Below are 54,109 nucleotides of genomic sequence, written 5' to 3'. Positions count from 1 at the left end.
GACGGGCACGGTGCCGCGGGTCCACGGCGAGCGCATGGTGGCCGTCACGTACTCCAAGCTCGACGGCAGGCACCTGCTCGAATCGTGGATCCGGTTGGTGGCGTTGACCGCCCGCCATTCCGGCCACGACTGGACGGCGGTGTGCATCGGCCGGGCCAAACGCGGCGACACGCCGCGCCAGCGGCTGCTCGGCCCGCCCGAGGACGCCACCGGGGTGCTCGCCGATCTCGTCGCGATGTACGACGAGGGCCGCCGCGCCCCGATCCCGTTGCCGCCCAAGACGTCCTACGCGTGGGCTGAGACTGAGCACCACCGCGGCGCACCCGCGCGCGAAGCAGGCTGGAAGTGGAAGTCGGGCAAGTATCCCGGTGAGGACGCCGAACCCGCCCACGTGACGGTCTGGGGTCACGGCCGTCCGCTGGTGGATCTGGTGGCCGCGGGCCTGCCGGGCTACGCGGGCCGGCTGTGGTCCCCGATGCTGCGCGCGGAGAGGACCCTCGACTGATGGAACCGTTCGATCTGCTCGGCCCGCTGCCGGCGCCGTGCACCACCACGGTGCTGGAAGCCAGCGCAGGCACCGGGAAGACGTTCACCCTCGCCGGGCTGGTCACCCGCTATCTGGCCGAGGGCGTGGCGACGCTGGACCAGATGCTGCTGATCACATTCGGCCGCGCGGCCAGCCAGGAACTGCGCGAGCGGGTGCGCGCCCAGATCCTCGATGCCCTTCTGGCGCTGGGCGATCCGTCCCGCGCGGGCGACAACGCGCTGCTCGCCCACCTGGTGTCGGGCACACCCGACGAGGTCGACGTGCGGCGGGAGCGGCTACGTGACGCGCTGGCGGGGTTCGACGCCGCCACCATCGCGACCACGCATCAGTTCTGCCAGCTGGTACTGCGGAGCCTGGGCGTGGCCGGGGACACCGATTCCGGGGTGCAGTTGGTCGAGAGCCTCGAGGACGTGGTGTCCGACATCGTCGACGATCTGTATCTCGCGCACTTCGGCCAGGAACGCGACGAGCCGCTGCTGTCCTACGACGCCGCGCTGCATCTGGCGCGCGAGGTCGTCGGCGGCGCCCACACGAAACTGCGGCCGGTCGATCCTGCGCCCGGCACGGACCCGGCGGTGCGGGTCGAGTTCGCGACCGCGGTGTGCGCGGAACTCGAGAAGCGCAAGCGCCGGCTCGGCATCCTGCACTACGACGACCTGCTGTCTCGGCTGGCCGACGCGCTGGAGGCCGACGACTCCCCCGCCCGCGCCCGGATGCGGCGGCGCTGGTCGATCGTAATGGTCGATGAGTTCCAGGACACCGATCCGGTGCAGTGGCAGGTGATCGACCGCGCGTTCAGCGGGCACTCCACGGTGATCCTGATCGGCGACCCGAAGCAGGCGATCTACGCGTTCCGCGGCGGCGACATCGTCACCTACCTGCATGCCGCGGCCACCGCGGGCCACCAGCGCACGCTCGGCACCAACTACCGCAGCGACGGACCGCTGGTCGACAGCCTGCAGGCGGTGATGCGCGATGCCCACCTCGGCGACTCGCGCATCGTGGTGCGCCCGGTCGCCGCCGCGCATGCCGCGCACCGCCTCGCCGGCGCGCCGCACAACGCGCCGTTCCGGCTGCGGGTGGTCACCCGCGACCAGTTCGGGGTCCGCCCGGACAAGGTCATCCCGATCGATCGGCTCCGCCGTCACATCCCCCGGGACATGGCCGCCGACATCGCCGCGCTGCTCGCCGGCGGTGCGACGTTCTGCGGTGAACCGGTGGTCCCCGGTGACATCGCGGTGATCGTGGAGAGCCACCGTGACGGCCGCGCCTGCTTCGAGGCGTTGACCGCCGCGAACATCCCGGCCGTCTACACCGGCGACTCGGACGTGTTCGCCTCCCCCGCCGCCGACGACTGGCTGTGCCTGCTCGAGGCCTTCGACCAGCCGCACCGCTCCGGCCTGGTGCGCGCCGCGGCCACCACGATGTTCTTCGGGGAGACGGCGCAATCCCTTGTCGCGCAGGGTGACCGGTTGACCGACCGGATCACCGAGACGCTGCGCAGCTGGGCTGACCACGCCCGGGAACGCGGCGTGGCGGCGGTGTTCGAGGCGGCGCAGCGTGCCGGCATGGGCCAGCGGGTGCTGTCCTGGGTCGACGGCGAACGGCACATGACCGACCTGGCGCACCTGACCCAGCTGCTGCAGGAGACCGCGCACCGCGAACATTTCAGCCTGCCGGCGCTGCGGGACTGGCTGCGCACCCAGCGCGAGGAACGCGGCGGTGCGATCGAACGCAGCAGACGGCTCGACAGCGACGCGGCCGCCGTCCAGATCATGACGGTGTGGGTGAGCAAGGGGCTGCAGTTCCCGGTGGTGTATCTGCCGTTCGCGTTCAACCGCAACATCCAGACCCGCGACGTGGTGCTCTACCACGAAGGGGACACCCGCTGCCTGCACATCGGCGGCGAGCAGAGTCCCGACCACGACGACGTGCAGCGCCGGGGCCGCCGGGAGGCGGCAGGTGACGACGTCCGGCTCACCTATGTCGCGATGACACGGGCGCAGTCGCAGGTGGTCGCGTGGTGGGCGCCGTCCAACGATGAACCGAACGGCGGCCTGTCGCGGCTGCTGCGCGGGCGCCGGCCGGGCGAGGCGGTGGTGCCCGATCGGTGCGATCCGCCCCGGATCGACGATCCGGATGCGATGGCGCTCCTGCGGGCATGGGCCGACGCCGGCGGACCGGTGCTCGAGGAATCCGTCATCGCCTCTCCGACGCAGGTCGTGAAGGCGCCTGTCCGAGACGATCTGGACGCGCGCCACTTCCACCGCCGGATCGACACCTCGTGGCGCCGGACGTCGTACTCGGGCCTCATCCGCGCGGCCGAGGAGGCTCCGGGGGTGTCCAGCGAGCCGGAGGTGACCGAGCTGGACGACGAGGTCGCCGACGTCCCGGTGTCCGAGTCGGACGCCGTCGGCGCGGACCTGGCGTCGCCGATGGCCGACCTGCCGACCGGCGCAACATTCGGCACGCTGGTGCACGCGGTGCTCGAGACCGCGGACCCGTTCGCGACGGACCTGGCCGCCGAGCTCGAGACCCAGATCCGCCGGCACGCGCTGTGGTGGCCCGTCGACGTCGCACCGGCCGACCTGGCCGCGGCGCTGATCCCGATGCACGACACCCCACTGGGACCGCTGGCGCCCGGCGCCACACTGCGGGCGATCGGATTGCGGGACCGGTTGCGGGAGTTGGACTTCGAGTTCCCGCTCGCTGGCGGTGACCTGCGCGGGGGCGCGCCGACGATCTCCCTGGCCGACGTCGGCGCGCTGCTGCGCGCGCATCTGCCGCCTGGCGACCCGCTGTCCGGGTACGCCGCTCGGCTGTCCAGCGGCGCGCTGGCCGCCCAGTCGCTCAAGGGGTATCTCACGGGGTCGTTGGACGTGGTGCTCCGGGTCGACGGCCGCTACCTGGTCGCCGACTACAAGACGAACTGGCTGGGCGAGCCGGGCGGCGCCCTGACCGCCGCCGACTACGGGCAGACGCGGATGGCCGAGGCCATGCTGCACTCTGACTATCCGCTCCAGGCGCTGCTGTACTGCGTTGTGCTGCATCGCTTTCTGCGGTGGCGGCTGCCCGGGTACACGCCGGAGCGTCATCTCGGCGGGGTGCTGTATCTGTTCGTGCGCGGCATGTGCGGGCCGGACACACCGATGGTCGAGGGCCATCCGGCGGGGGTGTTCAGCTGGCGGCCGCCCGCGGAACTGATCGAGGCCGTGTCGAATCTGCTCGACGGCGCCGCCCAGTCGGAGACACTGGTGCGATGACGGATTCTTCGACCTCCCGCGTCGCGGTCTACTTCGACTTCGACAACATCGTGATCAGCCGCTACGACCAGGTCAACGGCCGTAACTCCTTCCAGCGCGACCGGTCGCGGGACGACGGCAACGGCGAGTTCACGGACAAGTTGAAGCGTGCCACCGTCGACGTCGGCGCCATCGTCGACTTCGCGTCGTCGTTCGGCACGCTCGTGCTCACCCGCGCCTACGCCGACTGGTCGTCGGAGATCAACGCGAACTACCGCGGCCAGCTGGTCGGCCGCGCCGTCGATCTGGTGCAGCTGTTCCCGGCCGCCGCCTACGGCAAGAACGGGGCCGACATCCGCCTCGCCGTCGACGCGGTCGAGGACATGTTCCGTCTCCCGGACCTGACCCACGTCGTGATCGTCGGCGGCGACTCCGACTACATCGCACTGGCGCAGCGCTGCAAGCGTCTGGGCCGCTACGTCGTCGGCATCGGGGTCGCGGGCTCGTCCAGCCGCTCGCTGGCCGCCGCGTGCGACGAGTTCGTCACCTACGACGCGCTGCCCGGCGTCCCGGTGTTCGAACCCGACGAATCCGCAACCGAGGCGGCGCCGAAGAAGCGGGGCCGCCGGACCAAAGCGCAGGACGACACCCCGGAGGAACCCGACGAGCCCGATCCGCTGGATGCGGCGACGGCACTGCTCACCCGCGCGCTGCACATCGGGCTGGAGAAGGACGACGTGGACTGGCTGCACAATTCGGCGGTCAAGGCCCAGATGAAGCGGATGGACCCGTCGTTCTCCGAGAAGTCGCTCGGCTACAAGTCGTTCAGCGAATTCCTGCGCTCGCACGACGACCTCGTCGAGCTCGACGAGAGTTCGACGGCGCGGCGGGTCCGACTGCGGGGGGAATCACCGTGACCGCGACGACGCTCGACGCGTTCGACGAGCTGCTCGAACCCGCCGATGTCCATGTGGCGCAGCGGCTCTCGACGCTGACCGGTGAGTCGGACCCGACCGTGGCCCTGGCTGTGGCCCTCGCGGTGCGGGCGGTACGCGCCGGCTCGGTGTGCGTGGATCTGCGATCGGTCGCCCAGCAGGTCGGTCAGCCCGAATTGCCCTGGCCCGCAACGCAGACCTGGCTGCGGGCCCTGCAGGCCAGCCCGCTGGTGGACAAACAGGTGCTGCACCTGATGTCCGATCGCAGCGCCGACCTGCTGTACCTCGACCGGTACTGGCGCGAGGAGCAGCAGGTCCGCGACGACGTGCTCGCGCTGCTGGCCTCGCCGCTGCCCGCCGAGGTGCCCGGCCTCGAACGACTGTTCCCCGCCGGGTGGGATGAGCAGCGTCGCGCCGCGGAAGTGGCTCTGGCGCAATCGCTCACGGTCCTGACAGGCGGGCCGGGCACCGGGAAGACGACCACGGTCGCGCGGCTGCTCGCCCTGCTCGCCGAGCAGGCCGCACTCGCGGGCCGGCCGCCGCTGCGCATCGCGCTGGCCGCCCCGACGGGCAAGGCGGCGGCACGTCTGCTCGAGGCGGTGCGCTCGGAACTCGACAAGCTCGACGCCCAGGACCGCGACCGGCTGCCGGAGCTGACGGCCTCGACACTGCACCGCCTGCTGCGGCCGCGTCCGGACAATGCGTCGCGCTTCCGGCACCACCGGGAGAACCGGCTGCCGCACGACGTGATCGTGGTCGACGAGACGTCGATGGTGTCGCTGACGCTGATGGCCCGGCTCCTCGAGGCGGTGCGCACCGACAGCCGGCTCATCCTGGTCGGCGACCCCGACCAGCTGGCGTCGGTGGAGGCGGGCGCGGTGCTGGCCGACCTCGTCGACGGTCTGGGCGCCCGCACCGGCGTGCGCATCGCGGCACTGCAGACCTCGCACCGGTTCGGGGCGAGCATCGGCACGCTCGCCTCGGCCATCCGTGACGGCGACGCCGACCGGGCGGTCGAGGTGCTGCGCGACGGCGGGGAGCACATCGAGTGGCTGGCCGTCGACGATCCCGGCGAACGGCTGCGGCCGGTGCTGCTGCCGCACGCGCTGCGGCTGCGGGAGGCGGCGATCCTCGGTGACGCGCGGGCGGCGGCCGGCACGCTCGACGAGCACCGGCTGCTGTGCGCCCACCGTCGCGGCCCGTCGGGCGTGGCGTACTGGAACCGTCAGGTCGAGAGGTGGCTCACCGACGCGACCGGCGAGCCGATCTGGGCGGACTGGTATGCCGGGCGACCGGTGCTGGTGACGGCCAACGACTACGGTCGCAAGCTCTACAACGGCGACACCGGGGTGGCCGTCGTGCGCGGCGAGTCGCTGACCGTCGCGATCGGCGAGCAGGAGTTCGCCGCCGGCCGGCTCTCCGACGTCGAGACCATGCACGCGATGACGATCCACAAGAGCCAGGGCAGCCAGGCCGACGAGGTGACGGTGCTGCTGCCCGCCGAGGAGTCGCGGCTGCTGACGCGCGAGCTGTTCTACACCGCGGTCACCCGCGCGAAATCGCGCGTGCGGGTGGTCGGCACGGAGGCCTCGGTCCGGGCGGCCGTCGCCCGGCGCGCGGTGCGCGCCTCCGGACTGGCCCGCCGCCTCGCCTGACGGAGGTCGACGGCGCACTTTCTGCCAACGGTCGGTCAATTTCTGCCAGCCGAAATGAACCCGGGCGCCCGACGGTTTCGTAGGTCAGATCACCACGATCAACCCACGAAGAAGGCCCGATCATGAAGAAGTTCACCGTCACCACCGCCGCTGCAGCCGCGCTGACCGCCGGCCTCGTCGGACTGGCCGCCCCCGCGCTGGCCGCCCCGACCGGTGGCAACGCCGCCGACACCATCAGCGCGCTGGAGGCTCAGGGCAACCGCGTCGTCGTCACCCGCCAGTCGAGCACGCCGCTGGACAAGGCGTCCGTCGTCTCGGTCACCCGGGGCCCCGCCATCCCGCAGGGCGTGCCCTTCGCGACCTCGCAGGGCGACAACAACCGCACGGTGCGCAACCAGACCGTGTACGTCACGGTCCGATAACCCGCTCGACGAAAAATGGGGCGCCCTCGAACCGGGGGCGCCCCTTTTTCGTGGAACCAGCTGTAACGGTCGGCCGAGAGGCCCACACCACGCAGCAAGACAACGTCGTCGACACGAAGGAGCACCACCATGACCAAGACCACCGTCCTCGCGGGCATCGCCACCGGACTGGCCTCCGCGGCACTGAGCCTGGCCGGACCGGCCCTGGCCGCACCGACCGGCAGCGGTCAAGCCGACGCCACCATCATGGCGCTCGAGGACCAGGGCAACCGCGTGATCGTCACGCGGCTCTCCAGCACCCCGCTGCGGGACGCGTCGGTCGTGTCCATCACCCACGGCGTGGACGTCCGTCAGGGCGTGCCGTTCGCCACCTCCCAGGGCGACAACTTCCGGTCGATCAGCAACCAGACGGTCTACGTCACCGTGAAGTGAGCGGGCAGCCGCTATGATCGTTGAGCCATGCGCGTTGACGGGCGGGACATCGTCGTCTCGGGGAGCCTGCTCCAACCACTGACCCGGCGCACCAACGACATTCTGCGGCTCGCGCTCTCGGGGATCTTCCTCGTCGTCGTCATCACCAGCTCGCTCATCACCCGCAACGAATGGGAAGCGCTGGAACAGTCGATCTCCGAGATCGTCGGCGTGCTGAGCCCCACGCAGTCCAACACCGTCTACCTGATCTACGGCATCGCGATTCTCGCGCTGCCCTTCGTGATCCTGATCGGTCTGATCGTCGCGCGGCAGTGGAAACTCCTGGGCGCGTACGCCGCGGCGGGAATCGCCGCGATCCTGTTGCTGTCGATCACCGGCAACGGCATCGCGGCGCCGCAGTGGCATTTCGACCTCACCGAGCGGCTCGATACCGTGCTCTCGCAGTTCCTCGACGATCCGCGCTGGATCGGGATGCTCGCAGCCGTGCTGACGGTGTCGGGTCCGTGGCTGCCGGCGCGGTGGCGACGCTGGTGGTGGGCGCTGCTGCTGGCGTTCGTGCCGATCCACCTGGTCGTCAGCGCCGTCGTGCCGGCGCGCTCGCTACTCGGCCTGTCGGTCGGCTGGTTCGTCGGCGCCCTGGTGGTTCTCGTGGTCGGCACCCCCGCGCTCGAAGTGCCTCTCGACGGCGCCGCTCGCGCGATGGCGCGACGTGGCTTCCGGGTGGCGGCGCTGCGCGTGGTCCGGCCGGCGGGGCGAGGACCCATGGTGCTCACCGCAACTCAGGACCGTACCGTCGACCACGGCGACCCCGACGAGGGCGACGCGGTCGTCGAACTGTATGGGCCGCATCAGCGCGGTGGCGGCTTCCTGCGGCAGTTCTGGCGCAAACTCCGGCTGCGCGACAGCGAGACCGCACCGCTGCAGACGTCCATGCGCCGGGCGGTGGAACACCGTGCGTTGATGGCCATCGCGGTCGGCGACCTGGCGCTGGCGAACACCTCGCCGATCGCGGTGTCGGCGCTCGAACGCGGCTGGACGCTCTACGCGCACCGGCCGGCGCGGGGGACGCCCCTCGACGCTTGCGCCGAACACACGCCCGTCAGCCGGGTCTGGGACGCGCTCGGAATCCTGCACAGTCAGCAGATCTCGCACGGTGATCTGCGCAGCAAGGAGATCACCGTCGTCGACGGCACCCCGCAGTTCGGCGGCTTCGCACTCGCCGAATACGGTGCCTCCGAGGCACATCTGCACTCCGACATCGCGCAGCTCCTCGTCACCACCACCGACCTGTACGGCGCCGAGAAGGCGGTGGCGGCCGCGATCACGGTGTTCGGCAACGACGCCGTCCTCGCCGCCTCCCGCCGGCTCACCAAAGCAGCGATGCACCAGGGTCTCCGGAACTCGGTGCGCGACGCGGGCTCGGTGATGTCGGCGGCGCGTGAGGAGGTCAAGCGCCAGACCGGGGCCGACCAGATCACCACCGCGACGATCACGCGCTTCACCCGCAGCCAGCTGATCCAGACGGTGCTGCTGGTGGCGCTCGTCTACGTCGCCTATCCGTTCATCAGCTCGGTGCCGGTGTTCTTCTCCGAACTGGGGTCCGCGAATTGGTGGTGGGCGGTGGCCGGGCTGCTGGTCTCGGCGCTGAAGTACCTGGGTGCCGGCGCGGCGCTGTGGGCGTGCGCGGACGGCCTGGTCAGCTTCCGCAATCTCGCGATCATGCAGGTGGCCAACACGTTTGCCGCGACCACCACACCCGCGGGTGTCGGCGGGCTCGCGCTGAGCACCCGGTTCCTGCAGAAGGGCGGGTTGGGCGCGCTGCGGGCGACGACGGCGGTGGCGCTGCAGCAGTCGGTCCAGGTGCTGACCCACATCACACTGCTGATCATCTTCAGTGCCGCCGCGGGCGCGTCGGCGAACCTGTCCCGGTTCGTGCCCGGCGCCACGGTGCTGTACCTGATCGCCGGCGCGGCGCTGGGCGCGGTCGGGGTGTTCCTCTTCGTCCCCAAGCTGCGGCGCTGGCTGGCCACCGCGGTTCGGCCGCGGCTCAAGGAGGTCCTCGACGATCTGGTCGAGCTGGCCCGCGAGCCGAAGCGGCTCGCGTTGATCATACTGGGTTGTGCGGCAACGACTCTCGGTGCGGCGCTGGCGCTGTGGGCGAGCATCGAGGCGTTCGGCGGCAACGCCAGCTTCGTCACCGTCACGATCGTGACGATGGTCGGCGGCACGCTGGCCTCGGCGGCGCCGACGCCCGGCGGTGTCGGCGCCGTGGAGGCCGCGCTGATCGGCGGTCTCGCCGCGTTCGGCGTGCCCGCCGCGGTCGCGGTGCCCTCGGTGCTGCTGTACCGGATCCTGACGTGCTGGCTGCCGGTGTTCATCGGCTGGCCGATCATGCGCTGGCTCACCCGCCGCGACATGATCTAAGCCGCTCCCCTCTGTGCGCCGGAATAGCATTCCGGGTTGCGATTTCTCGCTCACAGCGACCAGGAATGCGCTTCCGCGGGCGCAGCCACCGGGGTAATAAGAGAATCGCGGTGAGACAAACCGGTGTCGGCAGGCCGGCGATCGGACACCATTTCGCGGTGACCCGTGTGATCCGTTTCAACGCCTTCGACATGAACTGCGTCGCCCACCAGTCTCCCGGCCTGTGGAAGCACCCCGACGACCAGTCCTGGCGCTACAAGGACCTGCGGTACTGGACCGAATTGGCCCAACTCCTCGAGCGCGGCCGCTTCGACGGCCTGTTCATCGCCGACGTGCTGGGCACCTACGACGTCTTCGGCGGCAGTGACGAGGCCGCGATCCGGCAGGCCGCCCAGGTCCCGGTCAACGACCCGCTGCTGTTGGTGTCGGCGATGGCGTACGTCACCGAGCACTTGGGCTTCGGCATCACCACCGGCACCGGCTTCGAGCACCCCTACCCGTTCGCGCGCCGCATCTCCACACTCGACCACCTCACCGGCGGCCGCATCGGCTGGAACGTCGTCACCGGCTATCTGCCCGCGGCCGCCCGCAACATGGGCCCGATCGACCAGCCCGCCCATGACGCCCGCTACGACCACGCCGACGAGTACCTCGAGGTGCTCTACAAGCTGTGGGAGGGTTCGTGGGAGGACGACGCCGTCGTGCGTGACGCGGCGCGCGGCGTCTTCACCGACCCTGACAGGGTGCACCACATCGGCCACGAGGGAACGCATTTCAGCGTGCCCGGCATCCACCTGTCCGAACCGTCCCCGCAGCGCACCCCGGTGATCTACCAGGCCGGCGCCTCGCCACGAGGGGTGCGGTTCGCCGCCGAGAACGCCGAGGCCATCTTCACCGCGGCGCCGACGAAGGCGATCCTGCGGGACACCGTCTCCACCGTTCGGCGCGAGCTCGAACTGGCCGGCCGCGACCCGTACTCGGTGAAGATCTTCAACCTGTCGACGATCATCACCGCCGGCACCGAGGACGAAGCGCACGCAAGGCACGCCGAGTACCTGTCCTACGGCGATCCGGAGGGTGCGCTGGTGTTCATGTCGGGGTGGATGGGCGTGAACCTCGCCCGCTACGGCCTCGACGAACCGGTGGGCAACGTCGATTCGAACGCGATCCTCTCGGCGGTCGAGGCGTTCCAGTCCGCGGATCCCGACGGCCGCGAGTGGGCGGTCCGGGACATCGCCGAGTGGGGCAAGATCGGCGGCATCGGTCCCCGCTTCGTGGGATCCGGTGCGCAGGTTGCCGACTCGCTGCAGGAATGGGTCGACGAGACCGATGTCGACGGTTTCAATCTGGCCTACGCGATCACGCCGGGTTCGTTCGAAGAGTTCGTCGACCACGTGGTGCCCGAACTCACCGCCCGCGGCGCCTATCAGTCGGCCTACACGCCGGGCACGCTGCGGCACAAACTGCACGGGCGCGGCGACCGGTTGCCCGACGAGCACCGCGGCGCGGGGTACCGCGTCGGGGGGCCGTCCTCGACGATCATCGACCGCCCGGCCACGGTGCCGTCGTCGCCGGCGTCGGTCGCCGCGCAGCCGACGCGCGGCCGCTGACACGACGGAGGAGAAGACATGACCATCCAATTGCATTGGTTCCTACCGACATACGGCGACAGCCGGCTCGTCGTCGGCGGCGGGCACGGCACCCCCGCCGGGGCCGCGCACAGTGACCGCGACGCGTCCATCGACTATCTGGCGTCGATCGTGCGGGCGGCGGAGAGCTTCGGTTTCACGGGGGCAATGATCCCGACGGGCGCGTGGTGTGAGGACGCGTTCATCACGGCCGCTCTGCTGGCCCGCGAGACGACCTCGCTGGCGTTCCTGGTGGCCCTCCGGCCCGGCCTGGTGAGCCCCACCCTGTCGGCGCAGATGGCGGCGACGTTCGCCCGCCACGCCCCCGGCCGCATCCTGTTGAACGTGGTGGTCGGCGGCGAGGCCCACGAGCAGCGCGCCTTCGGCGATCACCTCGATAAGGACGGGCGCTACCGACGCTGCGACGAGTTCCTCGACGTGGTGCGGCGGCTGTGGGCGGGCGAGACGGTATCCCTGCAGGGCGAGCACATCCACGTCGAGGAGGCCTCGCTGGCCGGTCCCCCGAACCCGGTGCCGCCGTTGTACTTCGGCGGCAGTTCCGCGGCCGCGGGACCGGTGGCCGCCCGGCACGCCGACGTGTACCTCACCTGGGGGGAGCCCCCCGAGGCGGTCCGGAAGAAGATCGAGTGGATCCGCGGGCTGGCCGACGCGCAGGGGCGACCCGTGCGGTTCGGCATCCGGCTGCACACCATCTCCCGCGACAGTGCCGACGCCGCATGGGCCGAGGCGGACCGGTTGGTCGGGGCACTGGACGAGGAGACCGTCCGCAGCGCGCAGCAAGGCCTGCACCGCAGCGAATCCGAGGGGCAGAAGCGAATGCTCGCGCTGCACGAACAGCATCGCAGCAACGGCTCGTGGCACGACGCCCGCACCCTGGAGGTGGCGCCCAATCTGTGGGCAGGCGTGGGGCTGGTGCGCGGCGGTGCCGGTACGGCGCTGGTGGGCAGTCACCGGGAGGTGGCCGACCGCATCGCCGAATACGCCGAGGTGGGCATCGACGAGTTCATCTTCTCGGGCTATCCGCACCTCGAAGAGCTGTACTGGTTCGGCGAGGGCGTCATTCCGATCCTGCGCGACCGCGGTCTGTTCGCGGCGCAGACGCACACGGCCGCGCCGGCGGCCATTCCGTTCGTCGGCGCCGCGCGGTGACGGTGTCGCTGTCGGCCGATGCGGTCCTCGATGTCGCGGCGAAGCTCGCCGGCCAGTTCGAGGTCGACGCGGCCACCCGCGACGAGCGGCGGCAGCTTCCGTACGACCAGGTGGCAGCGCTGAAAGAGTCCGGGCTGCTGGCCATTTCCGTACCGGAGCGGTATGGCGGCACGGGGGTGCCGGCGACGGTGCTGGCCGAGGTGTTCCGCCTCCTGTCCCACGCCGACCCCTCGATCGCCCAGATCCCGCAGTCACACGTCACCTTTCTCGAGGCGCTGCGCCTGCAGGGCACCGAGGCCCAGAAGGAGTTCTTCTTCGGCAGCGTCGGTGACGGCGCGCTGTTGGCCAACGCCCAGTCCGAGCGGGGCCCGCACACCATCGACGTGGACACCACGACCTTGCAGCGGCAGCCCTCCGGTGACCATGTGTTGTCGGGTCGGAAGTACTACTCCACCGGCGCGCTGTTCGCGGACTGGATTCTGGTGCGTGCCTCCGTCACTGACGGTTCCGGCGAAGCACCGACTGCGGCGACACCCAAGGCGATCGCGTTCGTCGCCCGCGATACGCCCGGTGTGGAGGTGGTCGACGACTGGGACGGCATGGGGCAGCGCACCACGGCGTCGGGGACGGTGATCCTCGACGACGTCGTGGTCCCCTCCGAGCACGTGGTGCCGTTCAGCCCGATCTTCGCGGGGCCGTCCACCTACGGCGCGCGGGCGCAGTTGTGGCACACCGCGATCGACGTCGGTCTCGCGACCGGCGCGCTGGCCGCCGGGGTGGTTGAGTCTGGCCGCGCCAGGGCGCATTTCGAGGCGCGGGTGCAGACCGCGGCCGAGGATCCGACGCTGATCGCCGCCGCCGGCGAGCTGACGGTCACGGTGCGCGGTGCGCAGGCGCTGCTCGCCGAGGCCGCCCGGCGGGTGGACGCGGCAGAGCACGCCCTGACGCCGCAGTCGGCTGCGGAGGCATCGATCGCGGTGGCGGTGGCGAAGGTGGCCGCCACCCGCGCCGCGCTGGCGGCCGCCGAGGGTCTGTTCGAATTGGGCGGCACGCGAAGCGCTTCGGCGGCGGGCAATCTGTCCCGGTTCTGGCGCGACGCGCGCACTCACACGCTGCACGATCCGACGCGCTGGAAACTGCAGCACATCGGCCGGTACACGCTGTCGGGAACCGTGCCGCCGCGGCACGGTCAGATCTGAGGCGTCAGCAGAGCTGCCCGGCGAACACCGCACCGGTGACGAGTGCGATGACGATCGCGACGTTCGGCAGTCCGCTGGACAGCGCGAGGACGACGCCGGCGATTCCGGCGATCAGCACCGTGATCATCAGAAAAGCGACGACCCAGTTGATGTCGTGGGACGTGCGAACCGCGTGCGATGGCTCGACCTGCTGCGGAACCATCGCACCCTCGCCGAATCCGACCATGTCCGCCCTTTCTGTGACTGCGGACACACTATAACGCCACCATGAGCTACATCACAGCAAAGACGGCGATCTTGTGACCTGGGGAAAAATCGAAAGCTGTACTAACAGAAGTGTTTAGCGTGTCTAACCGCATGCCCGGGCCCGGGTACGGTGGTCCGCGGTGAGATTCACGAGGCTGGCCGCGCTGGCGGCCGTGACGATGACGCTGGTGCAGTGCGCGTCGCCACCGGAGCCGCCGCCGGCGTCGCCCGACCCACCGTCCGCGCCGGCGCCGCAACTCTCGACGTCAGCGCAAGCGCCGCCGCGGTCCCCGACCGTCAGCCCGGTCACCGCCGCCGAACTCGGCGCGACCTGGCGGCCCGGCTGTCCGGTGGGCCCCGACGCGCTGCGCCGCGTCGAGCTGGACCACTGGGGCGTCGACGGACGGCTCCACCGCGGCGAACTGGTGGTCAACGCCGACGTGGTGAACGCCGTCGTCGACGTGTTCGCCCAGCTCACCGCCCTTCGCTTCCCGATCGAGAAGATGCAGAGCCCCGACCGCTACCCCGGCGCCGAGGACGAACTGTCGATGCGCGACAACAACACCTCGGCCTACAACTGCCGCGGCATCCCGGGCTCGGACAGCTGGTCGCTGCACGCCTACGGACGCGCGGTGGACATCAACCCACGGATCAATCCCTACCTCGATGCCCGGGGCCACTTCGAACCCGCCAACGGGGGCCCGTGGCTGGACCGCACCCGCACCGACCCCGGCATGTTCCACGACGGCGACCCCGCCGTCGAGGCCTTCACCGCGCGGGGCTGGCGGTGGGGCGGTCATTGGCGCACGCCGCTGGACTACCAGCATTTCGAGCTGCGCTGAGGCCGTCACATCACGATTTCGTCAGATCGTGAACCCCCACAGGGTTTCTTCCGTGTCGTAAATTTAGGCGCTTCTCGAGAACACGGGAGACAGAGCTGCTTCACCGAATCGCTTCGCTCGCTCTCGCCGCGCCACGCCGAATCGTGGGCGCGGCGGCGGCGCTCACCGTCGCGCTCGCCGTCCTCGGCGTGCCGGTGGCGGCCAGCCTGTCCCCCAGCGGCTTCGCCGACCCCGGCAGCGAATCGGCGCGCGCGTCGCGGACACTGACCGAGACCTTCGGCCAAGGTGACGTCGTGATGCTGATCGTGGTGTCCGCGCCTGACGGTGTCGACAGCCCCGCCGCGCGCGACACCGGGCAGCGCATCGCTCAGCGCGTCGCCGACCATCCGCACGTCGCCACCGTCTCGTCGGCCTGGACCACCCCACCTGCCGCCGCGGCGGACCTGATCAGCCGGGACCGGACGTCGGGGCTGGTCGTCGTCGGCATCACCGGCACCGAGGCCGAGCAGCAGACGTACGCCAGGGAGATCGATCGGGACGTCACGCGGGATGTGCCCGCGGGCGTCACGGTGCGCACCGGCGGAACCGCGATGGTCAACGTGCAGATCACCGAGCACTCGCAGCGCGACCTGCTGCTGATGGAGGGCCTGGCGATCCCGCTGAGCTTCCTGGTGCTGGTCTGGGTGTTCGGCGGGCTGCTCGCTGCGGCGCTGCCGGTGGCGATCGGTGTGATGGCGATCGTCGGGGCGCTGGCGGTGCTGCGGGTGGTCACCTTCGCCACGGATGTGTCGATCTTCGCGCTGAACCTGGCCACCGCGATGGGTCTGGCCCTGGCGATCGACTACACGCTGCTGATCCTGAGCCGGTACCGCGACGAGCTCGCCGGCGGCGCCGGCCGCACCGAGGCCGTGCGGCGCACCATGGCGACCGCCGGACGCACGGTGATCTTCTCGGCGACGACGGTCGCGCTGTCGATGTCGGTGATGGTGCTGTTCCCGATGCACTTCCTCAAGTCCTTCGCCTATGCGGGCGTGGCGACGGTCGCGTTCGCCGCGGCCGCCGCCGTGGTGGTCACCCCGGCCGCGCTGGTGCTGCTCGGTGACCGGCACGACTCCCTCGACGTGCGCCGGCTGGCCCGCCGGCTGCTGCGCCGGCCCGACCCGCAACCGATCCCGGTCGAACAGCGCTTCTGGTACCGCTGCGCGCAGACGGTGATGCGGCGCGCACTGCCGCTGGGCCTGGCTGTCGTCGTGCTGCTGATCGTCGCGGGCCTGCCGTTCCTCGGCGTGCGGTGGGGCTTTCCCGACGACCGGGTGCTGCCGCAGTCGGCGTCGGCGCATCAGGTGGGTGACCAGCTGCGGCGCGACTTCGCCGACAACACCGACACCGCGGTCACCGTCGTCGTCCCCGACACCCAGGGCCTCGGCCCAGCCGAACTGTCCGCCTATGCCGGCGCACTGTCACGGGTGCCCGACGTGGTCGCCGTCTCCGCACCGACCGGCACGTACGTCGACGGGGTCGCCTCGGGCCCGCCGTCGGCACCGACCGGCGAGAAGGACGGCAGCGCGTTCCTCACCGTCGCCAGCAGCGCACCGTTGTTCTCCGACGCGTCGGAGCGGCAACTCGACGGGCTGCACGCCGTGCCGGGGCCCGGCGGTCGCGCCGTCGAGATGACGGGCACCGCGCAGACCAACCGCGACAGCGTCGACGCGATCACCTCCACCCTGCCGCTGGTGCTCGGCCTGATCGCCGTCATCATGTTCGCGCTGCTGTTCCTGCTCACCGGCAGCATCGTCGTCCCGCTCAAAGCGCTTGTTCTGAACGTCCTTTCGCTGACCGCGGCGTTCGGCGCGCTGGTCTGGGTGTTCCAGGACGGCCACCTGGGCGGGCTGGGCACCACCCCGACCGGCACCTTGGTCGCCAACATGCCGGTGCTGCTGTTCTGCATCGCCTTCGGCCTGTCGATGGACTACGAGGTGTTCCTCGTCGCCCGTATCCGTGAATTTTGGCTCGCCACCGGGCAATCCGACGAGTCGGTGGCCCTGGGCATCGCCTATACGGGCCGCATCATCACCGCCGCGGCACTGATCATGTCGATCTCGTTCGCGGCGCTGATCGCGGCGAGCACGTCGGTGATGCGGATGTTCGGCCTCGGCCTGACGCTGGCGGTCCTCGTCGACGCGACACTCGTGCGCATGGTCGCGGTGCCCGCGTTCATGCGCCTGATGGGGGGCTGGAACTGGTGGGCGCCGCACTGGCTCAAGCGGATCCACCGCCGCCTCGGCCTCGAGGAGGCACCGGCGGCCCCGCCGCCCCGAGAACCCACAGAACGGATATCGCCATGACCCCCATCAGCGTCATTGCCGGCGTCCAAGGCGCCTTACCGCCGCACCGCTACAGCCAGCAGGAGGTCACCGACGCGTTCCTCGCCGTGCCGGCGTTCGCCGGGCTCGACGAGGTGGTGCGCGGTCTGCACGAACACGCCAAGGTCAGGGCACGGCACTTCGTGCTGCCCCTCGACCGGTACCCGGCCCTGCAGGACTTCGGCGAGGCCAACGACATCTACCTCGAGCACGCCGTCGATCTCGGCTGCGAGGCGCTGACCGCCGCGCTCGACGAAGCAGGCCTGCTCGCAAGCGATCTCGACCTGATCATCACCACGACGGTCACCGGCGTCGCGGTGCCCTCCCTGGACGCGCGCATCGCGGGCAGGCTGGGACTGCGACCGGACGTGCGCCGGGTGCCGCTGTTCGGGCTGGGGTGCGTCGCCGGGGCCGCCGGCATCGCGCGTATGCACGACTATCTGCGCGGAGCTCCCGGGCAGACCGCCGCACTGGTGTCGGTGGAACTGTGCTCGCTGACCTACCCGGCGGCCGAGCCGACAATGGCGAGCCTGGTGGGCAGCGCGCTGTTCGGTGACGGCGCGGCCGCGGTGGTCGCCGTCGGCGAGGACCGCGCCGAGCAGGTGGACCCCCGCGGTCCCGCGGTGGTGGACACCTGCAGCCGGATGTACCCCGACTCCCTGGACACCATGGGGTGGAAGGTCGGCAGGAACGGCTTCGCGCTGATCCTGTCGGCCGATCTGCCCGACCTGATCGACCGCTATCTGGCCGACGACATGTCCGCGTTCCTCGGCGGGCACGGCCTGGCTGTCGACGACATCGCCGCCTGGGTGTCGCATCCCGGCGGCCCCAAGGTGATCGAGGCGATCACCGCCGCGCTCGGCCTCGGCGACGACGCCCTGGAACTGACCTGGCGCTCACTCGGCGAGGTCGGCAACCTGTCGTCGTCGTCGGTGCTGCACGTGCTGCGCGACACCATCGCCAAAAAGCCACCGGCCGATCAGCCCGGGCTGCTGATGGCGATGGGCCCGGGCTTCTGCTCGGAGCTCGTCCTGCTGCGCTGGCGGTGACCCGTGCTGGCCTACACACTGCTGATCGCCGCGGTCGCCGCCGAACGGATCGCCGAACTCATTGTCTCGCAACGTAACCTGCGTTGGAGCCGGGAGCGGGGCGGCGTGGAGTTCGGCGCCGGCCACTACCCGGTTATGGTAGTGCTGCACACCGGCCTGCTGGTCGCCTGTCTGGTGGAAGCCGCGCACCGCGAGTTCCTGCCCGCGCTGGGGTGGCCGATGCTGGCGGTGGTGCTGGCCGCGCAGGCGCTGCGGTGGTGGTGCATCGCCACGCTCGGGCGGCAGTGGAACACCCGGGTGGTGGTCGTGCCCGGTGGGGGCCGCGTCACCGGTGGGCCCTACCGGTACCTGCGTCACCCGAACTACGTGGCGGTCGTCGTGGAGGGCATCGCGCTGCCCCTGGTGCACACCGCGTGGATCACCGCGCTGGTGTTCACGGCCCTCAACGCCGCGCTGCTGCGCACCCGGATCACCGTCGAGAACCGGGCACTGGAGCGGCTGCCGTGATCGACCTGTTGGTCGCGGGCGGTGGACCCGCGGGCCTGGCGACGGCGATCCACGCCGCGCGCCGCGGTCTGCAGACCGTGGTGATCGAGAAGCGCCAGGGCGCGATCGACAAGGCGTGCGGTGAGGGACTGATGCCGCACGCGGTGCGCGAACTCGGCCTGCTCGGCGCTCACCCCGCGGGTGTGCCGTTCCGCGGTATCACCTACCTCGACGGAAAGCGTTCCGTCAGCGCCGCGTTCGCGTCGGGACCCGGTCTGGGTGTGCGCCGCACGGCACTGCATCGCGCGCTCCTTGACGCCGCCGGCGCGGCCGGGTCGCGCATCGAGACCGGCACCGTCGGGGCCGTCACCCAGGACGACGACGGCGTGTGCGTCAACGGAATCCGGGCGCGCTACCTGGCCGCGGCCGACGGCCTGCACTCCGCCGTGCGCGCCGGCCTGGGCCTGCACCGCCCCGGCCCGGCGACCCGCCGGTGGGGGTTCACCCGGCATGTCGGTATCGCACCGTGGTCGGACTGCGTGGAGGTGTACTGGGCCGTGGACCCGGCTGCCGGGGAGGCGTACGTGACGCCCGTCGCCGGGGACTGCGTCGGGGTGGCGATCCTGAGTTCCCGGCAGGGCGGTTTCGACGAGCACCTGGCCGCGTTCCCGGCGCTGCGCGACCGGCTCGCCGGCCATCCGTACGAACCCGATCGGGCGGCGGGACCGTTGCGGCAGCGGGTCGCGCGCCGGGTGGTGGGCCGCGTCCTGCTGGTGGGCGACGCGGCAGGCTACGTCGACGCGCTGACCGGTGAGGGACTCGGGCTGTCGTTCGCGGCGGCCCGCACGCTGGTCGACAGCGTGGTCGCCGACCGGCCGGCCGACTACGAACGGCGCTGGCGGCAGACCACCCGGCGCTACCGGCTGATGACCGCCGGGGTGCTGCGGGCCAGCGGATCCCCGCTGCGGCCGCTCATCGTGCCGGCCGCCCGCCTGGCGCCGCCGGTGTTCACCCGTATCGTGAACCTACTCGCCGAGTAGCACCGCGCCGTCGCGGTAGATCGAGATCGCGTTGCGCCCTTCGGATTTGGCGGCATAGAGCGCCTTGTCGGCGTGGTCGAGCAGCTCGCGCACCGCGGTGTCGGGATCCGACCCGGTGAGCCGCCACGGCCGCAGCGTCGCCACACCGACACTGATCGTCACGGTGCCCGTGTCGGTGCCGCCGTGCGGTATCGCCAGCGAGCGGATCGCCCGCACCAGGCCCTTGGCGAACCCGGAGGCGTCGTCGCAGCCCGACAGCACGACCGCGAACTCCTCTCCGCCGTAACGTGCAGCCACACACACGCCGGGATCGGCCAGATGCGCCAGCACCTCGGCGATGTGGCGGAGGCATTCGTCGCCGGCCTGATGCCCGTAGAGATCGTTGAACGACTTGAAATGGTCGATGTCGACGAACAGCGCCGTCACCTGCTCGCCGTCTTCGGCAGCACGGCGCCAGATCTCGGCCGCCCGCTGGTCGAGGCCGCGCCGGTTGGCCAGCCCGGTGAGCGGGTCGGTGTTCGCCATGTCGGTCAGCGAATCCTGCACCTCGCGCTCCAGCGTCACGTCGCGCATGATCGCGGCGGTCAGACCGTCGGCGGTCCGCCGGCTGTGCAGCACGTACCAGCCCCATGATCCGTCGGTGCGCCGGACGCGGAATGGTGCCGAGGCCCCGGGATCCGAGGCGGGGAAGTCTGCGCGGGCGTCGCGGTCGTCGGGATGGATGTGGTCGAGCCAGCGCGCCTTGGTGATGGGGCCGTCGGGGATGTCGAGGATCTCGTGGCCCTCGCTGGCGCGGTGCAGCACGTTGCCGTCGGCGTCGACGAGGATCACCACGTCGCCGGTCAGTTCGGCGATCAGCTCGTACGCCTTGTGGCTGGCGTCGTCGAGGGCGACCAGGCGCTCACGGTCCTCGAGCGCGGCGGCGACCAGCACGACCATCGTGAACGCGCCCAGCACGAACACCTGCGCGGAGATCATCGCCTGGCCGGGGTCGTCCAGCGACGCGGCGAACGGGCCGTACCCGGCGAAGGTGCTGCCGAGCACCAACGCCGAGCCGATCGCCATCTCGGCGAACGCCGACGCGATGCCGGAGCGGATGAGCACCAGCAGCGCGGGCAGCCCGGTGAGAAACACCAGCACGAAGCTCGACCTCGTCGCCGACGCCGCGCAGAGGCCGACGGTCACCGCGGTCATCATCGTGAACCACGCCACCTCGTGGACGGTGTGCCGACGCGCGTAGTGCCGCCACCGCAGCATCAGCGGGACCAGGAAGGCGATACCGACGGCCTCGGTGAGGTACCAGGCCATCGCGGCGAAGGCCAGTGCCCGCGCGTCGGTGCCGACCTCCCCGTTGAATGCCAGGCCGGCGACACCGATCGGGCTCGCCAGCACCGGGGCGACGAACACGCCGTAGAACAGGAACCGCTGCCAGCTGCGCAGGGAGTCGCTGCGGCCGCTCACCCAGTCCTGATCGCGGTGCAGCATCACCGCGGCGAACACCACGGCGGTCAGCGTCGAGAGCACCCCGATCTCCGGGGAGAGCCCGAGCACGAACCGGCCCGGGATGATCTGGATGGCCGCGAATGCGAGGAGGTAGACGGGCCACTGCCGGCGCGGCGCCGTCAGCAGCGCGACCAGTTGCGGCGCGACGGCCGGCCACACCATCGCGTAGGACCAGCTGTCCAGGTACACCAGCCCGCGCACCAGGAAGCACAGCGCGCCGACCGTCAGCGTCCAGCCCACCAGCTGCGGTAGCGGGGGTATCGCGCGCCTGACCGGCGCCCAGCGGAGCGAGCCGGTCGTCATCAGAACAGTCAACCGCGTCAATAATCCGGTCGGCAATCCCTGGTGACGATCTGTGCCGAAATTTTCCGCGTTCACGGCCGCGACCCATTCCCGAAACATGCGGTCGCCACAATGACGCCCGTGACCGACCTCGTGAACGCATCGTCCGGACAGTCCGCCCAGGTCAACGGCGCTCCGGCCGGTCCGACCGGGCAGACCCGGACCGGCATGACCGCCGACGCGCTGCGCGCGGCGGTGTCCGACCATCTGGTGTACTCGATCGCGCGCCCGCCGGCCGTGCTGGGGCCCGAGCACTACTACCGCGCGCTGGCGCTGGCCGTCCGCGACCGCATGCAGAAGCGCTGGATGGCGACCACGCAGGACTGGCTCGACCTGTCGGCGAAGGTCACCTGCTATCTGTCCGCGGAGTTCCTGATGGGCCCGCAGCTGGGCAACAACCTGCTCAACCTCGGCATCGAGGACGCCGCCCGGCAGGCGCTGGCCGACCTGGGCCAGGATCTCGACGAGATCCTGGACCGTGAAGGGGAGCCCGGCCTGGGCAACGGCGGCCTGGGCCGGCTGGCGGCCTGCTACCTGGATTCGCTGGCCACGCTGGAGCGGCCGTCGATCGGATACGGCATCCGGTACGAGTTCGGCATCTTCTCCCAGGAGATCGCCGAGGGCTGGCAGGTCGAGAAGACCGACAACTGGCTGGTGCACGGCAACCCGTGGGAGATCGACAAGCCGGATGCCAGCTACCTGGTGAACTGGGGCGGGCACACCGAGCAGTACACCGACGTCACGGGCAAGCTGCGGGTGCGCTGGGTGCCGCAGCGGGTCCTCAAGGGCGTCTCCTACGACACCCCGGTACAGGGCTACGGGGTGAACACCTGCAACACGCTGACGCTGTGGAGCGCGCGGGCGGTCGAGTCGTTCGCGCTCGATGCGTTCAACACCGGCGACTTCTACAAGGCCGTCGACGAGGAAGTCGTCTCCGAGACGGTGTCGAAGGTGCTCTACCCGAACGACGAACCCGAGGCCGGGAAGCGGCTGCGGCTGCTGCAGCAGTACTTCTTCGTGACGTGCTCGCTGCAGGACATCCTCAGCATCCATCTGCAGCGGGCGCAGCTGCCGCTGTCGGCGCTGCCGGACAAGTGGGCCATCCAGCTCAACGACACCCACCCCTCGATCGCGGTGGCCGAGCTGATGCGGCTGTTGATCGACGAGCATCAGCTGGGCTGGGACGAGGCGTGGGACCTCACCGTGCGCACGTTCGGCTACACGAACCACACGCTGCTGCCCGAAGCGCTGGAGACATGGCCGTTGCGCATCTTCGGCGAGGCGCTGCCGCGTCACCTCGAGCTGATCTACGAGATCAACGAACGCTTCCTGGCCGAGGTGCGGGCCCGCTTCCCCGACGACGCGGAGCGCATCGGGCGGATGTCGCTGATCGGCGAGGAGGGCGGCAAGAGCGTGCGGATGGCGCACCTGGCGACCGTGGGCAGCCACGCCGTCAACGGCGTCGCCGCGCTGCACTCGGAGTTGCTGAAATCCAGTGTGCTGAAGGACTTCTACGAGTTATGGCCGGAGCGCTTCGGCAACGTCACCAACGGGGTGACGCCGCGGCGGTTCCTCGCGCTGTCCAACCCGGGGCTGCGGGAGCTGCTCGACGAGTCGATCGGCCCCGGCTGGCTGACCGACCTGGTGCGGCTGCGGGGCCTCGAGTCGTTCGTCGACGATCCGGCGTTCCGAGCGAGGTGGCGGGAGGTCAAGCGCGCCAACAAGTCCCGGCTCGCCGAGTACGTCCATTCGACGACCGGCATCGAGCTCGACCCCACGTGGATGTTCGACGTGCAGGTTAAGCGGATCCACGAGTACAAGCGCCAGCATCTGATGGTGCTGCACATCGTGGCGCTCTACCACCGGCTCAAGACCAACCCGGGGCTGGCGATCCCGCCGCGGGCGTTCCTGTTCGGTGGCAAGGCCGCACCGGGCTACACCATGGCCAAGCGGATCATCAAGCTGATCACCGCCGTCGGCGCGACGGTCAACAACGACCCCGACGTCAACCGGTACATGAAAGTCGTGTTCCTGCCGAACTTCAACGTCAAGAACGCCCACCTGGTCTACCCGGCGGCCAACCTCTCCGAGCAGATCTCGACGGCCGGCAAGGAGGCTTCGGGCACCGGGAACATGAAGTTCATGATCAACGGCGCGCTGACGATCGGCACGCTCGACGGCGCGAACGTCGAGATCCGCCAGGAGGCCGGCGCGGAGAACTTCTTCCTGTTCGGGTTGACCGAGGACCAGGTCGAGGCTGTGAAGGCCGAGGGGTACCGGCCGCAGAGCTTCGTCGAACGCGATCCGGAACTGGCCGCGGTGCTCGAACTCATCGCCGCGGGCACCTTCACCCATGGCGACACCGAGGTGCTGCGCCCGGTCGTCGACAATCTGATCCACCACGACCCGTTCCTGGTGCTCGCCGACTACCGCTCGTACGTCGACCGTCAGGCCGAGGTGTCGCGGGTGTGGCTCGACGACGACGTCTGGTCGCGGATGTCAATCCGCAACACCGCCCGCAGCGGCAAGTTCAGCTCGGACCGCGCGATCCGCGAGTACTGCGACGAGATCTGGGGCGTCGGCCCGATGTCGGTCGATCTATAGCGATTTCGGTGTAGTTGGTCACGCCCAGGTTGACCTACTACGCCGAAATCGCGCCAATCCGGACGGCCGCGCGCACCGAATCCCTCGGTGACCACAGCTCCAACGACGAACTCCCCCTCGGTGCGGCCGTGGCGCCGCGTGCTGGTCGTGCTGGCCGTGAGCCAGTTGATCGCGCCGCTGGTGGTCAGTGCGCTGGCCGGCGACTTCCTGCGCTCGGGCGCCACCAATGAGGCTCTGATCACGCCGGCCGGCTACGCATTCGCGCTGTGGAGCGTGATCACGCTGCTGTGCGCGGCGACGGCGCTGGCGGTGTGGCGGTTCGGGTTGGGGTCGTCGTGGGAGACCAGCCTGCTGATCGACGCTTCGGTGGTGTTCGTCGGGTTCAGCGTCTGGCTCGCGGTGGCCGCGCAGAACTGGCTGTGGGTCACCGTGGTGGTGTTCGCCGTGATGGTCGGTGCGCTGGCCCACATCATGCTGCTGCTGGTGCGCCGCCGCGGCGATCTGTCCTGCCCGCCGTGGCTGGCCACGCTCGCGACCGTCACGTTCGGCCTCTATCTGGGGTGGTCGTCGATCGCGGTGTTCGCCAATATCGCTGCCGCACTGATCGATTCCGGCGTGTCGCCGGACGCCGCGATGTGGCAGGGGGTGGTGCTGGTCGCGGCGGCGGCCTTCGCGGTGCTGCTGACGGTGACGCTGCGCGGGACGGTGGGGTATGCGGCCGGGGTGCTGTGGGCGCTGGTGGCGATCACGGTCGGCGCGGCCGGGCGCAACAGCGTGGCGCTCGCGGTCACGGCGGCAGTGGCCGCGCTGGTGGTCGTCGCCGCAACGGCGTGGGCCCGGCGCGTGTCCTAACGCGCGAACCATCGCCGACGGCCGGGATGGTCGTCGGCCGGCTTGACGGCGGCCGGCTTGACGGCGGCCGGTACAGCCTCGAGTCGGCACAGCACCCCGAAGTGATCCGATGGGAAGATCCTCGGCAGCGACGGTGCGATCGGGGCGCGGCCGAGCAGTCCGATGTCGACGGGGTTCCATGCCGGCCCCTTGAGCAGCACCCGATCGAATCTGACGTGGCGGTGCTTGTTCTTCATGTCGTAGCGCATGTGGTTGATCGAGGTGTCCTCGGTGAATCCCGGGTCGTCCGGCCGCAGGTGCGGCCACACATCTCGATAGCGCGGGTCCAGGGCGGGGCTCTCGTCGTCGCGAATATTGAAGTCGCCCAGTATCACGACATCGCCGTCGTCGCCGAATGCGCGCCACAGACGCGACATCTGGCGAGCTCGCAGCTCTCGCGCCGTCTTTCCGCTCTCGAGGTGGACGGACACGATCATCAGATCGCGTCCGTTCACGGTGAACTCACCCGTCAGGTACCCGCGCGACAGGCGGCTGGGCAACCGTGTGTAGGTGCAGCGGCGCACGGGGAGCCGGGAGAGCATGAGCATGCCGTAGTTGTGGTCGCCGATCACCGCGGCGCGACGATAGCCCGCCCGTATCCACGGCTGCGCCAGGAACACCTCGAGCGCCGGGCGGGTCACCTCTTGGAAGACCATGACGTCCGGGGCCTCCCGGGAGAGCAGCTCGCCGATCGCGCGATGGCGCTGCTCGCGGTGGAGCTCGTTGAACCAGATGTTGAACGTCGCCACCGTCAGCTGGTGGCATGCGGCCGATCCGTGGTCGTCCAGATCGCGCCACCGATCGGTGTCCGCGTCGTAGCGCCCGACCGGGACGGTGATGCGCCTGCGGCGGAACGGGTTCATCGCGCGCCCGCGTCGAGTCCGCTTTCCAGCGCACGCAACAGAGACAGCGCTGCGGCGATGTCGTACTCCTGCCCCGACGCATCGAGCGCATCACCGACTAGCCGCGCCCAGATGGCGCGCAGGCGCGCCAGGTTCTCCTCGGCGAGCCTTGTCGAGCGCAACACGACCTGTCGGCTGTCGCCGGGGTCGGCCGACCGGCGCACCAGTCCTTTGGCCTCGAGGTCGCGCAGTGCGCGGCTGAGGTTGCTGCGTTGTAGCCCCGTTCCGTCAGCGACGGTGCCCGCGCTGACGTCGGGGTGGTGGTCGATGAAGCGCAGCACCGTCACCTCGGTGGCCGACAGTTCGACGACCTCCGGGTCGGCGGCGGCCTGCGACCTGACCGCGCGCGCCACGGCCATGACGACGTCGGCGAGGTCCGCGAGTTGCTCGGCGCGGGGCGGGCGGGCTTGCACGATCCCACCCTACCTGATAGTTATGTATTGATAACTATTTGTTGATAACCATCTTGGGAGACTCCATGACCGCCAGCGTCGACACGACGGCGCGCCGGGACTCAGCGCCGCAGATCACCCTGCGGCTGCTCGTCACCCTGGCGCTGTTGTCGGCCGTCGCGCCGTTCGCCACCGACCTCTATCTGCCCGCGTTTCCGCAGATGGTCGACGACCTGCACACCTCTGCGACCAGCGTGCAGCTAACGCTGACCGCGTTCCTGCTCGGTCTGGCGGCCGGTCAGCTGGTGTTCGGTCCGCTCTCGGATCGCTACGGGCGGGTCAGGCCGTTGGTCATCGGCGCCGTGGTGTGCGTGCTCGCCAGCGTGGTCGCCGTCCTCGCCCCCACCATCGAGGTGCTGGTCGCCGCCCGGCTCGCGCAGGGCCTCACCGGTGCGGCGGGCATGGTGATCGGCCGCGCCATCATCTCCGACCTCGCGACCGGCCGGGCCGCGGCGCGCGCGTTCAGCCTGATGATGATCGTCGGCGGCATCGCCCCGATCGCGGCGCCGCTGGCGGGCGGCTTCCTGGTGCAGCCGCTGGGGTGGCGCGGTGCGCTCGCGGTGATCCTGGCGCTCGTCGTCGCCATGCTCGTCGCCGCGCTCGTGGTGATCCGCGAGACCCATACCGAGGAACGTCGCGCCGCGCTGCGCGCCGACAAGGCCACCAAGGGCTCGCCGCTGCGGGACCTGACCCGGCGCGCCTACCTCGGCCATCTGGTGGCGTTCGGATTCGCGTTCGCGGTGATGATGGCCTACATCTCGGCGTCGCCGTTCGTCTACCAGACCATGATGGGCCTCAGCTCCGCGCAGTACGGAGCAATGTTCGGCGTCAACGCTTTCGGGCTGCTGCTGATGAGCGCGACGAGCGCTCGCCTCACCGCGCGTGTCGAGCCGCGCCGACTGGCCGGCGCCGGCCTCGTCCTCATCCTGGCGGCCGGCATCGCAGTGCTGACGCTCGCGGCCGCCGGCGTTCCTGCGGGCTGGCTCGCGCTCCCGCTGTTCTTCGCGGTCGCGGGCATGGGCCTGATCTTCGGCAACACCACCGCGCTGGCGCTGTCGGCCGCGCCCCGGGCCGCGGGCACCGCGTCGGCTCTGCTCGGTGCCACGCAGTTCGGGCTCGCGGCCGTGGTGTCGCCGCTGGTCGGTCTCGCTGGAGAGCACACCGCGACACCGCTGGGCATCGTGATGGTGTGCGCCGCGGCGATGGCCGGCCTCGGCTTCCTCACCGCCCGCCCCTGACCCGCCGAAACTGTATTCCACGCGCCGAAATCCGCGAAAACGCCGCGTGGAATACAGTTTCGGCAGAAAAGCATTCGCACGTCGCCCCATCGCTGTGCGACGCTCGCGGCGTGGTCGATCTCGACTTCTTCGACACCCACGGCTACCTCAGGCTCGAGCAGGCCGCACCCCGCGCTGTCGCCGACGCGGCCCGCGAGCGTCTGTGGCCGCACCTCGGCGTCTCGCGGGATCCCGCGACGTGGACCCGACCGGTGATGTGGACCGCCGACCTGACCGGTGAGGGCCCGTTCGGCGAGCTCGCCCGCAGCCCGGTACTGGCCGACGCACTCGACGCCATCTGCGGCGAGGACGGCTGGCTGCCCCGCGGCGCGCTCGGCAACATCCCGGTCCGGTTTCCGGTGCAGCCTCCCGCTGACGACCGCGGCTGGCACATCGACCTCAACACCCCGGGTGAGGACGGCGTCTGGTTCGTGACGAACCGCCCGCAGACACTGCTGGTGCTGACATTGCTGTCGGAGGTGACGATCGATGACGCGCCGACGCGGATCCGGGCCGGGTCGCACCGCGACACCGCCCGAGTGCTCGGCGACGAGCCCCTGGGCGCCGTGGAGGCGGGAGCACTCGTCGACGCGGCCAGCGCGTCGCGGCCGGTGCATCACGCCACCGGCGCACCCGGCGACATGTTCGTCCTGCATCCGTTCACCGTGCATGCCGCCGACGAACACCGCGGCAGCACACCACGATTCATGGCGCAGGCGCCGGTGATACTGACCCGTCCGCTCATTCTCCGCCCCTGACCCGCCGAAACTGTATTCCACGCGCCGAAATCCGCGACAACGCCGCACGGAATACAGTTTCGGCGGAGGTCGTCCGCTCACTGCCTGACAACAGGTCGATAACAACCCGGTCACCGCCCGCGCGGCCCGCGGGCGGCGGTGCGGGCCGGGGATAGGTTCGCGCGCGTGGCCTCACTGGGACAGCGCGTCCGTCGCTTCGTCGTCGCGGCGCTGCTCGCCGTCACCGCACTGACCATCGCCCCGCACCCGCAGGCGCACGCGTTCTCCCGCGAGGGGTTGCCGATCGAGCAGCTCGACGTGCCGTCGCCGTCGATGGGTCGCACCATCCGCGTCGAATTCCAGGGCGGTGGGCCGCATTCGGTGCTGCTGCTCGACGGGTTACGCGCGCAGGACGACTTCAACGGCTGGGACATCAACACCTCCGCGTTCGAGTGGTTCTACCAGTCCGGCGTGTCGGTGATCATGCCCGTCGGCGGCCAGTCCAGCTTCTACGCCGACTGGTACCGGCCTGCCAAGAACAACAACGGGACGCTGACCTACAAGTGGGAGACGTTCCTGACCAACGAGCTGCCGACCTGGCTGGCCGCCAACCGCGGGCAGGATCCGTTCGGCAATGCCGTTGTCGGGCTGTCGATGTCGGGCAGCGCAGCGTTGACGATGGCGGCCTACTATCCGCGCCAGTACAAGTTCGCCGCGTCGCTGTCGGGGTATCTGGCTCCGTCGCAGAAGTTCTGGCCACCGCTGATCGACATCGCCATGCAGGACGCCGGCGGCTTCGATTCGTACGACATGTGGGGTCCGTCCGGCTCGCCGGCCTGGCTGCGCGCCGATCCGATGCTCAACATCAACCGGCTCGTCGCCAACCGGACCGCGTTGTGGATCTACTGCGGCAACGGCATCGCCTCGGACCTCGACACCGGCACCGATCTGGGCATCAACCTCAGCGCCGGTTCCCTGGAGACGATCACCATCGCGACCAACAAGGAGTTTCGCGACAAGTACCTGGCGGCGGGCGGGCGCAATGCGATCTTCAACTTCCCGCCCAACGGCACGCACAGCTGGGGGTACTGGGGTGCGCAGCTGCAGGCGATGAAGCCCGACATCGTGCGGCTCCTTGCTCCCCCGCCGCCACCGCCTCCGCCCGTGATGCCGCCGCCCGGGACGCCGCCGCCCCCGCCCGCAGCGCCGCCCGCGCCGGCGCCGCCGCGCTAGCTCCGGAAGTAGGGGTCGAGCAGCGTCGACCACGCCTTGTCGAGCTGCGCCCACTCGTCGGCGCATCCGTCCGCGCGGTCCTCGGGCAGCTGACCGTCACCGACCATGTCGCCGTTGGCCTCCGGGTCGGACCCGTAGATCCAGCACTCCAGGTTGTAGACGCGCTGCTTGTCCAGCGAGTGCACGTCGGCCATGTCGTCGTCGGTGACGTCGGCGTTGCCCGAGGCGTTGAACACCCGCGCGAAGTCCTTCACCGACTGCACCGACTCGGGGTCGGCTTTGCCGTCGTCGCCGGGTGTCAGCAGGATGTAGGCGGCCAGCTGGTCGGCCACGTCCTCCTCCCGCCCGGTGACCGGCAGGTCGTACAGGGTCACCGCCATGTGCCCGACCTCGTGGAAGAACGTCGCCCATTCGGCGTTGATCGCACTCGCCGCCGGGTCGGGATCGCCTGCCTCGGTGAAGATCCGCTCACTGTTGGCGGCGTCCTCGTAGCAGATCGTGACGGTCTTTGCGGTCGGGTCCCAGAACGCGTTGGCTTCGTCGCACTGCACTCCGAGCAGCGAGACGTCGTAGGGCAGTGCGAGCGTCTGGTTGACGTCGTCGGCCATGTCCTCGAGCACCTGGTTGTTCTGCAGCAGGTCACGGCCCGCCATCGCGTCGGGCGTCGTCGCGTCCTCGTAGCTGACGGTCATCGACCCTTCCGGCCCGCCGTCACCGGCGTTGTCCACCGTGGGAGCCGGGGCGGCCGACGGCGCCGGCGACGACGACTCACCAGGCGACGGCGCGTTCCCGCAACCTGCCGTCAGCAGTCCGATCACCGATAACGCCGCCACCAGCACACGCATGGTGGACACCGTCGCAGATTCGCCGGTGCCGCGGGGTCACTTCGAGTAATCGGCGCTCAGCCAGCGTTGCGGACGCATACGGATGACGAGCGACGTCGGCGTCAGGTTCTCATCGGTGAACTGGTGACCGGCCTCCTCGCCGAGATAGCGCACCGCGAGGGCACGTACCTCGGTGTCCTCGGCTTGCCCGATGCCGGTGACGTCGCCTTCGGCGGTGACGTAACGGTAGGGCGGCTGCTCGTCCTGCACGGTCAGCGAGAAGCGGCCCGCATCGCGAATCAGCTTGTGTTTCACCGAATCTGTCTCGGTCCACAGCAGTACGTCGCCGCCGGGCCGATAGCCGTACCAGATCGGCACCGCCAGCGGCGCCCGGCCGGGCCGTTCGACCGCCACGACGCCGACGTGCACGTCGGCCAGATACTGTTCACGCTCGGTGCTGGTCATCGTCGCCATGGTCGTGCCAACGGCTGCGACGGCCGTCACATTCCCGTCAGTCGGCGGGCACCAGTTCGAAGATCGGGATGACGCGGTCGGTGCGCTGCTCGTAGTCGCCGAAGCCCGGCGCCTGCTCGACGACCCGCCGGTAGATGCGGTCCCGTTCCTCGCGCGGCAGCTCGCGGGCGGTCACGGGCCGCGGCGGATCCGAGCCGATCTCCACCACAGCCTCGGGATGGGCCCGAATGTTGAACGCCCACGCGGGGTCTCGATCCCGGCCCGCCGCGGAGCCGACGACGTAGATCGCCCCGTCGAAATCGAAGTAGGCGATCGGGTTGATCCGTTGCTCGCCGCTCTTGGCGCCGGTCGAGGTCAACAGCAGCAGCGGGAAGCCCTCGAACTGGCCACCCACCTTCCCGCCGTTGGCCCGGAACTCGTCGATGTTGCGCTGGTTGAAGTCGCGCTCTTCACCCATCTGGTCGGCCACATCCTCATGCTATGGCGGCATGCGCTCCGCCGGACGAGGATGGCGGTCATGGATCACGTCACGTTCATCCCGACGACCGACCAGATGGCCTACACGTTCGGCGGCGCGGCCCCCGTCCTGCGGATCACGCCGCCGACGGTGCTGACGCTGTGGACCGAGGACGCGTACGGCGGCCGCATCACCAGCTCCGCCGATGTCGCGACCACGGCGCTCGACACCGAGGATCTCAACCCGCAGACCGGCCCGTTCTGGATCGAGGGCGCCGAGCCCGGCGACACCCTGGTCGTCCACCTGGTCGACCTGACGCCCGCGCGCACCTGGGGGGCGTCCACGCTGATCCCGTTCTTCGGCGGGCTCACCAGCGTGCCGGTCAGCCCGACGCTGCAGGATCCACTGCCCGAACGCACCTACATCTACGAATACGACTCCGCCACCGACACCGTCGCGTTCTCCGCGCACGGCAGCGACTTCGAGCTCGCACTGCCCGCCAACCCGATGCTGGGCACCGTCGGCGTCGCACCCGCGCACCGTGAGGTGCGGACCTCGCTGGTGCCCGACGTGTTCGGCGGCAACATGGACACCCCGGAGATGACCGCGGGGGCGACCTGTTATCTACGGGTCAACGTGCCCGGCGCACTGTTCTCCCTCGGTGACGGGCACTACCGGCAGGGTGAGGGCGAGTCATGCGGCACCGCGGTCGAGGGCGCGATGAACGTGACCGCGATCGTCGGGCTGGTCAAGGGCGGCGGCCCGGCGTGGCCGCGGCTGGAGACCGACACGCATCTGATGTGTGTGGGGTCGGGCCGCCCACTGGAGGAGGCATGGCGCGCTGCGCAGGTGGAGATGATCACCTGGCTCGGCGAGCTCTACGGGCTCGACCGTCTGGACGCCTACCAGCTACTGAGCCAGATCTCGCTCGCACCGATCGCCAACGTGGTCGACACGAACTACAGTTCGGTCACCAAGATCGACAAGCGACTGCTGCCAGTGGCTCCCGCGTTCGGTGGCATTCACGACGAGATGCGTTGGTCTGCACAGTCTTTCGGTACCATCACCTACTAGAGAGGGACTCGTATGGATCTCGGCCTGACGGGGAAGCGCTTCGCGGTCACCGGCGGAACCCGTGGCATCGGCCGTGCCGTCGTGGAGGGTCTGCTCGCCGAGGGCGCCACTGTCGCCTACTGTGCGCGCACGCCCGAGGCGGTCGCCGACTCGCAGAAGGAGCTGGAAGCCGACGGCGCGAGTGCGCAGGGTTCGGTGGTGGACGTCGGGGATGCGGCGGCGCTGACCGCGTGGGTGCAGGCCACGGCCGAGGCCTTCGGCGGCCTCGACGGCGTGGTCGCGAACGTCAGCGCGCTGGCGATCCCGGAGTCGACGGAGAACTGGCGGGCCTCGTTCGAGGTCGACCTGATGGGCACGATCGGGCTCGTCGACGCGGCGCTGCCGCATCTGATGGCGTCGAAAGCCGGTTCGATCGTGACGATTTCGAGTGTGTCAGGCCGCGAGGTCGATTTCGCGGCAGGCCCGTACGGGACGATGAAGGCCGCGATCATCCACTACACGCAGGGGATGGCGCACAAGCTGGCCGCCCAAGGCGTGCGCGCCAACACCGTCAGCCCCGGCAACACCTACTTCCCCGGCGGGGTGTGGCCGACGATCGAGGCCGAGAACCCCGCGTTGTTCGCCGAGGCACTGGCGCTGAACCCGACCGGCCGGATGGCCACCCCGCAGGAGATCGCCAACGCCGTGGTGTTCCTGAGCAGTGCCGCAGCGAGTTTCATCACCGGAGCCAACCTCGTGGTCGATGGCGCGCTGACCCGCGGCGTGCAGTTCTAGCGACGCGTCACGCCAGCCCCCGCAGCAGCACCGCCAGGCCCCACTCGAAGGCGTCGTCGGCGCGCTGCGGTTTGGGCGACCCGGTCTCGAGTGCGGCAGCGAGTTCCGGGCCGACTTCGGGCCGGGCGCGCCACGGCTGGTCGGGGGCGGCGACGTCGAGCGCGGCCCCCAGCACGAAGGAGTCCATCAGCGTGATCGCCCTCAGCGTGTCGGCCGGATCGAAACCTGCCCGCGTGAGCGTGGTCGCCAGTGCGTTGTACATCGTCATCGCCTGCGGGCTGTTGACGGCGTACTCGGTCAGCAGCGGGATCAGTTGCGGGTACCGGGCGAAGCTGCGCCGGTAGGACCGCAGGATGTCGGCGACCACGTCGCGCCACGGCCGGGCCGGGTCGTCGGCCGGGAGTTCGACCTCCGACATCGCTCTCTCGCGCAGCAATTCGACGACGTCGTCGCGGCCGGCGACATGGTTGTAGAGCGAGGACGGCTGCACCTTCAGCTTGCGCGCGACCCCGGCGATGGTGAACCCGCCGGTGGCGACCACCAGGTCCAGCGCGGCCTCGGCGATCCGGTCGGTCGACAGCAGCGGCGTGCGGGGTCGGCCCACGGAAACCTCTCCTCTTGCGCGGTTCGGTGACTCAGTTCACAATAAACGAACTTCATTCGTTTTAGGAGCGTGATGATCACTCTGACCGCCCCGGCCGCGCCGCCGCTGACCCGTTCGACCCCGTCGGACCGGCCGCCGCTGCGCGTCGGGCTCGTGCAGCACCGCTGGCGTGACGACGCCGCGGACCTCGCCAAGACCCTGCGCTCGGGCATCGACCAGGCCGCCGCCGAAGGCGCCGCCGTGGTGTTCTTGCCCGAGATCACGTTGCTGCGCTACCCCGCCGACCGTCCCGGCGGCGACGACGCGGCCGCGCTGACCGAGGACCTCGAGACCGGCCCGACGTTCACGCTGGCGGCCGAGGCCGCCACGGCCAACGGCATCTTCGTGCACGCCTCCCTCTACGAGCGCGCGCCCGACGCCGACGGGCTGGGCTTCAACACCGCGATCCTGGTCTCGCCGGACGGCGCCCTGGTCGGCCGCACCCGCAAGCTGCACATCCCGATCTCGGCGGGTTACTACGAGGACACCTACTTCCGGCCCGGCCCCGGTCCGGACGCCGACCCGTATCCGGTCTACGCACCCGAGGGTCTGGGCGCCCGCCTCGGCATGCCCACCTGCTGGGACGAGTGGTTCCCCGAAGTGGCGCGCAACTATTCGCTCGCCGGCGCCGAGATCGTGGTGTATCCGACCGCCATCGGCTCCGAGCCGGTCTTCCCCGACTTCGACACCCGGCCACTGTGGCAGCACGTCATCGTCGGCAACGGCATCAACAGCGGGCTGTTCATGGTGGTACCCAACCGCACCGGCGACGAGGGTGCCCTGAACTTCTACGGGTCGTCGTTCATCTCCGATCCGTACGGCCGCGTGCTGGTGCAGGCCCCCCGCGACGAGGAGGCGGTGCTGGTGGCCGATCTCGACCTGGATCAGCGGCGCGACTGGCTGGAACTGTTCCCGTTCCTGCTCACCCGCCGGCCCGACACCTATGCCGCACTCACCGAACCCGTGGACACGCAACGGCCTTACGGCGCCGGGCACGAGGCGACGGCGGTGGTCAAGTGAGCGCGACGCTGTTCACCGGCGGCGTGGTGTGGACCGGCGACACGGACACCGACGCTGTGCTGGTCGTCGACGGCGTGGTCACCGCACTCGGTGACGACGCGAGAACGCAAGGGGCGCAGGCGGAGACAGTCGATCTGGCCGGCGGGTTCCTGATGCCGTCGTTCGGCGACGGGCATGCCCACCCGCTCTACGGCGGTCTGGAGGCGGTCGGCCCGGCGGTGCGGCCGTGCACCTCGGTCGACGAGATCGTCCTCGCCGTCAAGCAGTACGCCGAGGAACACCCGGACGAGGAATGGATCGTCGGCGCCTCCTACGACGGCAGCCTGGCTCCCGGCGGATTGTTCGACGCGCGCTGGCTCGACGCCGCGGTGCCGGACCGCCCGGTGGTGCTGCGGGCGTGGGACTACCACACGGTGTGGTGCAACACGGCGGCGCTGGAGCGGGCCGGCATCACCGCCGACACCCCCGACCCAGTGCTCGGCGAGATTCCGCGACGCGACGACGGATCCGTGCTCGGCACGCTGCGGGAGTGGGGCGCCACCGATCTCGTGATGGCGGTGATGCCGCCGCGCGACGAGCAGGTGCGGATCGCGGCACTCGACACGGCCGCCGACTACTACCTCGCCCGCGGCGTGACGTGGGTGCAGGACGCGTGGGTGGAGCCCGCCGACGTGGCGACCTACGTCGAGGCGGCCCGCCGGGGTGCGCTGCGGATGCGGTTCAACCTCGCGCTCTACGCCGATCCGCGCCACTTCGACAGCCAGGTCACCCATTTCGACGAGCAGCGGCGCGCCGTCGCCGACGCCGCCAACCCGCTGCTCACCGCGAACACCGTCAAGTTCTTCGCCGACGGGGTCGTCGAGAACGAGACCGGTGCGTTGCTGCAGCCGTACTGCTCGGGCCTGCACAGGCACGGCATGCGCAACTGGGAGGGTGACTCGCTCGCCGAGGCGGCGCGCCAGGTCGACGATCTCGGTCTGCAGATCCACATCCACGCGATCGGCGACGCCGCGGTGCGCCAGGCCCTCGACGCGATCGAACACGTCGTCCGGGTGAACGGCCCGCGGGACCGCCGGCCGGTGATCGCGCACTGCCAGCTGATCGACGACGCCGATCTGGCCCGGTTCGCCGCGCTGGGCGTCATCCCGAACATGCAGCCGCTGTGGGCACAGCTCGACGCGTTGATGACCGTGCTGACGGTCCCACGGCTGGGCGTCGAGCGTGCGGACAAGCAGTACCCGATCCGCACCCTGGACACCTCCGGCGCACCGCTGGGTTTCGGCTCCGACTGGCCGGTGTCCTCGGGCGCCCCGCTGGACGGCATCGCGGTCGCGACGTCGCGGCGCACCTCCGACGGTGAGCCCGACGGCGGCTGGACGCCCCACGAGATCCTGCCCATCGAGCGGGCGTTGTCCGCATATACCGCCGGGGTCGCGAATCAGGCGTTCGCCGATAACGATTGGGGTGTTCTCACCCCCGGGGCGAGCGCCGACCTGATATGGCTGGATCGCGACCCGCGGGCCACGGCGCCACTGGACCTCCCGGCAGTGGCGATCCGCGCCACCTACCTACGCGGCGCACCGGCCTACCGGGCCGAGAACGGAGCTGACTCATGACCGCCGAATACATCACCGGTCCGCACGAGGGCCACCTGAAACGCGCGCTGGGACTTCCGTCGCTGGTGCTGTTCGGTCTGGTGTACATGGTGCCGCTGACGGTGTTCACCACCTACGGCATCGTCACCGAGACCTCCGGCGGTCGACTCCCGCTGGCGTACATCGTCACGCTGATCACGATGGTGTTCACCGCGCTGTCGTACGCCCGGATGTCGGCGGCGATCCCGGTCGCCGGCTCGGCCTACACCTACACGCAGCGGACGTTCGGCGCGCCCGTCGGCTTCCTGGCCGGCTGGTCGCTGCTGCTCGACTACCTGTTCCTGCCGATGCTCAACTATCTGGTGATCGGGTTGTACCTGAATGCGGCGCTGCCCGCGCTGCCCGCGTGGGCCATCGTGATCGCGTCGATCGCCATCGTCACCGTGCTCAACATCGTCGGCATCGTGTCGGTGGCGCGGGCCAACTTCCTCATCATCGCGATCCAGGCCATCTTCATCGTGGTGTTCGTCGTCCTGGCGGTGTCCAAGACCACCGGCTACGGCACCGTCGACCTGATGTCACCGTTCACCGGGGACGGCACCGCGGGCGGGATGAGCCCCATCCTGGCCGGCGCGGCGATCCTGTGTCTGTCGTTCCTCGGCTTCGACGCGGTGTCCACCCTCTCCGAAGAGGCCCGCGACGCCAAGCGCACGGTGCCGCAGGCGATCATGATCGCGACCATCGTCTCCGGCATCATCTTCATCCTGCTGTCGTACATCTCGCAGCTGGTGTTCCCGTCGAACCAGTTCGCCGACGTCGACACCGGGTCGACCGACGTGATGCTCGCCGCGGGCGGGTCGTTCGTCAACACGTTCTTCACCGCGGCGTACGTCGCCGGTGCGCTCGGGTCGGCACTGACGTCGCAGGCGTCGGTGGCCCGCATCCTGTTCGCGATGGGCCGCGACGGCATCCTGCCGCGCAAGGTGTTCGGGCACGTGTCGGCGAAGTTCAGCACCCCGGTGTACGCCATCCTCACGGTCAGCGTGATCTCGCTGGCGGCCATCTGGATCGACCTGGCGATCCTGGCCTCGGTCGTCAGTTTCGGTGCGCTGGTGGCATTCTCGGTGGTGAACCTGTCGGTGATCAAGCACTACTTCGTCGACATGCGGGAGCGCAACATCCTGCTCAACGTGATCGCGCCGGCGATCGGCTTCCTGCTCACCGCGTGGCTGTGGACCAGCCTGTCCGGAACGGCGCTCACGATCGGATTGATCTGGCTGGCCATCGGCTTCGTCTGGTTGCTGGTGGTCACCCGCGGCTTCCGGCGCCCCACCCCGGTGCTCGACCTGGAGGAGACCGGCTCACTCGCCGAGAGCGACCGGGCGCGCTGACTCCCCGCTCCACTGCGACCACGACCCGGGGAACAGCGCCGCGTCCACCCCGACCGACGCCAGCGCCGCGATGACGACCGACGCGGTGACGCCCGACCCGCAGTAGACCGCGGGCGCCGGCCCGGCGCCGTCGAACAACCGGGTCAGGTCGTCGTGATCCAGGAGGGTGCCGTCGCCGCGCAGCAGGCTGGTGCTCGGTACGTTGCGCGCACCGGGGATGTGGCCGGCCACCGGGTCGACGGGTTCGGTGTCGCCGCGAAACCGCTCGGGCGCCCGGGCGTCGATCAGCACCGGAGCATCGGCCGCCTCGTCCGCGGTGACGGCCTTGCGCGCGCCGGCGTACAGGTCGTCGAACGCCACCGTCACGTCCCCGGGCTCGGGAACCACAGCGCCGGAGTGCAATTCACCGGTCCACCCCGCCAGCCCGCCGTCGAGGATCCGCACGTCGGGGATGCCGGCTGCGGTCAGCACCCACCAGGCACGCGCCGAACCGGCCCGGTTCCAGTCGTCGTAGACCACCACCGGCACCCCGGTCCGCACCCCCCAGCGGCGGGCGGCGGCCTGCACCGCGGATCCGGACGGCAACGGGTGTCGGCCGCGGCCGGTCACGCTGTGGTCGGAGAGTTCGTCGTCGAGGGACACGTACACCGCGCCGGGCAGATGACCGCGCTCGAAGGCGGCGCTGCCATCGGGCTCGGCCAGCGACCACCGCACGTCGAGCACCGTGACGGGCTCCCCGCGCTCGAGCATTCCGGACAGTTCGCCGGCCGTGACGAACACGCGGTTCACTGCTGCACCGCCAGCGCCAGCACCTCGTCGGCCGACGGCGGGCTCGACGGATGGAACGACAGGCACCACGGCTCGACGACGCGGTGGAACGCCTCGCCCTCGGTCGCGACGTAGAAGTTGCCGACCCGCAGGCGGCTGATGTCGTCGACCAGACCGCCTTTCGCGCGAGCCATCTCGCGGGCCGTCTCGATCTGGGCGGGCGCGTTGAGCAGGCCGTAGAACTGGGTCGCGGCGTTGCCGGGGATGTTCAGGTTGAGCCCCTTGGGCGCCTGGGTGGCGAACACCAGTCCGAGCCCGTACTTGCGGGCCTGCGACGACAGCGCCAACGTGCTGCGTGTACACGCGGTGAAACCCCTTGAGGGAGCGAAGTTCTGCGCCTCGTCCATCACCAGTAGCCCACCCAGTGGCCGATCGCCGGCGGGGTTTCGTTTGATCCAGGCGAACAGCGCCATCTGCAGCTGGTTGACGAAGCTCTGCCGCTGCTCGTCCGATGGCAGGCCGATCATGCTGATCACCGACACCCGCGCCCGATAGCCCTCGGACGGGGTGAGCAGCACGCCGGGGTCGACGGGCGTGCCGGCGCCGCCGAACAGCGGATCGTTGACCATCGCCGCCCGCAGGTTCTGCGACAGGTCCTCGGCGATCTGACGCGCCCCGGCCATGTTGCTGATGTCCTCAGGCAGGTCGGCGAGCAGCCGGACGAACCCGGCCAGCGTCGGCTCATCCGTTCTGCCGTAGTGCTGCAACGCTTCTCGCAGCACGGCACGAGCACGGGTGGCCTTCTGCGTCTTGCCGGTGATCAGCGCCTGCGGTTCGAGCGCCGAGCAGGCGGCCTCGACCGCCTCGAAGAACTCGTCGTGATCGTCGACGACGCTGCCGAAGTCGGGCAGCGGCTGGAACGCCAGCGGGCGGCCGCTGGTGCGCCGCGGGGTCCACACCGTCACCTCGGTGTTGCGCAGGTACTCCTCGGCGCGGGTGTCGTCGGCGCGCTGCCAGCCCTCGGGTTTCTGCGGCCACGCCGTGCCCAGCCGGGACAGGTCGTTGTTCGGGTCGAGCACGATCGCGGACACCCCGCGCAGTGCGCACTCCTCGACGAGCCGGCGGATCAGCACGGTCTTGCCCGAGCCGGATCCGGCGAAGATCGCGACGTGTTTGCGCAGCGCCGCAAGCGGAATCGAGACCGGATCCCCGCTGTGCAGGTCGCGGCCCAGGGGCACCTCGGTGTCGGGGACGTCGACGACGGGAGCGTCGTCCACGGGCTCGGGCTCGGGTTCAGACTCCGGCTCGGTCGCCTCCTCGACCGTGCCGTCGCCCAGGGTGTCGGCCAGCAGCGCCATCCGGTGGGCCGGACGGCGCGCCCGCAGCCAGCTCGCCAACTGCGGATCGTCCTCGGCAAACAGGTCACGCAGCGCCGCCATCGTGCGGATGTCGTCTTCGGTGAGCGGCACGGTCCGCCCGCCCCAGGCGTGGAACGCCGCGAGCTCCTCGGCGGTCTTCTTTCCGGTCGGCCACGGCGCATTGCGCAGCAGGAACAGCTGCCTGCGGCCCGAACCGGATCCGAATCCCGCTGCGGTGACTGCTTTTCGGACGCGGCTGAGCGCGGCGCTGGGATGGGTCGCCGCGACCGCGCGGAAGGCCCAGTGCCGTTCGTCCTCGGTCGCGCTGTCCAGCGTCTCGCGCAGCCGGGCGTGCAGCGTGACGTGCGTGCCGGGCGGCGGGTCGCAGACGAACGTCTGCTCGCCGTCGCGTTCGGCGATCCAGGCGGTGAGCGCCGCGCTGAGCAGTTCGGGCACCGTCACGTCCTCGCCGTCCGGTGCGACCGCCGCCATGGGCACCGCGCGCCGCCGGTACTCGGCGAAGCGCCGGTCCAGCGCCGACGACACGGGCGCCGTCTCGTCGTCGGTGTCCCTGTCCCACAGGGTTTCATCGGCGCGCAGGTGACCCAGCTCGACGACGTCGCCGTGTCTGAGGCATTCCCGCACGTGGGTGTCGGCGCGGATCAGCAGTTGCCGCGGCGTGTACGACGGCGCCTCCTCGAAGGCTTCCGGTGCGATCGGCCAGCTCGGGTAGGGCGGGGTGAAACCGACCGAGCCATAGCTCCCGGCGAATCGGCGCTCCAGGATGGCCCGGCCGATGTCGGCGGTCGGCAGCGGCGTGAGCACGCCGGTGACCCGGAAGCGGTCCCGCACACTGGCGGTCGCGTTGTCCTCGACGTGCTTCCACACCGTCGGCAGGCACGCGACCACCGGCACCGTGCGGCGCATCGTCTGGCGCACCGCCATCAGGCCGTGCGCGACCTGCTCGAGCACGATGTCCCCGTCGCCGTTGCCGGCCACCGATTGAGCGATCAGCGTGTCGATCTGGTCGACGGCCAGCACTGACGGCCCGGCCAGCGCGACCAGCCGGGCCAGGTCGCGCACGCACTCCTGCGCCGACGCCGGCGCCGCCCGCAACCCCCAGGGCCCGCGCTCCTCGGCGGTGAACTCCTCACTGCCCTGCAGGAAGCCCTCGCCGATGTCGTGGGCCAGGAAGTCGTTGGAGGCCACCAGCACCAGGGCGCGCAGAACCTGATGACATTGCCGCACAGTCTCTTTCGCGGTCTTCGACAGGGCCATGATGAAGCGGTACAGCGTCTCGGCGTCCAGGTCGTCGTCGCCGATGATCGCCCGGCGGTCGGCGCGCGACACGTGCGCGAGCGAGGACAGGTCCCACAGGACGTCTTTGAGCTGCGTCTCGTGCCGGCGGCCCGGCCGGCCGAGGCTCTCCAGGATGCCGCTGCGCACCGACTCCCAGAAGCTGGCCGCGTCGAGCAGCTCGACGACGAAGAAGTAACCGCCCCCGTCCTGCACGCGTTCGCGGATCTGCCCCAGCAGGTGCGTCTTGCCCGATCCCGCCGGCCCGCGGATCACCACACCGAGCGGCGTGGACGCCTCATCGCGCAGGGCGTCGCCGAAGGCCGCCATCACGTCGTCGACGGCGGCCTCGTTGAGCCCGCTGACGTGGGTGGCCGCCTGCGGGCGCCACAGGTCGTCGCTCGTCGGCGCCCACGTCAGCCGCAGCGAGGCCAGGGCGTCGCGCTGCGCGGTGTCCATCACGCGTCGATCGCGATCAGGTGCTTGGGCCGGTCACCGATCACGACCGCCGCAGCGCGGTCCTCGTCGGTCAGGGTCTTCTGGTTCTCCTCCGGGATCACGCTCACCCCCGGCGTGCGGTGCAACGCCACCAGAGCGGCGTCGACGGCGTCGCGCGGCGCGTCGAGTTCGGCGCGCAGCCGGCGCAGCGGCACCCAGCCGCCGGGGCGCGGCGCCAGCTCGGTGTACACCGCGCGGATGCGGTCCTCGACGCTGACCGGGGTGGCTTCACCGAAGAGGTCGGCCAGACTCAGGTCGGCGGCCCGCAGATAGCGGCCCAGCCCGGCGAGCACGGTCTGCAGCGCCTTCGCCGGGCCGGTGGCCCGCGGCGGCGGCGCTGCATCGATGAGCTCACGGCACATTCGCCAGCCGCGGTCGGTGAGCTCGTGGACGAAGCGGCTGCCCACCCGCTCGGAGGAGATCAGGCCCAGCCGATTGAGCTTGTCGCGGCCGGGTTTGTCCAGCGCCGGGCCGAGTGCGGCCAGCTCCGGGTTGGGCACGGGCCCTGCCTGGGCCATCAGCACCAGCAGCACCGCGCGTTCCGTTCCTGTCAGCTCCCCCGCCGTCGCAGTCACTCTGCCAACTTAACGGGCTGCGGCAGGATGGCGTTCGGCATGGTTGACACCGAGGGCACTCCCGAGACGTCGCGGCGCCGCCACATCCTGCGGCTGGCGCTGTTCGCGGCGCTGCTCGCCGTGCTGTTCTACCTGACCGCCGTGCAGCGCGTGATCGACGTCGAGGCGGTGCGCGACGTCATCGAATCGGCGGGCCCGCTGGCCCCGCTGGCGTACGTGGCGGTGTCCTCGGTGCTCGGCGCGCTGCTGGTGCCCGGACCGCTGCTCGCCGGGGGCAGCGGGTTCCTGTTCGGCCCGGTGCTTGGCACGTTCGTGACCCTCGGCGCGACCGTCGGGTCGGCGGTGCTGACGAGTGTCGCGGGTCGGCGGGCCGGCCGCGACAGTGCGCGCGCGCTGCTCGGACCCGACCGCGCCGCGAAGATCGACGCGCTGATCCGCCGCGGCGGGCTGTGGGCGGTGGTCGGGCAGCGGTTCGTGCCGGGCATCAACGATGCGTTGGCCTCCTACGCGTTCGGCGCGTTCGGTGTGCCGGTGTGGCAGATGGCCGTCGGGGCGGTCATCGGTTCGGCGCCCAAGGCGTTCGCGTACACGGCGCTGGGCTCCACGCTGGGCTCGTTCTCGGCGCCGCTGCTGATCGCCGCGATCGCGGTGTGGTGCGTGACGGCGGTCGCGGGCGCGTTCGCCGCGCACCGCGGCTGGCGAGCGTGGCGCTCCAAGCCGCCGACCTCCCCCGCGGAATAGCATTCCGGGCTGCGAATCGACGCTCAGCACGACCATGGCTTCTCGTTGGGCGGGGTGCCGGCGCTACATTGGTGAGCCATGCCGGACATCGTCCTGACCGACGAGTTCCGCCACGCGCTCGACCTGCTCGGCGGCGGCGGTCACGTCTTCCTCACCGGTAAGGCGGGCACCGGCAAGTCGACGCTGATCCGCCGCTTCATGGCCGACACCGACCGCAGCGTCGTCGTGGTCGCGCCGACCGGCATCGCCGCGCTCAACGTCGACGGCTACACGATTCATCGCCTGTTCGGCTTCCGCACCACGACGACGCTCGAGGACATTCGCGGCGGCGACTACCGGCCCGGCCGCTTCACCAAGACGCTGGCCTCGCTGCAGACCCTGATCATCGACGAGGCGTCGATGGTGCGCGCCGACGTCTTCGACATGGTCGCCGCGGCGCTGGCCCGGTTCGGTCGAGCAGGTGGCCGCCACCGTGATGCCCAGCGTGGTCAAACTCCAGANATCGTGACCGAACGGCTTCTCGATGACCACGCGGCTCCAGCCGCCCTCTGACTTCTTCTCCGCCCGTTCCTTCCGCCGCGAGGACTTTCCGACCGTCTCGCTTACCACGGTGTTCCGCCAACTCGGCGACGACCGGATGACGGCCATTCTCAACGAGATTCGCGAGGGCGTGCTGCTGGGTCACGCGCAGGAGCAGCTCAACGCCCGCGCCGACAAAGACTTCGTCCCGCCTGAGGACGAGTTCTGGCTCACGCTCGCACCGACCAACCGCCTGGTGACCGCGCGCAACCGTCAGCAGCTCGAAAGGCTTTCCGGGGACGAATTCGTCCACCACGCCAAGGCTTCCGGTGATCTCAGCCTGTTCGACCCCCCGGTCGAGGAGACGCTGCGGTTCAAGGTCGGCGCGCAGGTGATGATGCTGAACAACGACCAGGGCGACCGCTGGGTCAACGGCAGCATCGGCCGTGTGGTCGGCGTCGGGTACGACCGCTACGGCGCCGTCGTCGACGTCGAGTTCCCGGACGGTTCGTGCGCCGACGTCGCACCGTTCAGCTGGGAGGCCACCCGGCCGGTGCTGACGGGCGGGTCGCTGAGCCGCGAGGTGATCGGCTCCTACACGCAGTTGCCGTTCAAGCTGGCGTGGGCGATCACCATTCACAAGAGCCAGGGCCAGACGCTGGAGCGCGTGGTGGTCGACCTGACCGGCGGCATGTTCTCCACCGGCCAGCTGTACGTCGCGCTGAGCCGCTGCACGTCGCTGGCCGGCCTGGTGCTGAAAAGACCTGTGCTGCCGAAGGATCTGAAGACCGACCGGCGCATCGCCCGGTTCCTGCGCGGGGCGGGCGACGGCTCCGGGGCGCGGCGGTTCTGCGCGTTCGGGATGCTGACGGTCGGCGACGAGGGCCGGATGTCGCGGCCGCGGCCGGTGGAGCTCGCGGTCGCGTTCGACGACGGCACCGCGGTGACCACGCTCATCAACCCGCAGCGCGATCTGGCCGACGCGCGCACCGCCTACGGCATCACCGTTTCCGATGTGCTGCTCGCGCCGACACTGCGCGAGGCGTGGGCGGTGATCGCGCCGATGCTCGCCGGGTTCACCCCGGTGGGCGCCGGGGTGGACGAGCAACTCGGCCTGCTCGACTTCGAGCTCAAGCGGCTGGGGTACGTCACCGCGATGCCGCTGGGCGTCGAGCTGCGCACGCGGGTCACGGGGCGCACCGCGCTCGAGCGGGCCCGCGCGGCGTTGCAGGCGCTGCGCGACACCGACGCCGCGGACGGGTCGACGGCGTTCGAGGAGCCCGACGCCGTGGAGGGGTCCGGACTGCTGGTCAGCCGGGACCCCACGGCGCCGACGCCCACGGCCGACCACCTGCCCGGGCTCTCGGCTCTGCTGCGGATCAGCCGCGACGTCGGCGCCGTGCTGCTCGGGGGCGCGCCGGTGCGTGACCTCGACGAGTCGGGGTGGGAGGCGGCCGCGCGTCAGTCGGTGGCCGACCAGTTGCGCGCCGCGGCGGCGCGGGTGCGGTTGACCGACGAGGTGGTGGCCCGGCTGCGGAAGGCGGAGTCCTTGCTCGGAGCCGATATCACCGGCGATATCGGATCTGCCGATCACGCTGCCGAAGACGCCCTCGCGCCGGGCGTGCGCGTCTGCTTCACCGGCATCGCGCAGGATACGGCCGGACGCATCGTGGACCGCGACGAAATGGAACGACTCGCGCTGGCGGCGGGGCTGGCGCCGGTGAAGACGGTGAGCAAGACCCGCTGCGATGTGCTGGTGACCGCCGAGGCGGGTACGCAGTCGGGCAAGGCACGCAAGGCCCACGAGTACGGCAAGCCGGTGTTGACCGCCGACGAGTTCTTCGCCTGGCTGGCCACCCGCCACGCCTTTCCCGCGGAATAGCATTCCTGGCTGCGAAAATCGCGCGATCGCAGCCCGGAATGCGCTTCCGCGGAAAGGGAGGGGCATCATGGCCAACGTGCCCGTCTCTGCCGCCTTCGCCTCCGACAACGCCGCACCCGCGCACCCGGCGGCGCTCGACGCCCTGGCCCGCGCCAACGACGGTCCGGCGCCCTCCTACGGCGACGACGCCGTCACCGCACAGGCCGCCGACGCGCTGCGCGAGGCGTTCGACTCTCCCGGCGCCGACGTGCTCTACGCGTTCACCGGCACCGCGGCCAACATCATCGCGCTCGCCTCGGCGGTGCAGCCGTGGCACGAGATCCTGTGCAGCGACGTCGCGCACGTGCTCCTCGACGAGGCCGGCGGCCCGGTCCGGCTCTCCGGCGCACAGCTGACCCGCCTGCCCAGCGTCGACGGCCTCATCGCAGTCGACGAACTCGACAGGCGGGTGGCCCGGCGCGGCCCGGTGCACCATTCCCAGCCGCGCATCGTCACCATCACCCAGTCCACCGAGAACGGCCGGGTGTGGCAGGCGCCGGACATCAAGGGCTTCGTCGACCACGCCCACGACCTCGGCCTGCTCGTCCATGTCGACGGTTCACGCGTGGCCAACGCCATTGCCGCCCAGCAGGTCTCGCCGATCGACGCGGTCGGCGACGCGGACGTCGTCACCGTGGGCGGCACCAAGAACGGCATGCTGTTCGGCGACGCGATCCTGGTCCGCCGGCCCGAACACTTCGACGGAATCGCGTTCGTGCAGAAGCAGATCGGCCACCTGGCCAGCAAGCACCGCTACGTCGCCGCGCAGTTCCTCGCGTTTCTCACCGACGATCTGTGGCTGCAGAACGCCGCGCACGCCAACGCGATGGCCCGCACGCTCGGTGACGGCCTCGAGCACCTCGGTTTCGCGCTGGCCTCTCCGGTCGAGGCCAACGAGGTGTTCGTTCGGCTGGATCCCGACGCGATCGACCGGCTGTCGCGGTCCTACACCGTGCACCAGCCCGACCTCGACGAGCCGGTGTGGCGCCTGGTGTGCTCGTGGGCGACGACGAGCGAGGACGTCGACGGCGCGCTCGCCGCGCTGCGATAGCTCAGGCCGGAAAACCCGACGCGTAGTTCTCCTTGACCACGTCGAGGTGCACCCAGCTGTCCACCGCGCCCACACCGTCGAATTCCCGCACCACGTCGAGGATCTCGACCAGCTGTGCGGAGGAGAACGCGCGGACGGTGACCAGGAGGTCGTAGCGGCCGAGGACGCGGGCGAGGAAGATCACCGCCGGCATCGACCGCAGCGCCGAGACGACGTCGTCGTGCGGGCCGGTCAGCCGGATGCCCAGACCCAGCGCACTCTGCTGGTCCTGGCCCGAGTGCCGCACCACCGCACCGACGCGCACCACGTTGTTCTCCACCAGCCGCACCACCCGCCGGCGCGCTCCCGCGGGTGAGAGTCCCACGGCCGCGGCCAGATCGACGTACGACGCGCGCCCGTCGTCCTGGAGCGCGCGCAGCAGCCGGCGGTCGACGTCGTCGACCGCGACACCGACCTCCCCGACGGGACCGATCACGTCGCGCACCACCTCGACGTAGCCGAGCGTGTCGACCCCCGCCACCCCGTCGAGGGCGCGCACCTCGCCGATCGCGCGGTCGATCTCAGTCATCGAGCCCCCGCGGATCTCGGCGACCACCCCGTACGGCCCGCTGGTCAACGACAGGAACGCGACGTCGCCCCGGCCGGCCAGTTCGCGGGCGATCGGCGCCGCGGGCCCGGCGACGGCGACGCTGACGTGGGCGAGCGCGCCGCGCCCGAGGACCGCGGGGTGGACGACGCCGCGCACCACCACCTGTCCGCTGCTGATCAGCCGGTGCACCCGGGTGGCCGCGGCCGAGCGGGACAGGCCGACGGCGGCGGCGATGTCCAGGTGGGTCAGCCGGCCGTCGTGTTCGAGCAGACCGATGATCGCACCGTCGACGTCGTCCAAGATTTTTCCGCCCTTCCTTCTCGACACATGGTGCACTCGCATGGCGACTGAGCGCCACCATAGACGGGAAGGTCGCGCTCTACCGGCAGATCGACATGAAGCCGCGCCTCTGGGCGATCGAAGCGATTGCGCTGCCTCCGCGCCGCCCCTACCGTTAGCTCCATCACATCCCCAGCGCGAGGATCCGACGCCATGACCTCTCCCGCCGCCACCACCGGCACCGGCATCGCCACCCCACCGAAGGCCACCGAGGTGGAGGTCCACGGCGTCGAACCCATCCCCGACGCCGAGCGGTCCGCGGGGCCCCTCGACCTGTTCCGGCTGATTTTCGGCGGCGCGAACACGATCGCCACCGTCGTGCTCGGCACGTTCCCGATCATCTTCGGCCTGTCGTTCCGCGACGCGCTGCTGGCGACGCTGGCCGGGCTGCTGCTGGGGGCGGCGATCCTCGCGCCGATGTCGCTGTTCGGCCCGCGCAACGGCACCAACAACGCGGTGTCGTCGTCGGCGCATCTGGGCGTCCACGGCCGCGTCGTCGGCTCGTTCCTCTCGCTGCTGACCGCGGTCGCGTTCTTCTCCATCTCGGTGTGGACGTCGGGCGACGTGCTCGTCGGCGGCGCGAACCGGGCCATGGGCCTGCCGGACAGCGACATCGCGGTCGGCGTGGCGTACGGCGTCTTCGCGCTGCTGGTGTTGGTGGTGTGCATCTACGGATTTCGGTTCATGTTGCTGGTCAACAAGATCGCGGTCATCGCGGCCACGCTGCTGTTCCTGGCGGGCATCGTCGCGTTCGGCGGCACCTTCGACGCCGGCTATCCGGGCACGTTGGTCGCCGGTGATCCGCTGTACTGGCCGTCGTTCGTCGGCGCCGCGCTGATCGTGATGTCGAACCCGGTGAGTTTCGGCGCCTTCCTGGGTGATTGGGCCCGCTACATCCCCCGCGAGACCCCGTCGTGGAAGCCGATGCTGGCTGCTTTCCTCGCGCAGATCGCGACGCTGGTGCCGTTCCTGTTCGGCTTGGTGACCGCCACGGTCGTCGCCACCACCGCACCGGGGTTCATCGACGACGGTGACTACGTCGGTGGGCTGCTCGAGGTCTCCCCCGGCTGGTACTTCGTGCCGGTCTGTCTCATCGCGCTGATCGGCGGGATGTCGACGGGCACCACCGCGCTGTACGGCACCGGGTTGGACTTCTCCAGCGTCTTCCCGCGGTTCAGTCGCGTCCAGGCCACCGTGTTCATCGGCACGCTTGCGATCGTGTTCATCTTCGTCGGACGCTTCGCCTTCAATGTGGTGCAGAGCATCTCGACGTTCGCGGTGCTGATCGTCACCTGTACCGCACCGTGGATGGTGGTGATGATGCTCGGCTGGTTCACCCGCCGCGGGTGGTACGACTCCGATGCGCTGCAGGTGTTCAACCGCCGTCAGCGCGGTGGCCGCTACTGGTTCGCCCACGGCTGGAACTGGCGCGGGCTCGGCGCCTGGCTGATCGCGGCCGCGCTGTCGATCTGCTTCGTCAACCTGCCCGGCCAGTTCGTCGGCCCGCTCGGCAACTTGGCGGCTGGCGTCGACCTCAGCATCCCGGTGGGCCTGGGCGTGGCCGCGATCCTGTATCCCGTTCTGCTGTGGGCTTTTCCGGAACCGGCCGACGTCTTCGGCCCGGCCGGTCCCCGCGCGGTGCCGGCCGGCCCCGCCGCCAACACTCCTATCGTCTCGGAGGAAGTAGAGCATGTCCTCTAAAAAAATCGGACCCGTCGACGCGTCGATCACACCCCGCTACGCAGGGCCCGCGACGTTCGCACGGCTGCCGCGCCTGGATCAGGTGACGCGCGCCGACGTCGTCGTCGCCGGCATCCCGTTCGATTCCGGGGTGTCCTACCGGCCCGGCGCGCGGTTCGGCCCCACCCATGTCCGGGAGTCGTCGCGGCTGCTGCGGCCCTACAACCCGGCCATGGACGTGTCGCCGTTCGAGCTCGTGCAGGTCGCCGACGCCGGCGACATCGCGGTGAACCCCTTCAACATCGACGAGGCGATCGAGACCATCGAGGGCGCCGCCGCCGATCTGACCGCCGACAACGCCAAGCTGGTGACGATCGGTGGCGACCACACCATCGCGCTGCCGCTGCTGCGGGCCGCCGCCGCCAAGCACGGCCCCGTCGCGCTCGTGCACTTCGACGCGCACCTGGACACGTGGGACACCTACTTCGGCGCCGCATACACACACGGCACCCCGTTCCGCCGGGCGGTCGAGGAGGGCATCGTCGACACCGAGGCCCTGTCCCATGTCGGCACCCGCGGCCCGCTGTACGGCAAGAAGGACCTCGAGGACGACCGGCGCTTCGGTTTCGGCATCGTCACGTCCTCCGACGTCTACTACCAGGGCGTGCGGGAGGTCGTCGACAAGCTGCGCACCCGGGTGGGGTCTCGGCCGGTGTACGTGTCGATCGACATCGACGTGCTCGACCCCGCGCACGCGCCGGGGACGGGGACGCCGGAGGCCGGCGGCATGACGAGCCGGGAGCTGCTCGAGATCCTGCGCGGATTCCGGGGACTGAACCTGGTGGGTGCCGATGTCGTCGAGGTGGCGCCGGCCTACGACCACGCCGAGATCACCGGCGTCGCCGCCGCGCACGTGGCCTACGACCTGGTGTCACTCCTCGCGCTGGGCGTCGACGGCTGATCCGTCGGATTGGGCCTTGCGTTCCCTTTTGACGCGGTAGAGGTCGCGGTCGGCACGGGCGATGAGCGCCTCGAGGGACCGCGCGTCGACAGGGTGGCCGACGGCGGTCCCCGCACTCACCTTCACCGGGCCGGCCGAAGCGAGGTCGCGAGCCAGGTCCACGGCCCGTGACGCGTCGTGGCCCATGAGGACGACGACGAATTCGTCGCCGCCCAGCCGCCCCACGACCGCCTGGTCGGGCAGCCGCGGTCCCCAATCCCGCACCAGGTGGGCCAGCGCCCGGTCGCCGGCGGCGTGGCCGGCGCGGTCGTTGAGACCCTTGAAGTCGTCGATGTCGAGGGCGATCACGGCCACCGGCTCCGATCGCCGGGCCGCGCGGGCCATCAACTCAGCCGCGTGCCGCTCCACGCCGGTGCGGTTCCACGCACCGGTCAGCGGGTCACGCAGCGCCGCCTCGTAGAGCGTGGCGTGCAGCACGCCGACGATCTCCGCCGAGGCCATGATGCACACCGTGAACATGCCGTACCACCCCCACGGCGCAGGTGCGGGCGCCACCGCCAGCCCCAGGCACGTCGCCGCGGCGATACCCGCCGCGGCCGCGCGGGCCGGCACCGGCCGGTGCCACGCCCGGATGTAGATCGCGCTGAACATCGCAGGGATCACCGCCCACACCTGCGCGGAGTCGTACACGTGGAAGGGCATCGCGGCAACGGGCGCGGCACACAGACACAGCAGCGCCAGCACATAGCGCGCGCCCCCCATCGGCGCCCGGACGGCGAGAGCCAGGCCGAGAAGGCACAGCACGGCAGAGATCCGTTCGCCGAATGCCGAAGCCAGGTCCCACGAGGACACCGCCACCGAGGCGTAGAGCGCCAGCAACACAGCCAGGTAGCCGAGCAGCATCCGTCGCTGCAAGCCCGCCGCGAAGCCCATGGGCAACCCCTTTCTGCGCACGGTCATCTTCGCAGCCGCCGGCCGATCCCGTGAGGTCTCTCTCAGTGACCGTCAATAGCGTTGTTCCACAGAGGTTTCCGTGGGAGTCGACCGTCAGCCACGGCGACCACTCGCCGCGCGTGCCTATGGTGGTGGGACGACCCCGACACAAAGGAGTGCGCGGTGACGCGATATCAACTGCCCGACACCACCGACCTGATCCGGCTCGGCGAGCCACACGAGCACGCGATCACGGTGTACGTCGAGACCTCACCGGGCCCCGATCTGCGGGAACACAGCCTGCTGCAGGCCAAGAGCGCGGTCGACCGTGCCCTGCGCACGGTCCGGGACCGCGGCGCCCGCCATAGCGCGGTCGGGCAGTTGCGTGACCGGTGGGCCGAGATCGCCGAATCCGACCTGTGGTTGCGATTGTCGCGGTCACTGGCCGTCTTCATCGCCGACGACTTTCACGAGGTCTACGTGCTGCCCAACGCCCTGCAGTCCCAATCGCAGGTGGGCGCGTATTTCGACATCGGCCAGCTGGTGCGGGCGGCGAGCTCGCGCCAGGAGGCGTTCGCGCTCACGCTGTCGGCGAACGGCTGGAATCTGCTCCGCGCGACGGCCACCACCCGCGCAGAGTCCCTGCCGCTGACCGGTGATCATCCCGTCGACGCGGCGGACGCGACGAACCGTGCGACGCTGCGCGACCGCGATCACGTAGGCAGACTCGTCGGCGACGAGGGGCGCAAGCTGCTGCTGGAGACCTACGCGAAACGGGTCGCCGACGCGGTGGAAAGTGAACTGGCCCTGCTGGATCCGTCGTCGACGGTGCCCCTGTTCCTGTTCGCGACGGATCCGCTGCTGGACATGTACCGCAGCCTGGACCACAAGCGCGAGATCGTCGCGGTGCCCGGCGCAGCGGATGCTCTGCGCCCGGATCAGATCGATACCGGTATCAGGCAAGGACTTTCGGCGCTCAACGCCCACCGCTCGAACGCACGCGTGGAGGAGATCGGCAACGGGGTGGCCCGCGGGCTGGTGGCCACCGACCTCGTCGACATCGGGCGTGCCGCGGTCGCCGGTGCGGTGTCGACGCTCGTGTACGACTTCACCGTCGACATGATGGGCCGGCTCAACGACGCCAATGGCCGCGTGACCTACGACGACGGCGGCTACGACCTGCTCTCCCGCATCGCGGTCATCGTGCTCGACAAAGGCGGGGAAGTGATCGCCGTGCGTCCGGAGGAGATCACCGCCGACATCTGGTCGGGGACGGCTCTGGCGGCGCTGCGATTCCCGCTGTCCTGAGCCGGTGCGGTAGGGTGGTGTCACGTCGGCCGTTTCTTTGCAGGCCGACGCGTCGTGAAACGCAAGTCATCGACCGTGGCGCCGGCTTCATCACCGCCTGGCCGCCCCGCCTGATGGCCCGTGGACCAACACAGCTCGTGTCACGGCGATCGAAGGTGCCCACCGGCACTCTCGCCACCCTGTGTTGAGGTACCGCGCGTGACACATCGCCGGCTCAGCACACTGATGCCTGGAAGGCACTCGACAGTTGAACAGCACCAAGACCTTCGCCGATCTCGGCGTGTCCCAACCCCTGATCGACGCGCTCACCGCGCGCGGGATCAGCTCACCCTTTCCCATCCAGCAGGAGACCCTGCCCGACACCCTGGCCGGCCGTGACGTGCTCGGCCGCGGCAAGACGGGCAGCGGAAAGACGCTGGCCTTCTCGATTCCGTTGGTCAGCCGGCTTGCCGGCCGCAAGCGCCGCCCGTCGCATCCGTCCGGTCTGATCCTGGCGCCGACCCGCGAGCTGGCGACCCAGATCTCGGCGGCACTCGCGCCGCTGGCCACTGTGAACAACCTCACGGTGACCACGATTTTCGGCGGTGTCTCACAGCACCGGCAGGTGCAGGCACTGCGCGCGGGCGCTGACATCGTCGTCGCCTGCCCGGGCCGGCTCGAGGACCTGATGAAGCAGAAGCTGGTCAGCCTCGACAACGTGGCCGTCACCGTCATCGACGAGGCCGACCACATGGCCGATCTGGGCTTCCTGCCCGGCGTCACCCGGATCCTGGCCGCCACCCCGGCCGATGGCCAGCGGCTGCTGTTCTCCGCGACGCTGGACAACGGTGTCGACAAGCTGGTCAAGCGTTTCCTGCGCAACGAGGTGCTGCACTCGGTGGACAGCCCGGAGTCGCACGTCCCCGCGATGACCCACCACGTCTTCCACGTGGCAGGCCCGCAGGACAAGAAGGATCTGGTGCACCGGCTCGCGTCGGGCACCGGTCGGCGAATCCTGTTCATGCGCACCAAGCATCACGCCCGCAAGATGGCCAAGCAGCTCACCGAGGCCGGTATCCCGTCGGTGGACCTGCACGGCAACCTCTCTCAGCCCGCCCGCGACCGCAACCTGGCCGCGTTCAGCTCCGGCCAGGTCCGGGTGCTGGTCGCCACGGACATCGCCGCGCGCGGGGTGCACGTCGACGACATCGAACTCGTCGTGCACATCGACCCGCCCGCCGAGCACAAGGCGTACCTGCATCGGTCCGGCCGCACGGCACGGGCCGGGAGCGCCGGCGACGTGGTGACCGTGGTCCTGCCCGAACAGCGCAGGGAGACACAGGCTCTGCTGCGCCGGGCCGGCATCCAGGTGGCCCCGCAGCAGGTGACCGCGAACTCTGACGCGGTGAGCAAGGTCGCCGGTGAGGTGGCGCCGTACCGGGCCCCCGAGGCTCGCGTCGCCACCGCCCCGGCAGCACGGCCTTCGACACCGCGCCGGTCGGCCGGTGCGGCCGGTTCGTCCGGTTCCTCGCGGCGACGGTCGCGGCGCCCCGCGAGTGCCGGCGGACGGTCGCAACAGCGCTGAGCGCTGGCCTCGCGGTGCGGGTGTGCGGTTTCATCCGCGACACGCCGGGCGGTTTCAAGGGGTCGATGCAACACCCCGTGTGATTGAGGAGTGTTGCGATGGGTCGCGTGCCGTTGCGGTCGCGGATGCCGGCGT

The 54,109-nt window shown here is 70.4% G+C and carries 44 protein-coding genes and 2 pseudogenes; 33 read left to right on the top strand and 13 right to left on the bottom strand.

From position 1 onward, the window contains the following. The 10 genes and pseudogenes from MCHUDSM44219_RS08150 to MCHUDSM44219_RS08105 form a co-directional block, all read left to right on the top strand. Nucleotides 1-505 (top strand): annotated as a pseudogene (locus MCHUDSM44219_RS08150) (exodeoxyribonuclease V subunit gamma); the annotation flags it as partial. After that, nucleotides 505-3,810: an exodeoxyribonuclease V subunit beta gene (recB, locus tag MCHUDSM44219_RS08145; RefSeq protein WP_048417732.1), complete on the top strand. Its 3,306-nt coding sequence runs from the start codon at nt 505-507 to the stop codon at nt 3,808-3,810. The pseudogene MCHUDSM44219_RS08150 and the gene recB, both read left to right, overlap by 1 nt. Continuing rightward, complete coding sequence (locus MCHUDSM44219_RS08140) at nt 3,807-4,706, top strand: NYN domain-containing protein (RefSeq protein ID WP_048417731.1); 900 nt, start codon at nt 3,807-3,809, stop codon at nt 4,704-4,706. Before recB ends, MCHUDSM44219_RS08140 begins: the two co-directional genes overlap by 4 nt. Next, nucleotides 4,703-6,379, top strand: coding sequence for an exodeoxyribonuclease V subunit alpha (gene recD, locus MCHUDSM44219_RS08135; RefSeq protein WP_048417730.1), 1,677 nt, complete (start codon nt 4,703-4,705; stop codon nt 6,377-6,379). Before MCHUDSM44219_RS08140 ends, recD begins: the two co-directional genes overlap by 4 nt. 122 nt (nt 6,380-6,501) lie before the next feature. Continuing rightward, complete coding sequence (locus MCHUDSM44219_RS08130) at nt 6,502-6,801, top strand: hypothetical protein (RefSeq protein ID WP_048417729.1); 300 nt, start codon at nt 6,502-6,504, stop codon at nt 6,799-6,801. A gap of 129 nt (nt 6,802-6,930) precedes the next feature. Continuing rightward, entirely contained in the window at nt 6,931-7,233 is a 303-nt protein-coding gene (locus MCHUDSM44219_RS08125) for a hypothetical protein (RefSeq protein ID WP_048417728.1), read from the top strand. Nucleotides 7,234-7,260: 27 nt separating this feature from the next. Continuing rightward, nucleotides 7,261-9,657 carry a lysylphosphatidylglycerol synthase transmembrane domain-containing protein gene (locus MCHUDSM44219_RS08120; protein WP_048417727.1) on the top strand — a complete coding sequence of 799 codons (2,397 nt, stop codon included), beginning with the start codon at nt 7,261-7,263 and terminating at the stop codon, nt 9,655-9,657. A gap of 158 nt (nt 9,658-9,815) precedes the next feature. Further along, nucleotides 9,816-11,267, top strand: a complete 1,452-nt coding sequence (locus tag MCHUDSM44219_RS08115) for an LLM class flavin-dependent oxidoreductase (RefSeq protein ID WP_048417726.1) — start codon at nt 9,816-9,818, stop codon at nt 11,265-11,267. Between the two features lie 18 nt (nt 11,268-11,285). Beyond that, nucleotides 11,286-12,455 carry an LLM class flavin-dependent oxidoreductase gene (locus MCHUDSM44219_RS30820; RefSeq protein ID WP_048417725.1) on the top strand — a complete coding sequence of 390 codons (1,170 nt, stop codon included), beginning with the start codon at nt 11,286-11,288 and terminating at the stop codon, nt 12,453-12,455. Continuing rightward, on the top strand, nt 12,452-13,654 hold the full coding sequence (locus MCHUDSM44219_RS08105) for an SfnB family sulfur acquisition oxidoreductase (RefSeq protein ID WP_048417724.1): 1,203 nt from the start codon (nt 12,452-12,454) through the stop codon (nt 13,652-13,654). Before MCHUDSM44219_RS30820 ends, MCHUDSM44219_RS08105 begins: the two co-directional genes overlap by 4 nt. A 4-nt stretch (nt 13,655-13,658) precedes the next feature. Here MCHUDSM44219_RS08105 and MCHUDSM44219_RS08100 read toward each other — a convergent pair whose 3' ends face one another. Then, entirely contained in the window at nt 13,659-13,880 is a 222-nt protein-coding gene (locus MCHUDSM44219_RS08100; RefSeq protein WP_048417723.1) for a hypothetical protein, read from the bottom strand. Between the two features lie 160 nt (nt 13,881-14,040). On the opposite strand from MCHUDSM44219_RS08100, the gene MCHUDSM44219_RS08095 reads away from it, so the two are divergent. The 5 genes from MCHUDSM44219_RS08095 (at nt 14,041) to MCHUDSM44219_RS08075 (ending at nt 19,680) form a co-directional block, all read left to right on the top strand. Further along, nucleotides 14,041-14,742: a M15 family metallopeptidase gene (locus tag MCHUDSM44219_RS08095; protein WP_236695399.1), complete on the top strand. Its 702-nt coding sequence runs from the start codon at nt 14,041-14,043 to the stop codon at nt 14,740-14,742. A gap of 95 nt (nt 14,743-14,837) precedes the next feature. Beyond that, nucleotides 14,838-17,087, top strand: a complete 2,250-nt coding sequence (locus MCHUDSM44219_RS08090; RefSeq protein ID WP_048417722.1) for an MMPL family transporter — start codon at nt 14,838-14,840, stop codon at nt 17,085-17,087. A gap of 5 nt (nt 17,088-17,092) precedes the next feature. Continuing rightward, nucleotides 17,093-18,154, top strand: coding sequence for a type III polyketide synthase (locus MCHUDSM44219_RS08085; RefSeq protein ID WP_048417742.1), 1,062 nt, complete (start codon nt 17,093-17,095; stop codon nt 18,152-18,154). 3 nt (nt 18,155-18,157) lie between these two features. After that, entirely contained in the window at nt 18,158-18,661 is a 504-nt protein-coding gene (locus MCHUDSM44219_RS08080; RefSeq protein WP_048417721.1) for an isoprenylcysteine carboxyl methyltransferase family protein, read from the top strand. Next, nucleotides 18,658-19,680 (top strand): NAD(P)/FAD-dependent oxidoreductase, encoded by a 1,023-nt coding sequence (locus tag MCHUDSM44219_RS08075; protein ID WP_048417720.1) that lies wholly within the window; start codon nt 18,658-18,660, stop codon nt 19,678-19,680. Before MCHUDSM44219_RS08080 ends, MCHUDSM44219_RS08075 begins: the two co-directional genes overlap by 4 nt. Here the strand turns inward: MCHUDSM44219_RS08075 and MCHUDSM44219_RS08070 are convergent. Beyond that, nucleotides 19,666-21,486, bottom strand: a complete 1,821-nt coding sequence (locus tag MCHUDSM44219_RS08070; protein WP_048417719.1) for a sensor domain-containing diguanylate cyclase — start codon at nt 21,484-21,486, stop codon at nt 19,666-19,668. The two genes, MCHUDSM44219_RS08075 and MCHUDSM44219_RS08070, sit on opposite strands and share 15 nt — an antisense overlap. Nucleotides 21,487-21,597: 111 nt before the next feature. Here MCHUDSM44219_RS08070 and MCHUDSM44219_RS08065 point away from each other — a divergent pair, with 111 nt between their 5' ends. Both MCHUDSM44219_RS08065 and MCHUDSM44219_RS08060 read left to right on the top strand, forming a co-directional pair. Continuing rightward, on the top strand, nt 21,598-24,129 hold the full coding sequence (locus MCHUDSM44219_RS08065; RefSeq protein ID WP_236695398.1) for a glycogen/starch/alpha-glucan phosphorylase: 2,532 nt from the start codon (nt 21,598-21,600) through the stop codon (nt 24,127-24,129). An 87-nt stretch (nt 24,130-24,216) separates the two neighbouring features. Beyond that, nucleotides 24,217-24,981, top strand: a complete 765-nt coding sequence (locus tag MCHUDSM44219_RS08060; RefSeq protein ID WP_048417718.1) for a TspO-related membrane protein — start codon at nt 24,217-24,219, stop codon at nt 24,979-24,981. On the opposite strand, the gene MCHUDSM44219_RS08055 is transcribed toward MCHUDSM44219_RS08060, so the two are convergent. Both MCHUDSM44219_RS08055 and MCHUDSM44219_RS08050 read right to left on the bottom strand, forming a co-directional pair. Continuing rightward, complete coding sequence (locus MCHUDSM44219_RS08055) at nt 24,978-25,883, bottom strand: endonuclease/exonuclease/phosphatase family protein (RefSeq protein ID WP_082162106.1); 906 nt, start codon at nt 25,881-25,883, stop codon at nt 24,978-24,980. The two genes, MCHUDSM44219_RS08060 and MCHUDSM44219_RS08055, sit on opposite strands and share 4 nt — an antisense overlap. Next, nucleotides 25,880-26,335, bottom strand: a complete 456-nt coding sequence (locus tag MCHUDSM44219_RS08050) for a MarR family winged helix-turn-helix transcriptional regulator (protein ID WP_082162105.1) — start codon at nt 26,333-26,335, stop codon at nt 25,880-25,882. Before MCHUDSM44219_RS08050 ends, MCHUDSM44219_RS08055 begins: the two co-directional genes overlap by 4 nt. Nucleotides 26,336-26,400: 65 nt before the next feature. Here MCHUDSM44219_RS08050 and MCHUDSM44219_RS08045 point away from each other — a divergent pair, with 65 nt between their 5' ends. From MCHUDSM44219_RS08045 to MCHUDSM44219_RS08035, 3 genes are all read left to right on the top strand, one after another. Continuing rightward, nucleotides 26,401-27,612 (top strand): multidrug effflux MFS transporter, encoded by a 1,212-nt coding sequence (locus MCHUDSM44219_RS08045; protein WP_048417717.1) that lies wholly within the window; start codon nt 26,401-26,403, stop codon nt 27,610-27,612. Between the two features lie 110 nt (nt 27,613-27,722). Then, nucleotides 27,723-28,409: a phytanoyl-CoA dioxygenase family protein gene (locus MCHUDSM44219_RS08040; protein ID WP_048417716.1), complete on the top strand. Its 687-nt coding sequence runs from the start codon at nt 27,723-27,725 to the stop codon at nt 28,407-28,409. Nucleotides 28,410-28,574: 165 nt separating this feature from the next. Continuing rightward, the gene (locus MCHUDSM44219_RS08035) at nt 28,575-29,621 is read left to right on the top strand and encodes an esterase family protein (protein WP_048417715.1); all 1,047 of its coding nucleotides are present in this window, start codon (nt 28,575-28,577) and stop codon (nt 29,619-29,621) included. On the opposite strand, the gene MCHUDSM44219_RS08030 is transcribed toward MCHUDSM44219_RS08035, so the two are convergent. From MCHUDSM44219_RS08030 to MCHUDSM44219_RS08020, 3 genes are read right to left on the bottom strand one after another with little or no spacing between them, the layout of a single operon-like run. After that, a complete protein-coding gene (locus MCHUDSM44219_RS08030) occupies nt 29,618-30,466 on the bottom strand; it encodes a DUF4344 domain-containing metallopeptidase (protein ID WP_048417714.1) in 849 nt (282 codons plus the stop codon). The two genes, MCHUDSM44219_RS08035 and MCHUDSM44219_RS08030, sit on opposite strands and share 4 nt — an antisense overlap. A gap of 36 nt (nt 30,467-30,502) precedes the next feature. Beyond that, nucleotides 30,503-30,919: a pyridoxamine 5'-phosphate oxidase family protein gene (locus MCHUDSM44219_RS08025; RefSeq protein WP_172506320.1), complete on the bottom strand. Its 417-nt coding sequence runs from the start codon at nt 30,917-30,919 to the stop codon at nt 30,503-30,505. 37 nt (nt 30,920-30,956) lie between these two features. Next, entirely contained in the window at nt 30,957-31,376 is a 420-nt protein-coding gene (locus MCHUDSM44219_RS08020) for a nitroreductase family deazaflavin-dependent oxidoreductase (RefSeq protein WP_082162108.1), read from the bottom strand. Between the two features lie 60 nt (nt 31,377-31,436). On the opposite strand from MCHUDSM44219_RS08020, the gene MCHUDSM44219_RS08015 reads away from it, so the two are divergent. Both MCHUDSM44219_RS08015 and MCHUDSM44219_RS08010 read left to right on the top strand, forming a co-directional pair. Beyond that, nucleotides 31,437-32,450, top strand: a complete 1,014-nt coding sequence (locus MCHUDSM44219_RS08015; RefSeq protein WP_048417737.1) for an acetamidase/formamidase family protein — start codon at nt 31,437-31,439, stop codon at nt 32,448-32,450. A 12-nt stretch (nt 32,451-32,462) separates the two neighbouring features. Beyond that, the gene (locus MCHUDSM44219_RS08010) at nt 32,463-33,224 is read left to right on the top strand and encodes an SDR family NAD(P)-dependent oxidoreductase (RefSeq protein WP_048417712.1); all 762 of its coding nucleotides are present in this window, start codon (nt 32,463-32,465) and stop codon (nt 33,222-33,224) included. A gap of 7 nt (nt 33,225-33,231) precedes the next feature. Here the strand turns inward: MCHUDSM44219_RS08010 and MCHUDSM44219_RS08005 are convergent, their stop codons facing one another. Next, nucleotides 33,232-33,828: a TetR/AcrR family transcriptional regulator C-terminal domain-containing protein gene (locus MCHUDSM44219_RS08005; protein WP_048417711.1), complete on the bottom strand. Its 597-nt coding sequence runs from the start codon at nt 33,826-33,828 to the stop codon at nt 33,232-33,234. A gap of 72 nt (nt 33,829-33,900) precedes the next feature. Between MCHUDSM44219_RS08005 and MCHUDSM44219_RS08000 the strand changes: the two genes are divergently transcribed. The 3 genes from MCHUDSM44219_RS08000 to MCHUDSM44219_RS07990 are packed head-to-tail and all read left to right on the top strand — an operon-like array spanning nt 33,901 to nt 37,873. Next, a complete protein-coding gene (locus MCHUDSM44219_RS08000) occupies nt 33,901-34,887 on the top strand; it encodes a nitrilase-related carbon-nitrogen hydrolase (protein WP_048417710.1) in 987 nt (328 codons plus the stop codon). Further along, complete coding sequence (locus tag MCHUDSM44219_RS07995) at nt 34,884-36,503, top strand: amidohydrolase (RefSeq protein ID WP_048417709.1); 1,620 nt, start codon at nt 34,884-34,886, stop codon at nt 36,501-36,503. The genes MCHUDSM44219_RS08000 and MCHUDSM44219_RS07995 overlap by 4 nt, the downstream gene beginning before the upstream one ends. Then, nucleotides 36,500-37,873: an APC family permease gene (locus MCHUDSM44219_RS07990; protein WP_048417708.1), complete on the top strand. Its 1,374-nt coding sequence runs from the start codon at nt 36,500-36,502 to the stop codon at nt 37,871-37,873. Before MCHUDSM44219_RS07995 ends, MCHUDSM44219_RS07990 begins: the two co-directional genes overlap by 4 nt. Here MCHUDSM44219_RS07990 and MCHUDSM44219_RS07985 read toward each other — a convergent pair. Genes MCHUDSM44219_RS07985 through MCHUDSM44219_RS07975 form a run of 3 tightly spaced genes read right to left on the bottom strand, consistent with a single transcriptional unit; the run spans nt 37,844 to nt 42,368 of the window. Next, entirely contained in the window at nt 37,844-38,662 is an 819-nt protein-coding gene (locus MCHUDSM44219_RS07985) for a sulfurtransferase (RefSeq protein WP_082162104.1), read from the bottom strand. The genes MCHUDSM44219_RS07990 and MCHUDSM44219_RS07985 overlap by 30 nt on opposite strands. Next, entirely contained in the window at nt 38,659-41,754 is a 3,096-nt protein-coding gene (locus MCHUDSM44219_RS07980) for a helicase HerA domain-containing protein (protein WP_048417707.1), read from the bottom strand. The genes MCHUDSM44219_RS07985 and MCHUDSM44219_RS07980 overlap by 4 nt, the downstream gene beginning before the upstream one ends. After that, nucleotides 41,754-42,368, bottom strand: coding sequence for a hypothetical protein (locus MCHUDSM44219_RS07975; protein WP_048417706.1), 615 nt, complete (start codon nt 42,366-42,368; stop codon nt 41,754-41,756). Before MCHUDSM44219_RS07975 ends, MCHUDSM44219_RS07980 begins: the two co-directional genes overlap by 1 nt. Nucleotides 42,369-42,407: 39 nt before the next feature. On the opposite strand from MCHUDSM44219_RS07975, the gene MCHUDSM44219_RS07970 reads away from it, so the two are divergent. The 4 genes and pseudogenes from MCHUDSM44219_RS07970 (at nt 42,408) to MCHUDSM44219_RS07960 (ending at nt 46,600) form a co-directional block, all read left to right on the top strand. Then, complete coding sequence (locus tag MCHUDSM44219_RS07970) at nt 42,408-43,109, top strand: TVP38/TMEM64 family protein (RefSeq protein ID WP_048417735.1); 702 nt, start codon at nt 42,408-42,410, stop codon at nt 43,107-43,109. Nucleotides 43,110-43,187: 78 nt separating this feature from the next. Then, nucleotides 43,188-43,609 (top strand): annotated as a pseudogene (locus MCHUDSM44219_RS30815) (AAA family ATPase); the annotation flags it as partial. 23 nt (nt 43,610-43,632) lie between these two features. Further along, a complete protein-coding gene (locus MCHUDSM44219_RS31605) occupies nt 43,633-45,510 on the top strand; it encodes an ATP-dependent DNA helicase (RefSeq protein WP_413783589.1) in 1,878 nt (625 codons plus the stop codon). Nucleotides 45,511-45,577: 67 nt separating this feature from the next. Continuing rightward, nucleotides 45,578-46,600, top strand: coding sequence for a threonine aldolase family protein (locus MCHUDSM44219_RS07960; RefSeq protein WP_109777635.1), 1,023 nt, complete (start codon nt 45,578-45,580; stop codon nt 46,598-46,600). A gap of 1 nt (nt 46,601) precedes the next feature. Here MCHUDSM44219_RS07960 and MCHUDSM44219_RS07955 read toward each other — a convergent pair whose 3' ends face one another. Further along, nucleotides 46,602-47,489 (bottom strand): Lrp/AsnC family transcriptional regulator, encoded by an 888-nt coding sequence (locus tag MCHUDSM44219_RS07955; protein ID WP_172506319.1) that lies wholly within the window; start codon nt 47,487-47,489, stop codon nt 46,602-46,604. Between the two features lie 192 nt (nt 47,490-47,681). Here MCHUDSM44219_RS07955 and MCHUDSM44219_RS07950 point away from each other — a divergent pair, with 192 nt between their 5' ends. Together MCHUDSM44219_RS07950 and speB are read left to right on the top strand one after the other, a co-directional pair. Further along, complete coding sequence (locus tag MCHUDSM44219_RS07950; RefSeq protein WP_048417704.1) at nt 47,682-49,229, top strand: purine-cytosine permease family protein; 1,548 nt, start codon at nt 47,682-47,684, stop codon at nt 49,227-49,229. After that, nucleotides 49,219-50,169 (top strand): agmatinase, encoded by a 951-nt coding sequence (speB, locus tag MCHUDSM44219_RS07945; protein ID WP_048417703.1) that lies wholly within the window; start codon nt 49,219-49,221, stop codon nt 50,167-50,169. Before MCHUDSM44219_RS07950 ends, speB begins: the two co-directional genes overlap by 11 nt. On the opposite strand, the gene MCHUDSM44219_RS07940 is transcribed toward speB, so the two are convergent. After that, on the bottom strand, nt 50,140-51,129 hold the full coding sequence (locus tag MCHUDSM44219_RS07940; protein WP_082162103.1) for a GGDEF domain-containing protein: 990 nt from the start codon (nt 51,127-51,129) through the stop codon (nt 50,140-50,142). The two genes, speB and MCHUDSM44219_RS07940, sit on opposite strands and share 30 nt — an antisense overlap. 156 nt (nt 51,130-51,285) lie before the next feature. Here MCHUDSM44219_RS07940 and MCHUDSM44219_RS07935 point away from each other — a divergent pair, with 156 nt between their 5' ends. Together MCHUDSM44219_RS07935 and MCHUDSM44219_RS07930 are read left to right on the top strand one after the other, a co-directional pair. Beyond that, a complete protein-coding gene (locus MCHUDSM44219_RS07935) occupies nt 51,286-52,410 on the top strand; it encodes a baeRF11 domain-containing protein (RefSeq protein ID WP_048417701.1) in 1,125 nt (374 codons plus the stop codon). Between the two features lie 247 nt (nt 52,411-52,657). Continuing rightward, complete coding sequence (locus MCHUDSM44219_RS07930; RefSeq protein ID WP_048417700.1) at nt 52,658-53,974, top strand: DEAD/DEAH box helicase; 1,317 nt, start codon at nt 52,658-52,660, stop codon at nt 53,972-53,974. Nucleotides 53,975-54,109: the final 135 nt, after the last annotated feature.

The sequence above is a fragment of the Mycolicibacterium chubuense genome, assembly GCF_001044255.1.
GTDB lineage: Bacteria > Actinomycetota > Actinomycetes > Mycobacteriales > Mycobacteriaceae > Mycobacterium > Mycobacterium chubuense.
This window is presented reverse-complemented; position numbering and strand designations above follow the sequence as displayed.

What these genes read in the sequence shown, in the direction of transcription:
- MCHUDSM44219_RS08120 (WP_048417727.1), top strand. Translation starts at nt 7,261, where the DNA reads ATGCGCGTTGACGGGCGGGACATCGTCGTCTCGGGGAGCCTGCTCCAA.
- MCHUDSM44219_RS30820 (WP_048417725.1), top strand. Translation starts at nt 11,286, where the DNA reads ATGACCATCCAATTGCATTGGTTCCTACCGACATACGGCGACAGCCGG.
- MCHUDSM44219_RS07990 (WP_048417708.1), top strand. Translation starts at nt 36,500, where the DNA reads ATGACCGCCGAATACATCACCGGTCCGCACGAGGGCCACCTGAAACGC.
- MCHUDSM44219_RS08140 (WP_048417731.1), top strand. Translation starts at nt 3,807, where the DNA reads ATGACGGATTCTTCGACCTCCCGCGTCGCGGTCTACTTCGACTTCGAC.
- MCHUDSM44219_RS08045 (WP_048417717.1), top strand. Translation starts at nt 26,401, where the DNA reads ATGACCGCCAGCGTCGACACGACGGCGCGCCGGGACTCAGCGCCGCAG.
- MCHUDSM44219_RS07960 (WP_109777635.1), top strand. Translation starts at nt 45,578, where the DNA reads ATGGCCAACGTGCCCGTCTCTGCCGCCTTCGCCTCCGACAACGCCGCA.
- MCHUDSM44219_RS08065 (WP_236695398.1), top strand. Translation starts at nt 21,598, where the DNA reads ATGACGCCCGTGACCGACCTCGTGAACGCATCGTCCGGACAGTCCGCC.
- MCHUDSM44219_RS08100 (WP_048417723.1), bottom strand. Translation starts at nt 13,880, where the DNA reads ATGGTCGGATTCGGCGAGGGTGCGATGGTTCCGCAGCAGGTCGAGCCA.
- MCHUDSM44219_RS08030 (WP_048417714.1), bottom strand. Translation starts at nt 30,466, where the DNA reads ATGCGTGTGCTGGTGGCGGCGTTATCGGTGATCGGACTGCTGACGGCA.
- MCHUDSM44219_RS08025 (WP_172506320.1), bottom strand. Translation starts at nt 30,919, where the DNA reads ATGGCGACGATGACCAGCACCGAGCGTGAACAGTATCTGGCCGACGTG.
- MCHUDSM44219_RS07970 (WP_048417735.1), top strand. Translation starts at nt 42,408, where the DNA reads ATGGTTGACACCGAGGGCACTCCCGAGACGTCGCGGCGCCGCCACATC.
- MCHUDSM44219_RS08125 (WP_048417728.1), top strand. Translation starts at nt 6,931, where the DNA reads ATGACCAAGACCACCGTCCTCGCGGGCATCGCCACCGGACTGGCCTCC.
- MCHUDSM44219_RS08130 (WP_048417729.1), top strand. Translation starts at nt 6,502, where the DNA reads ATGAAGAAGTTCACCGTCACCACCGCCGCTGCAGCCGCGCTGACCGCC.
- MCHUDSM44219_RS07950 (WP_048417704.1), top strand. Translation starts at nt 47,682, where the DNA reads ATGACCTCTCCCGCCGCCACCACCGGCACCGGCATCGCCACCCCACCG.
- recB (WP_048417732.1), top strand. Translation starts at nt 505, where the DNA reads ATGGAACCGTTCGATCTGCTCGGCCCGCTGCCGGCGCCGTGCACCACC.
- MCHUDSM44219_RS08020 (WP_082162108.1), bottom strand. Translation starts at nt 31,376, where the DNA reads ATGGGTGAAGAGCGCGACTTCAACCAGCGCAACATCGACGAGTTCCGG.
- MCHUDSM44219_RS08010 (WP_048417712.1), top strand. Translation starts at nt 32,463, where the DNA reads ATGGATCTCGGCCTGACGGGGAAGCGCTTCGCGGTCACCGGCGGAACC.
- MCHUDSM44219_RS08000 (WP_048417710.1), top strand. Translation starts at nt 33,901, where the DNA reads ATGATCACTCTGACCGCCCCGGCCGCGCCGCCGCTGACCCGTTCGACC.
- MCHUDSM44219_RS08070 (WP_048417719.1), bottom strand. Translation starts at nt 21,486, where the DNA reads ATGACGACCGGCTCGCTCCGCTGGGCGCCGGTCAGGCGCGCGATACCC.
- MCHUDSM44219_RS07940 (WP_082162103.1), bottom strand. Translation starts at nt 51,129, where the DNA reads ATGACCGTGCGCAGAAAGGGGTTGCCCATGGGCTTCGCGGCGGGCTTG.
- MCHUDSM44219_RS08015 (WP_048417737.1), top strand. Translation starts at nt 31,437, where the DNA reads ATGGATCACGTCACGTTCATCCCGACGACCGACCAGATGGCCTACACG.
- MCHUDSM44219_RS08055 (WP_082162106.1), bottom strand. Translation starts at nt 25,883, where the DNA reads ATGAACCCGTTCCGCCGCAGGCGCATCACCGTCCCGGTCGGGCGCTAC.
- MCHUDSM44219_RS07980 (WP_048417707.1), bottom strand. Translation starts at nt 41,754, where the DNA reads ATGGACACCGCGCAGCGCGACGCCCTGGCCTCGCTGCGGCTGACGTGG.
- speB (WP_048417703.1), top strand. Translation starts at nt 49,219, where the DNA reads ATGTCCTCTAAAAAAATCGGACCCGTCGACGCGTCGATCACACCCCGC.
- MCHUDSM44219_RS31605 (WP_413783589.1), top strand. Translation starts at nt 43,633, where the DNA reads ATGACCACGCGGCTCCAGCCGCCCTCTGACTTCTTCTCCGCCCGTTCC.